Source organism: Psychrobacillus sp. INOP01, assembly GCF_018140925.1.
GTDB lineage: Bacteria > Bacillota > Bacilli > Bacillales_A > Planococcaceae > Psychrobacillus.
This window is the reverse complement of the sequence record NZ_CP073315.1, coordinates 3,171,159-3,228,829: the sequence shown is the minus strand read 5'-3', so window position 1 is coordinate 3,228,829 and position 57,671 is coordinate 3,171,159. Positions and strand designations below refer to the sequence as shown.

Below are 57,671 nucleotides of genomic sequence, written 5' to 3'. Positions count from 1 at the left end.
CACACATTTTGCCGGAATTAATTGAATATCTTCATAATCGAATACGTTTTCCATCATTTACACTCCTAAATACGAATATTTAATAAAAAATGAACTGAAATGTTCGTCCATTTGGTAATTTACATCATATTTAGTAGTATGTCAATCTTTATGATGTTCATGTGAGAATGTTTTAAATAAAACCTTAAGCAAATTTTGGAGGGTATTTTAGTGAATCCCTTCTCGCTTATATGTATCCACTTGCATTTCGAGTAATTTTATCCGGTCACTTAACTCTAGAACTGCTTGCATAATTTGATGCTGATCTGCCTTCGACATATGTGTATGACGTTCTACCTGGTCAACTGTTTCTTCTACTTTTTGTATACTCCGGTTCATTACTTGAACTAGATACTCAACAGTCATAGCTTATCCGCTCCTTTCATTTCTTTTATTGTATCCGCTTATCAAGTTAATTCAATTGTCTGAATTCAACGCCAAATAAGACTATTGCATTTCTACGATCTTTTAGATATAAGAATTCATTTTTGGTGTGATTTTGGTATTCAAAATAATTTTTTAAGGTTTCATGAAATATTTTAATTTTGAATAATATAATAATAGAAAGGATATGAGGAGGAGATTTTCTATTAATCCAAATCCAGTCGATCCAGAAGAAATGGCTTATAGAAATGACTTAGATATACAAGCTTCCCTTCATATGATTTGGGAGGGAGCGCCTGTTTCACCAATGAATACGGAGAAAGAGGAGTTCGATTCACAAACATTTCCCCTACAATTGTAGGGTTTTTTTGATTTGTTTTAAGAACTAGAACATGTTAAGTTGATGATATTAGCTGTTAACTAAAGGAGTAAATAAATGATTATAAAAAAAATTAATTTGCGCCATTTGAAAATGAAGATGAAAAATCCTTTTGTCACTAGCTTTGGAAGTATGCAGGAAAAAGAGTTTTTCTTACTAGAAGTATTCGATGAAGATGGGAATTCTGGTTGGGGCGAATCTGCCGCTTTCCAAGCACCCTGGTATACAGAAGAAACAGTTCAAACCACCTTACATATGATTAGAGACTTTTTAATACCACTAATATTGAATAAAGAAATCAATCATCCTGATGAAGTTAGTGAAATTTTTTCCCCGATTCGAAAAAATAATATGGCTAAGGCTGCTGTTGAAGGGGCTATTTGGGATTTATATGCCAAACGAACGAAACAGTCCCTAGCTCAAGCTCTTGGTGGAGTTACCGAGAAAATTGAAGTAGGCATTAGCATAGGGATCCAGTCGAGTACAGATAAGCTATTAGAAATAGTACATCATTATATTGAAGAGGGTTACAAACGCATAAAGGTGAAAATTAAACCTGGATATGATATCGCAGTGATTCAAAAACTTAGAGAAGCGTTTCCTTATTTCCCTCTTATGGCAGATGCGAATTCTTCCTATACATTAGATGATATAGTGCTATTAAAACAACTCGATGATTATCATCTAATGATGATTGAACAACCTCTTGCAAGTGACGATATTGTCGATCATGCCAAGTTACAACAACAGGTGAATACTCCCATTTGTTTGGATGAAAGTATACTCTCTGTAGAAGATGTACGAAAAGCTATTGAGCTTGGTAGCACAAAAGTAATTAATATTAAAATTGCTCGTGTTGGAGGTCTTACCGAAGCAAAGAAAATACATGATTACTGTAAGGAGAAAGGAATTCCTGTTTGGTGTGGTGGAATGTTAGAGGCTGGTATCGGGCGTGCTCATAATATTGCCCTAACTTCCCTTCCAAATTTTATACTTCCGGGTGATACTGCGGGGTCTTCTCACTATTGGGAGGAGGATATCATTTCCCCGGAAATAGTTGTGAAGGACGGTTTTATAGAAGTACCGAAAGGCAGTGGAATTGGCTTTGAGCCGAATATGAAAGTAATAGAACGTTATTCATTGGGTACAATAGTATTTGAATAGACTAGTGCTAATTTCGCGGTCATTTTATATCAAAGAAACTCAAGCATCCTTTTAGGTCAAAACCTGTTTCAAAGGTGACCTTCAGCAGGAATGGCTCATCGCTCCGCCTGTGGACCGCGTCCACCTGAAACTAAATCGGCAGTATTATTCATTTGTTCAAGTACAACGAACCCAGTGTTCCTGCAACATTTTTATATAATTTCTTGCTTTTTAAAAAAGCTCAGACGTTATGTCTTAGCCTTTTTATAAAATCTAAATTGGTACTTTTACAAAATCTTGAGCTGGTGCATTATTGACTTTTGTTTCTAGCTCATTAATTTTCGCTTCCAAATCCTGTAATAGCACATCATCTTCAACATTTTCTATTTTATTCATTAATTCTTTGAGTATGTGTAATTTTGCTACTGCCCTATTAGTCTCTCCATCATCAAGCTTTGCTTCAACATGCTTAATACCAGCATAAATTGTTAAGGGTAATCGCAATTCTGCAATTTTCTCTTTTGCTGGTGCCTTATAGGTTGCTGCTAATTTTTCTTTGTTATTTTCACCTTCTACTTTATTGAATATAGAAGTTCCCTTTAATGCTTTATTTAGCGAGTAATAGTTTGCTGCCAAATCGTCCCAATTTAAATTAGCTTTAGCTATTTCGACACCTGCTATCACTGGCAATATATTATCTTTACCATAAGCATCTGCCTCAGCATAAGTCACTATAGAATTTTTCGGATTCATGTCAGTCTTCTTCTGTTGTTTAACATCGTTGTTCTGCTTTTATACATAATTCATATTTTTCACATTTACAGATTGCTTATCTTTAATATCCCTATTCTCGTTCTTAACATTTGCACGATTATGTCTATCACTCGATTTTCCCCATTTTACATTGTTATTATTATGTCTTTCTTGCTTATGATGATTCTTATCCATCATCCGATGAGATTGTCCTCTTTCTTTACCGTGATTGTTTCCATATGCATCTCCTACTAAAGGGGTTCTCAAAATACCGGCAGATAGTAAAACTGTTGCTGCAGTAACTTTTAGTCCGTTATTCTTCATAAAAAATTCCTCCTCCTTCGTAAGTAAATGGGAGTGTAAGCACATTCCTCGTCCTAATAAAATTTCCATATTTTTCTTCACGTAAAGAAATAACCTGTGCTTAGTCACTAACTACCCAAGGCTCATTTGGATAAACTGCATTAAAGAAACCGTAACAACTCGGTAATAATCCATAATACAAAGTACTACTATTACTTGCTCTATAACTACTTTAGAATGCAAAGTGTTATAATTGAAACTTTTCATTCGATGCTATATGACAAAATAAAAGGCTTTTGTTACAAGGTTAGATATTATGTAGAAATATATGATATAATTTAGGCATTCAAACAGAGATAGGAGCATTACAATGTTAAAAGATATTTTTATGGCTTTGTCGGAGAATCAAGTACTAAATGGTGCGGCAAAAAAATATGGTTTAAAAATGGGTGCACAGCATGTTGTTGCTGGAACTAACATTGAAGAAACAATAGAAAGTATTAAAAAACTGAATGCAATGGGTATCTCTTGTACAGTAGATAATTTAGGGGAATTTGTTTTCGTAAAAGAAGAAGCATTAGCTGCTAAAGAACAAATTATCGCAGTAATCGAAGCAATTGAGGAGCATCAAGTAGATGCACATATTTCCTTAAAACCATCACAACTTGGTTTAGATATTGACTATGACTTTGCTTTAAACAACTTAAAAGAAATTGTAGAAATCGCACATAAATATGGTACGTTCATCAATATTGACATGGAATCAACCAAACATTTACAACCATCATTTGATATTTTGGACGAGCTTTCCAAAAACTATGATAACGTTGGAACCGTTATTCAAGCATACTTCTACCGTGCAGTTGAAGACATTCAAAAGTATAAAAACTTCCGTCTACGTATCGTAAAAGGAGCTTATAAGGAGCCTGTTGAATACGCATACCAAACAAAGGAAGAAATTGACAAAAACTATGTAGAGCTAATAGAATGGCATTTATTAAATGGTAAATTCACTTCTATCGCTACTCATGATCATAATGTGATTAACCATATTAAACAGTTCATCAAAGACAATAATATTCCTTATGATAAATTTGAATTCCAAATGTTATACGGTTTCCGTACAGAAATGCAACAGCAACTTGCAAAAGAAGGTTATAACTTCTGCACGTATGTACCATTTGGTCAAGACTGGTATGGATATTTCATGCGTCGCCTAGCAGAGCGTCCTGCCAATATGAACTTAGTTGTAAAACAAGTTTTCAATAAAAACACTAATACAATGATCGGTCTTGCTGCTGGTGCATTTGCACTTGGTCGTTTAACAAAACGGAATAAACGTAAATAAAGTGAAACTTCAATCAGTGGGGGTCTTCTTCATCCCCCACTGATTGTTAATTTCACCATTCGGGCTTTTACGGGCAGTTATCTCCCACTTATGCTATGTTGCTTGAACCAAGCACTTGAAGTGGGAGACATACTGCCCGTTAATGCGGGATAATTACTAAAAACCGCACTTTCCATTTAGGGAAGTGCGGTTTTTATCTAAATATTGTTAGTACAAGTTGTGATGCAAAATAATAAACACCTCACTCTACGGGGAATGTATAGAGTGAGGTGTATTCATTTTACTTAACTATTTAGTTAATATTACGTAATTTAAGGTTGGTTGCCCTAATATAGTTCCCCTGTTTACTATTTTTTTGCAATATTCATTTGTTATTTCTATCATATAGAAAGTAAATGAGAATTTCTGGAGAGATAAATTAGAATTTGATGAGAGTATTTACTCCAATGTAATCGAAAGTACTTTTCCAGATATCGCATGTACTTGCACAGTTGCTTTTGATTTCTTCTCTTTGGATGATTCTATTCCCATAACAACTAAGTAATAGCCTCCTTCATTTGTTCGAATAAAGGTATTACTTTCCATTACTCCTTTTTGATATGCAAGAGCAAGCTTAATAGCCTCTTCTGCAGTAATGAGAACAGTAGCGTTTTTCTCTAGATCCTCACTCTTTTCCTCTGCTTTGATTGAGATACTCTCTTTGGAGGATTGCGATTCTTCAGATTTAGGTACTTCTGCTGCTTCTGCTTTAGGAGTATCTGCTTTTGTTGGTTCTACCGTTAAAGATTCAAGCTTCTCAGGTTCGACATTAATTGGAGCGGATTCATTTGCTGCTTTGGAAACTTCTGCTTTTGCTATTTCTTCTTTTTTTACTTCGTCTACTTTTTTCTTGTCTTTAATAGCTGTTTCTGTTTTGTTTTCTTCTTTTTTTAACACGTCTTTAATAGCATCTTTAATGACTTTTTTAATAGGCTTCTCTTCTGCTTTTTCTTCTTTTTTAGAAGTGGCATCTTTCTTCGTTTTATTCTCCGTGTCTTTAGGTTTTTCAACGACTTTTACTTTCTCGGAAGATTCTTTTGGTTTTTCTGTGACAACCAATTTAGACGCTCCATTATTACTTTTTACTTTGTCTTCTGGGGAGGGAGTTTTTGTTGGACTATTATCTGCTACTTCATTGGTTATTTCTTTTGATACAAAGGGTACTTCTTCTATGATGAACTCATCTGTGTGTTCTAACGATTTAACATCTCCAGTGGCGGCATTCATTTCGACCAAATACACTTCTCCACTCTTAGCGATAATCGCCTCGTAGACATCTTCATTTTTCTTCACTTCTGCTACTTCTGCGTCATACATTTGCTCAAGTTGGGAGCGGACGTTGTTTTCTGTTATAGATATATGATTAGCGTCAACGGTATTCACTATAAATACAATTACTATAGTACCGAATGTAGCGAGACATACGAATGCAAATTTGTTCATTTTTGTATACCTCATTCACGCATCCCTCCTTCTATTCATCTTAAGTGACGAACATTAAAAATCGGTGAGAATTTGATTAGAAGGAAGAAAAATATGGATGGTTGTACCAAATCCTACCGTACTTTCAATTGATATTTTTGCTGAAAGTCGATCTGCAATATCTTTTGCAATAGCCATCCCAAGTCCAGTGCCACCAGTTTTACGGTTTCGTGCTTCGTCCACGCGGTAAAAACGATCAAAAATTCGATCCAAGTCTTTTTTGGAGATACCGTTACCATAATCCATGATTGAGATAGTTGTTCCTTCCTCATTTTCTGAAATAGTAGTCTTTATTTCTTTTTCACTATATTTTCGTGCGTTATCCAAAATGATAAAAAGCAACTGTCTCAATTGCTCTGTATCAGTATTCACATAAAAAGGACCCTCACCTTTTAATAAAAAATTTCGATCATAAGCAATTCGCATTGACCGTAAAGTTTCTTCGATTAATATTTGCACATCAATCAATTCATAACGATGTTTTTGTTTTCCGTTACTATTTGCTAGAAATAGCATTTGAGATACCATTTCTTTCATTCTGCTCGTTTCATTAATGATGGCACGGACTGATTCTTCCGCAATTTCGATATCACTAAATCCATGTCGAGACAGAAGTTTTGCGTAGCTTTCTATAACGGTTAATGGTGTTTTTAATTCGTGCGAAGCATTAGACACGAACTGCTCTTGCTTTTTATAATTTTGCTCCAGCTGCTCCATCATTTCATTAAAAGCTATACCCATTTGAGCCATTTCATCTTTCCTATTTGGTCGAACTGCTATCTTTTCATATTTACCAGAAATTCTACTATGAGACATAGTATGTATTAATTTATTGATTGGCTTTGTAATAATTTTCCCTAAAGTTATGCTCGAAGCAGTCATCAATAACATCCCGATAATGGTTACGCCAACTAAAATAAGACGAAGGAAATCTAAATTATTTCCTACATCCAATAATTGTTTCATGGTCTGTACTTTTACTACTTCCCCGTTCGGCCAAATAACTGGTTTACTTATCGTTAAAACAGGTGTACCCTCAAGCGTTCCAACAGAGTATGGTTCACCAACTTCAAAATGAGGTTGGTAGGAAGTCATTTCCTCCATTGTTTGAACAACTAATTGTAACTCTCCTTGACTATCTAGGACTCGTATCCCTCCACTTGGAGGTATATATGTCCGTAAAATTGTGGCAGGATCATCTTCTTTTTGCATCTTACTTAATGCTCCAATCAGTTCATCTACATCGGAGTTAAGCTGATTGTATTCCGTATCAAAGGCCATTTCTTCAAATAAAAAATATACACCTATATTCATTAACCCCATAATTATGAGCGTCAATAAGGTAGAAAATAGATGTATTTTCGTTTTAAGTTTCATTCTTTTGCTCCTTCAACACATATCCGACACCGCGTACTGTTTGTATAAGTGTTGATTGCTGGTTTTCTTCTAACTTTTTTCTAACATAACGAATATAAACATCTACAACATTCGTATCTCCATAATAATCGAATCCCCACACAGCATCCAGGAGCTGCTCTCGTGTCAACACTTGGTTAGGATGCTTCATCATATATAACAATAAATCATATTCTCGAGGTGTCAGATTAATAGACACTCCAGAATTAGTAATTTCACGTGTTTGCTCGTTCAATAAAAGCGACTCAAACACATGTACACTTTCATCATGAACTGGTACTGATGTTGGTGATTTAGCAAAACGAATTGCCGAACGTACGCGAGCTAGCAATTCTTCAATTTCAAAGGGTTTAGTCACATAATCATTCGCGCCAAGGTCCAAACCAGTTACTTTATCTTCTGTATTATTTTTTGCCGTTAACAAAATAACAGGTGTTTCATCCTCTGTAGTACGAATTCGCCTTAAAACATCCAACCCATTTAATCCAGGAAGCATTAAGTCGAGTAAAACTAAATCCCATTTTTGCTCTCTGTATTTGATCAAACCATCTATTCCTGTATATGCAATATCCACAGCGTATCCCTCAAACTCTAGTTCTAACTGAAGAACACGAGCAATATTTTTTTCATCTTCTACAATTAACACCTTGTCCTTCATGGAAACACTCCTTTTTCCCTAGTTTATCATACAATATGAGGCGGGAGCAGTTTCTAAAAAAGAGTTTAATAGGAGAAAACTAATCCTGCTCTAGAATATATTAAAAAAAGATATACGAATAGAATTTTATTTTGAAGGTTATTTATCGAGGGAAACTAAATTTTGATAGCGTTTTTGAATCGGGAATGGAATTGTTGTTTATAATAATGAATTGTGACAATTGTTGTTTACTCTATTTTATTATATGGTGTTGTCAATGTAGAGGAGGCGAAGTTCCTATGGGAAATATGAGAAAGGTTTGGCAACCAGAAATTTTTTATCATATTACGATGCGCGGTAATAACAAACAACGTATTTTTATAAGTAAAGGAGATTTCAATTTCTTTACCCATACCCTTCAACAAGCAAATACAATTTACTCCTTTACGATCATTGCATATTGTTTTATGAACAATCACTATCATTTACTTATACGTTCTCCTCGAGTGCCACTTTCTGAAGTGTTGATTTTTATCAATCAACAATACTCCAATTACTTTAAGCGTAAGTATAAATTCGTTGACCAATTATATGAAACTAGATATTACACTAATATGATTTCTGATCCGAAGGAGTTATTAAAAGCGAGCAAGTATATACACCAAAATCATCTTTATACACAAAGAACAATTTTAGGCAAATTAGAGAATTACCCGTATAGCTCCTATCCATTTTATGTGGATGAAAAAAAGTATAAACCTTCTTATATAAATACATATTTACTACCTTCTTTGATCAAAAAATATCCTGAATTAAAGATGGAAAATTATAATATGTACTGCGAGAATATTGAAATGGAAGTAGAAAAATCCTCCCATAATCAATATAGTTTGACATGAGGAGGATTTCTTCAATCAATCATTATGCTATTGTCTCGGCAGATGGGACTAGTTCGATAGCACGGGCAGTCATTTTACTTGCCTCTACAAAAGCATTAAAAATCGGACGTACTGTATCTACTTGTTCTTCCATCATTTCGGGATGCCATTGAACGGCTACAACAAATCGGTTTGGCTCTTCCCATTCCATTCCTTCTATAATTCCATCAGGAGCAGTCATCGTCGCTTTAAAACCTTTACCTAGCTCTTTTACTGCTTGGTGATGAAAACTATTTACTCTCAGCTCATCACCTTGAAAAATATCAAATAATATAGAGCTAGTTTCAATTCGAACTGGATGAAATGCATGATGTCTAATTGATTTTGGTACGGAATGGTTGATCCCGTCTGGTTTTTGAGACGCTAAATCTTGGTAAAGTTTCCCTCCAGTTGCTACCGTTAGCAACTGCATTCCACGGCAAATGCCAAGTACCGGAATGTTCATTTCCGATAAAACTTTACGAGCTAGACAAACCTCATGGAAATCCCTCTTTGGTTCAATAGCTCCTAAGCCAAACTTCGGATATTCTTCGTATAAATGTGGATCTATATCAGAACCGCCAGAAAATAATATCCCATCCAACTTTTGAAGTAGTGGAGTCAAAGTTTCTATATCTTTTGTGATAGGCAAAATAACCGGAACCCCTCCAGCTCTTTCAATAGCTACAATATAATCATCTGCTAGCAACTGCCATTCCTGATCTTTTGCACCGATGCCCGCTGTAATTCCAACTGTGTCGTCTGATAAGTAGTTAGCACATATACCAATTAGTGGTTTCATAGTTATTCTCCGTTCTGTCTAAACAAAATGATCGCCTCTCGGTGAAGAGAAGCGACTAGTAAAATATTATTTTTCTAACTCAACAACCCAGCCAAATGGATCTTCGATAATGCCACGTTGAATTCCAGTTAACGTATCATATAATTTTTGGGAAAGCTCTCCTGTTTCTCCGTTATTCACGTAGAATAACTCACCCTTCCAGCGTAATTCTCCGATTGGTGAAATAACAGCAGCAGTACCAGTTCCAAAAGCTTCTTCTAGTTTACCTTTTAAGTAAGCTTCACGAATTTCTTCCATGGAAACTTTACGTTCTGTTATTGGAACACCCCAGTACTTTAATAATTCAATGATAGATTTTCTCGTAATGCCATCTAAAATACTACCATTTAAAGCTGGAGTAACTACTTCCCCATCAATTTTGAAAAACACATTCATGCTTCCAACTTCTTCAATATATTTTCTCTCTAGTCCATCTAACCACAGAACCTGAGCGTATCCTTCACGATCAGCTACTTCCTGCGCTTTTAAGCTTGAAGCATAGTTACCTGCAGTTTTAGCAGTTCCTGTACCACCAGCAACTGCTCGAACATATTCACTTTCCACTAATATTTTCACTGGATGAATACCTTCTTTGTAATAAGAACCAACTGGTGACATGATAATGATGAAGCTATATGTTTTAGAAGCTGATACCCCAAGATGTGCTTCCGTTGCAATCATAAAAGGTCTGATATAAAGGGATGTTCCTGGATCTGTAGGTATCCACTCTTTGTCTAGCTCAATTAATTGTTTTAAAGCTTCAATAGCTAATTCTTCTTCTATTTGTGGCATGCTTAGACGGTCTGCCGAACTATTCATACGTTTCATGTTTTGTTCTGGTCGAAACAATCGAACAATTCCATCTTCCGAAAGGTAAGCTTTCATACCTTCAAAAACGGTTTGTCCGTAATGTAATATTGATGCAGATGGATCTAATGTAATTGGCTGATAAGGGACGATACGATGATCATGCCAACCTATTCCTTCTGTGTAATCAGCGATAAACATATGATCTGTAAATTTCGTTCCGAACACAAGTTGATCTGCTGGTGTTTTCTCATTCTTAATTTCATTTTTTGTAGTTCGAATTTTTAAATTATTCATAGTGTGTTTCCCCTATCAATTAATATTAGTAAATTGCAACAATTTTAAGTGTGCAATATATTATATGCAATTATACTACTTTTACGAAAATTAGAAATACCTTTTTAAAATTATTTTCGAAAAATTTTACACAATTTCGATTTTTACTACAAAATTTCCAATTCTTATAACAAACATAGAATTTTAGTCGATATAACGTCTAGGACTATTTATAAAATTATGAGGAGGAGAAAATTTGTTCAAGAAGTTATTATTTATTCCAATTCTGTTTCTGTGCACTTTACTTATTTTACCATCCGAAACATTTGGAGCAACACTTGTTAAAGGAAACTTTGAAAATGTCACTTTTGAGACTATCGAGCAGAGCGATGGCTCATATCAAAAAAATCTCAAGTCAATTACCATTAAAAATAAAAAAAATAATAAATTGACACTTAAAATCGATAAGTATACAAGACTTTCAGTAAATTCTCTTCCAACATCTATTGATGCTTTTAAAATAGGCATGGAACTTGAAGCAGATGTTAACTTAGGCAAGGTAGTAGAACTTCGTGGTACATCATATGTATCTCAACAAAATACAGATGCAATAGGCAAATCATTTTCAGGAACAATAAATAGAATTGACAAAAAAGGAACCTTTCTTTCCGTTAGATTAGATAATGGAATCTCTAAAACTTACTATATCAATGACGACACAGAATTTTATAAAGATACAAAAATGTCCGATCTTAGTGTTTTGTATGAAGGGGATCGAGTAAAATTAAAAATAGACGAATATGACTCTAGAATAATTACATCAGTAGATATAAACACCCAAGGAGAGGTTATAGAAAATCTGTATAAAGGAAAAATACAGAAAATTGATCCTATCCAAAACAAATTAATCGTAAATGATGAACAAATTTTTCGGGATTGGAAGTGGCAATCGCAAATTTCGATAGATAATACTGCTAAAACTTTCACCGATAAAACTCCGATATATGTAGGAAACAAGCAAATTAAACAGGATCAATTACGATACTATACATACGATGATGTTTACTATGTTACTGTAAAGCAATTTGGAAAAGAAGTAATACAAAAGATGGTTATTAAACGAAATAATGAACGCACATATTACGAACCAATGACTTCTATTAACACTTCTATCAAAAAAATAGGTTTAAGAAATGTAGGTTTATTACCTTATCATGACGGTTCCATTCTTATCAGAAATGGAAGATTAGTTGATTCTTATAGTCTACAGTCAAGTGGAACTGCTTTTGTCGTGACTGACGGACCAAGCACTAGCAAATATGCAAATGTTATTCATATTACTAACGATGGTTTTATGAGTCCTAACCTTGCAGATCACACCGTTTATTTCGGTAAAATTGCTTTTACTGGAACGTACAATTTAACTATTAACAATGCAAAAAAATTATCCAATAACTATTGGTCAAATGTTTCAACGACAGCACTTAGCTTTAGTGATGACACTTATGTGGTGGAAGACTTTAGACGTTCCACACTAAAAGTAGTTCCTAGAAACGAAATCGATGAGAGAGTTGGGAAATATGGGTACTTTTACGTAAAGAACAATCAAATTATTTCTAGCCATATCGTAGGAAGCTCATCACCTATTTCGAATTTAGTTTCTGTCGGTCGTTTAGAAAGCACAACGGGTGGAACAACTATTCGTGTCCAAAACGTTAGTCAGTGGCAAAATGGTATATGGAAAGAGGCAGGAAAAATATACAACATGAATATAGAACAAGCTACTATTATTAAGGAAGGAAAAGTAATTTCTGTTAATGACTTAAAGCCTAATGATAGATTGTTTATAATTCATGAATCGATTATTAAAAGTCGACTAATTTTTGTAGATTAATAGCGATCGACATATAGCGTTACTAAGCTATATGTCGATTGAACTTTAACATGAGATGAGGGTTTACAATTAAAAAGAAATCAATCATTAAACGGATATCTGTCTCTTTGGCAGCGATAATTTTTTCACTAGTTTTCTTTAATACAGATACAAAGGCAAAGGCGCCTGGCTTTAACGGGGGTGTGTTAAACGAGTATACGTATGAAGAGGCTTTCTTCCTTTCTGGAGCTCCTATTAAATTTAGTGGAAAAGCTACTATTTCAGAGCGAGCAAGTAAAAACCTGATTACAACTACATACAAGTTCAATCTATCTAATCCCAATGGGGACAAACTAACTAGAAGCGTCTCATACGTTTCAACATTAGAAGCACATTTAGACAAAGGCCAAACTACTTCAAATACATCAATAAAAAGCTACTCAGAAAAAGTAACAATTGGTGGAGATACTTATACGTTAGATGACTATCAGTTTTCTCAAGCATCTGTAATTGATAATCGTCCAGCAAGTGATTACTATTCTGGGAATGTAGTAGGAAGAAAAATATATCTTAAAAAAGCAAAGGGAGCTAAAAGTACAGAAACTATCACCGTGTTTTTAAACGGAAGAGATGTGGGCTATAAAAACTTCTGGGGAGCAACTGAGACACAGCTACTAGATTTTGAGATAAACACAAGCAAAGGCACTGCATATGTAACAAGTAAGGTTTCTGATAGCAAATCACGAACACTTCAATATGAGCCTAATACTCCCTCCTTCTCTAGCTTCGTTGGAGGCCATTCTGTTATTAGCTCTAGTAATATGATTTCTGAATACAATTATGATATTCCGTTTGCAACTAGTAATAAAAATTCCAAGGGAGTTTTACATCTCAATCAAGTTAATGTCCCAAAAATCGATCGTCTAATTGTACCGAAATTTCGTGACTTATCGAATCATTGGGCTAAGAGTGATATAGAGAAGTTATATTCATTAGGTATTTTTGATGAAGCAAGTCAATTTTTTTCTCCCAATACTCCAATGGTGAGATACCAATTTACAGTAGGCGTGTTAAAGGCTGTTAACTTACGAGTTTTTGAAGAACCTCAAAAGAAAACAACTTCGAAAAAGGCTATTTTTGCCGATCTTGATCCTAAACATCCTGATTATCCCTACATTGAAAGTGCTGTTGAAAAAGGGATTATTAATGGAGTTAATCCTAACGCATTTGGTCCGAACCAACCAATTAAAAGGGCTCAAGCAGTAGCGATTCTTGTACGAGCTCTAGGAATGGAAGGACGTGCTCCTAGTCCAGGATTCTCTACTAACTACTCTGACGATAAGATTATACCTGCCTATGCCAAAGATAGCGTGTATGTTGCAACAGAGCTAGGGCTTATTAATGGAGATGAGAAGAACCGTTTCAATCCAAATCAATCTCTTACAAGAGCCCAATCTTCCGCAATGATTTCTAGATTTTTAACCTTCTTAGAGTCTGATCTAAAACAAAATTATCGTGATGACATGCTCTTCTTTGACTGATAGAAAGGAACGATTAGATGAAAAAAACTACTTTGCGGTCATTACTACTGTTTATTGTTTTGTTTCTAACAATTCCATTAACACAGGAAAGTACAAGTGCTGCTAGTTTATACAAAGATATCAAAAATAATTTTTGGGCATATCCATCGATAGAATGGGCAAGTAAAGTTGGTATTATGCAGGGTTATCCTGATGGAACTTTCGGTCCTCAGAAAGAAATCACAGAATCTCAGTTAGTTTCCGTACTATCCAAATTTGATACTTCCTATAAGGCAATCTCACCTTATGTGGCTAAGAAAAATGAAGATAGTGCATCTGGATATTATCGATATTTCAAAAGTAAAAATATGCCAGTAAATGGGTATACTAATACACAAGTTAGAGGAAAAGCGGTAACTAGAGGTCAATTTGCACGAATTATTGCTGCTATTGACGGTTATGACCTCACAGAAACCTATGCTGTCCAATATTTATACACGCAAAATTTATCAACTGGAACAAATGGTAAAAAAACATATGAGGATTTTAAACCTTCGCGCACACTGACCCGTGTAGATGCAACTGTCTTTCTAAATAGAATTGCAAAACGAGGAACCTTCAGTATTAAAGGTCTACGTAATGCTCCTGCTGGCAAGGACAATGTAGCAAGTGAATTGCCTACTGATTTTCCGGATGGAGGAACTATAGTTTTTCCATCACCAGATTATGAAGAACCTGAAAAAACACCATCTTCTAATCATGATGCGCGTATTGCAAGTCTGGATATTGAATCTCCTACACTTATCGCAAACGGTGTAGATACGTCATTTGTCACGTTAATATTAAAGGACTGCTATGGAAATAATATTTCTTACGATGAATCTATCCCATTTGTAATTACATCCAAATCTGGAGCAGTTATTACCAATGAAAAAGGTGGAAAGGTTTCTGGTTCCCCTATTTTATACACGGATGGAGCTGATTTAACTGCAGAGATTACAGCAATAAAATCAACTAAAACTGTAATTGATACAATTTCCTTTAAAGTTAGTGACAACAGAAGCAATAATTTAAACATGTCCTGCTATAGAACACCGGTTAACGTAAATATTACCTATGCACCACAAGCAGAATTACGTATTGAGCATGCAGTTGAAAATAATGATAAAGATGGATTAGTAACTATAAAAGCCACTATTGTCCTTCCCGGTGGCCAAGTAATTTCAGATTATAAAGGGAAAGTAGTCTTCACTTCATCACAACTTTCTTTTGCAAATAAAGAGGTAAGCTTTGTAAACGGCGTTGCCCGTACTAGCGTCAGTTCTTACACCTGGGGGGACTTCTCCTTTAGTGCAAGAATTTCTGAGAAGGATCCAAGATACTCAAGCGAACTATCTTCAGTTGTAAATAAGACACATAGTCATCAGATTCAAATCGATCGTCCGCTCACGACAGACTATAGCTGTCCACGAAATTTTGAAGTTGGTTTTATTATAGATTCCTCAGGTAGTATGAAAAGAAGTGACCCCGAACGATTTAGGGTGTCTAAATCACAAAAGTTCATTTCAGCTCTTAGTGCTACCACAAATATTGGTGCCCATTTTGACTCTAAAGGACACTTTTTAGCGAAGGGATCAGCTAGTTATGTAGGTTCTACTTTTGTAAATGTTGGTCAATCTGGTGGTACTAATATTGCAGATGGATTAGAAGTAGCAATTAACAAGTTTTCAAATGACTCTACACCAAAAATTGCTATATTATTAACAGACGGAAAATCTAACACTAGTAAAATACTTTCATCACTTCAAAAAGCAAAAGATAAAAATATAAAGATATTCACTATTGGACTTGGTTCCGTAAGTCAATTAAATGAACCTTTATTGGAACAAATTGCAAATAGCACTGGTGGAAGTTATTATCACGTAGAAAAAAATGTAAATCTTGCCGGTACTTATCAATCTATTCTGGATGAAGTCACCTGTGAAACACATCCACCTGGTTGCTCAAATTATAACCAAGGATTTATCTCACCGACGATAAAGTCCACACAATCAAACTTTTATATGAATACATTTATTGATAAGAGTTGTGGGGATGTGGAGAGAGTTATTGTACGATTTTCTTCTTTAGAGGGTGATATTGATTATGAACTAATTTATCGGGGACAAAACTATTTTGCTCTTGAAAAAAAATTAGATGAAATTATAGATCTTTCCCTCTTCTCGGAAGGAATGTTTATAAGCTATGATGCATCTGGCAACCTCGTTGGAACAAAAGAAGTAACCATTAAGTAGTGAAAATTCAATCATTGGGTGCGTCATACCTACTGATTGGAAACGAAACCATAGTGGGTATTACGGACAGTGAGACCTCCAACTGCTTCTTTAAGCGAGAGTCTTCCTTAATGTGTGATTATTTTTCCGAACTTAAAACCGATTCTAGTGAAAACTAGAATCGGTTTTTGCTTTTGTTATAAATGTTACTATATCTTTATACTATGGATTTCATCGCTTCTTTTGTTCTTTCCCTTAAGTAATAACCCGCTCTTCTCATAGATTCCTCAGTAGAAATTGACGTATTTGCAATACTTACAAGTTTTGAAAAACAGCTAGATAGGTCGGAAATACTTTCTGGCTCGATATATCCGGAGATTAAAATAACCGGTATCCCATGTTTCTTTGCAACATTGGCAATACCAATAGGCGCTTTTCCAGAAAGTGTTTGTTGGTCTGATTTACCCTCACCCGTTATGATGAAATCGGCATCTTCGATTAGCTTTTGAAAATTTGTTGCTTCCATCACAACTTCAATGCCCGGCTTTATATGAACCGGAAAGAATGCTAGAAACGCTCCACCTAGACCACCAGCTGCACCAGCTCCGGATAAGTTGTGTAACGAAATGTTCGTGACTTCTTCTATTTTATTTGCTAAATGTGCTAGATTCTCATCTAACTCTTTTACTATATCTGGTGTCGCTCCTTTTTGTGGCCCGAATACTACTGTTGCACCGTTTAATCCTACAAAGGAGTTATCCACATCTGACGCAATGATAAAATGGCATTCCCTTATCCTTATATCAAAGACTGTATCATCGATTCCATGTAATTCGCTTAAAGACTTAGGTTCTAGAGGAAGTTCTTCTCCGTTTTTACTTAGGAATTTCATGCCTAGAGCACGCAGCATCCCTGTTCCTCCATCATTTGTTGCACTACCCCCAAGTCCTATTATGAACTTCTTATATCCCAGGTTAAGTGCATGAAGAATAAGTTCCCCTGTGCCAAACGTGGATGCAGCTAATGGATTTTTCTCGTCATCCTTTAAAAGAGTAATACCTGAAGATTTCGCCACTTCTATCACACAGGTCTCTCCATCGCCAAGAACTCCATACTCCACTTGTATTAGACGACCTAGCGGATCATGTACCTCGGCTTGGATAGTACTTCCGCCCGTTGCCGAAATAAGTGTTTCGAGCGTCCCCTCACCCCCATCTGCAATAGGAAGTAATACAGTTTCGATGGACGGATTAATTTCTTTGATGGCATTATCAATCTCATGAGCTGCTTCTAAAGCAGATAAAGAACCCTTAAAGGAATCAGGACTAATAACAATTTTCATAAAATCACCCTCGCATTTTCTATTTGGTATTTTAAAAAAAAAAACGAAAAAAAAAGATGCCCAGTCCTTTACGTTCAAAATCTATTTCTATCGTTTTCGAAGTGCTTCGGACAGACAGGTCGCTACATTATTACCGAGTGTATTTTTAAAGAGGCTGGTCGTGACGTCCGTCGCGCCTGTCTCTTCTTGTAATTTTATGGTATTTGTCTGTCCGTCGCCCTTCTATAACTCTTAGAAACAGGTTAGTGCATTTTTGTATTATTCATTCTTTAAAGTCTCATGAACCCAATATTCACAAGACACTTTTATATACTTTCTTATCTTTTAAAAAAACCGTTTCAGCGCATTGCTGAAACGGTTGATAATTTAGGATTATTTGTTTGCTACTGTTACCGTCGCTACTCTTTTAGCACCAACGTATTTTTTACCCCAGTAATAAGGGTCATTTAATTTATCGACGCGAACGCCTTTAGATGTTGAAGCATGGATGAATTTACCGCTACCTATGTACATTCCAACATGTGATACGCCTTTACCAGATGTATTGAAGAAAACTAAGTCTCCCACAGCTAAATTTGCTTTATTTACCGTTTTTCCTGAGTTGTACATTCCTGCTGCAGTTCTTGCTAAGTAAATTCCTTTACTTTTATAAACGTATCCGATATAACCTGAACAATCAAAACCTGTCTTCGTTGTTCCACCATAACGATATTTAATTCCTACTAAACTTTTCGCACTTGATACTATTTCATTGGATGCTACAGTGCTTGCTGCTTCTGTATTTCCTGCAAATGTTCCCGCGGCTAAAACTACAGTTAAACTAAAGATTGTGATGATTTTCTTAAACAATGAAGTCAAAATTTATGTTCCTCCAAGATGTGTATTGAAAAATTCGATTTAATATGTTTTCTGAAAATTTCTCTATACCCATACTATCACCTTTTAAACTAAAGTAACTTTACAGTTGTGTAACAATAATATTACAGACTTTCTCATTATAAACTCACTAAGTCCAATAATTTCGTTATCTTAAAGAAAGTTCTAATTAATGTTACAAAACGTTACAATATATTTCTGTAAACAATATTTCGATAACTAACAAAAATAACTAAGTCTAAAGGATATAACTTGGAAGTAAATTAGTCACATATTCGTGTTATTTCCATTTATAAAACTGTATCTTTTTTACCTCTTTTTATGGTATAAATGTGTATATAAGTTTTATGGAAAGTTAGACAGGAGAGAATTTAAAATGAAAAATACCCTAACAGTGCATTTAGGGATGATTATTGTTGGAATCATTGCTTCTATGCTGTTAATCACTTCGGTTGCTACATATAATACTGCGTATGACGAACTTTATAAGGCAGCTGGTATTGAAGCTTATGGGTGTGCAAATATTACTACTGGATTGATCCAACCTGATGATGTTAAGAAGATCATTGCAGGAGATTCATCAGCCATTGATAAGGTAGGGGAGCAACTAAATTGGACTACCGCACACAAAGATATATTTGAAACGCAGTATATTATAGATTTAGATGGTAAATTACTCGCTATGGATGACAACTTAAAGGAAGATGGCTTTAAAGCTGGAGATCAGTTTTATATAGATAAGGAAGCCATTGCGATGTTAGTAGAAATGAAACATTCTACGTATTCAGATGCTTATGAGTTTGCTGGCTTAGAAAGACTTTCTGGCTATGCACCAATTTTTGAAGATCATGACCCTTCTAAAGATATAATAGCTATTAGCGTCATTGATTTTGATGCATCTATTGTTACAGATCGCACTTGGGATGTTGTTAGTGGAGGAATACTTATTAGCCTTATTCCATTAATTTTAGCATCATTAATTACAATATATTTAATAAGAAGAAAAACAAAGCCGCTTTCAGCACTTATTGCACACGCAGGTGAAATTGCAAAAGGTAATTTAACTGTCAAGGACACGCATTTCACAAGTAAAGATGAGGTTGGAGATTTAAGTAGAACATTAAATACATTAGCGTCGAACCTACGAGATATTATAGGAACGATTCAAACAACTTCCGTTCAATTAACTAATAATGTCGAGAACAATTCTATTTCACTAAACGAAATGAAAGATGCAGTGCACCAAGTATCAACTAATATGAGTGAAACCGCCGCATCAATATCCGACGGAACGATAACGGCTGAACGTTCCTCTAATATTTTACAAAACCTAGCACAAGGGTTACAAAATTCTAAAGACCGTGCAGATACAACTGTGATAAATTCCAAAACAACTATGCACACTGCCGAAGAAGGGCTGACTCGTGCAAGTGAGATTAGTCGTGACATGGATAAAATCAGATCTGCCTCCATTGAAACTAGTGAGACAATAGGACGTCTCAATGAAGCTACTACACAGATTCAACAAATTACGGGCTCCATCTCAGCAATTGCTGCTCAAACTAATTTACTAGCACTTAACGCTTCAATTGAAGCAGCTCGCGCAGGTGAACATGGAAAAGGATTTGCAGTAGTCGCGGAGGAAGTTAGAAAACTAGCTGAACAATCAAATACTGAAGTAGAGCAAGTAGAATCAATTATTAAAGACATTACAGAAAGCATTAAGCTAGTAGTAGATTCTACAAAAGAAAGTACGAAGTTAATCGAAACGGGCTCTTCGACTGTTCTTCAAACATCTCAATCATTAAGTGATATTTCTACAGCAGTTGCAAAAACAGTTGAAGAAATCTCCATGATTTCAGAATTGACTACTACAGAAGCAGACAATTCGAAACAAGTCGTAGAGTTGATCAATCACCTTACCGAATCGATTAGAGAGATTGAACAGGTTACTACATCTATTTCAGCAGCAACAGAACAAACGACAGCTTCGATTGATGAAATTGCAAACCGTTCTAATGAAACAAATGATATTGCTCATCAATTAAATCAAATTGTAGGTAAATTTAGGCTTTAGTAAATAGTAAAAAGGAGCAACTCTCTAACTAGAGAACTGCTCCTTTTTCTTATTAGTGAATTCCGTGTGCTACCATTGCGTCTGCCACTTTAAGGAATCCTGCTATATTTGCTCCTATCACCAAATTACCTGGATGTCCGTAACTTTCTGCGGCATTATAACAGCTAATGTATATGTTCTTCATTACCTGCTTTAACTTTTCATCTACTTCTTCAACCGTCCACGATAACCGCATACTATTTTGTGACATCTCCATTGCAGAAACAGCTACTCCGCCCGCATTTGCTGCTTTAGCTGGGCCAAATAATACACCATTTGCTTGGAAGGCAAGAATAGCCTCTTCTGTGCAAGGCATATTAGCACCTTCCCCTATTGCCCGCACCCCATTTTGTATTAACATAATGGCATCGTCTTTTTCCATTTCATTTTGCGTGGCGCAAGGTAGAGCAATATCACAAGCAACCGACCAAATGTCCGTGCAACCATCATGATAAACTGCATCTTTATGAACCTTTGTATACTCTTTAATTCTTTTACTATCAAACTCTTTTAACTGTTTTATCGTTTCTACATCAATACCCTTAGGATCGTATATATATCCATTAGAATCACTACATGCCAGCACTACTGCACCAAGCTCAATCGCCTTCTCCATTGCGTAGATTGCTACGTTGCCGGATCCAGAGACAACTACTTTTTTCCCTTCAAAGCTATCATTTAATGACTTCAACATTTCTTCAACAAAATAGACTGTGCCGTAACCTGTAGCCTCTTTTCGACCGAGACTCCCTCCGTGATTTGGATCTTTTCCAGTAAATACACCCGCCTCATAGCCGCCTTTTAAACGATTATACTGGCCGAACATATAACCTATTTCTCTCTTCCCAACTCCAATATCTCCAGCTGGCACATCCATATCAGGCCCAATATATTTGCTTAATTCGGTAATAAAACTTTGCGTAAATCGCATAATTTCACGTTCTGACTTTCCTTTTGGATTAAAATCAGATCCACCTTTACCTGCGCCAATCGGCTGTCCCGTCAATGCATTTTTAAATGTCTGCTCGAAGGCCAGAAATTTCATAATACTACTGTTTACTGTCGGATGGAAACGAATTCCGCCTTTATAAGGCCCTAGGCTATTATTAAACTGTACTCGAAAACCACGATTGACCTGAACCTTTCCAGTATCGTCTTCCCATGCAACTCGAAATGTAATTACTCGATCTGGCTCCGTAATACGCTCTAAAATTCCATTATGTATATATTGTGGGTTTTTCAAAAATACCGGCCGCAGTGAATCAAAAATTTCACGCGTTGCCTGTAAAAATTCTTTTTCCCCTTGATTTCTTTCCTTTACCAGTTCGTATACTTCATGCACATAGTCATTCGCTCTGTTTTTATGTTCCGTATTATTTCTTGTTGTTATTTCCATTCAATTACTCCTATCGTAAAAAATTATTAGTTTCATTATCTCCAAAATACTATTTATATTCAACATATTTATAAACAAAAAGTTATTAAAATACAAAATAGTCTTATAATTTTCACATTTATGAATACTGAGATGATATACTTTTTAACCTACTCTCGAAAGTAAGTCATCATTCCGAGCAAGTAAATTCCTTTTTAACGCAAGTGATCGACATTTCGGTAAAACAAAGAAAGACTTCCCACTTTAGGAAGTCTGGTTCTATGTATTTAATATAAACTTTTAATCAATGTTTCTAACATTATTGGCATCTCTACAAATGCACTGTCTACATGAAGTCGCTCCGTTTTTTGATGAGCATCCTTACCGAATGGTCCAACATTCAGGACAGGTCCTTTTAACTTCGCCATGTCGTTAAATGGAATATTGTAGGTGTCTCCCCATACTGGTGTATTATTTTCAAAAGCAGTCCATCCCTTACCTTCGTCCACATAGTTCACATAACTTAAATCGCAAATTCCATTGAAATAATGGATTTGATCAATTTTATTATTAAACGATAAGCCTGATTGCTTCATCAATTTCACCGCATCTCTAATCAATGGATCATTGGAAGTGTTAACTGCTGGGTAATAAGGTGGCGCGAAAAGGATAACTGTTGCTGGTGCTAATTCCTGACATTGGATCATTAGATCATCTACAATACGAAGCGATTTTTCTCGGTCATCCCATTCCTCGTTTTCCAGTGTTTGTTTTTTAAGCTGTTCTACTTGGACTGTTCCTAATTTCTTATTTGCGTATGCTAGTAGTTCTTCATAGCGTATAACTTTTACCTCCCCTACGCCCGTTACCTGCTCACGCTCACAAATCATAGAATAATTTTCGTTCAGTGCATGCATTGCCTCTTCTGCAACTTGCTCGAACAAATTCATCACTTCCGAAGCAGTACGCTTCAGTAAAAACACATTATATAAGGCAACTGCACGATACGGTGTTTGAGTAGAATAAGACAGTTTTAAGTCCTTCTGCTGCAATGAAACAGGCAGAGGCGTACTTTCTCCTAGATCCGTCTCGCGGAATAGAGTATTCCACTCCATTCGTTGCGTTAAAAAGGATGCAATATAATTGGCAGTCATACCCTTCATAGGCTCTCCCACATGTGTTTCCTTCCCGTAAAACAAAGCTGCAGGCATGATTTTACCGATTGTACCTGTATAAATATATTCTGCAATGTCAGTAGGATTTTGAGAAAATGATGGCTCACTATTTAAAAATAGCTTGTACGTTAATCCGAACTCTTCACGAATACGCACTAGGTGAGTGACTGCAGCACGCATACCAGCTGAATTGACTTCTTCATCCGGAACAGTTGTCAAAATAAGATTGATTGGCCATTGTTCGACACTTGCTTTTTCTATAAGCTGCATATGTAACGCAAGCCCCATCTTCATATCCATTGTGCCGCGTCCAAACAAATACTTACCCGTCTCCAAATCAGTACGAGCACCTTCTGGCAATTCTTCTGGATTCTCCATTAACTTTTTTGTTAACTCCTCAGGAAAATAAGCAAGCGGCTCCAAAACACCGTACTCCTCCGTCTGAACCGTATCAAAATGGCTGATAAGCACAATCGTCTCTGTCGCTTCTGGGTGTTTATACAAGGCAGTTACTACTTGTCTACCAAGTCCCGCATCATGCATTTGTAATAGGCTCGGATGATCTTGAAAATAACGTAATTCTCCAAGCTTCTGTACTAATTTAGGGGCAAATGCTCGCTCCCCCTCTGTTAATGTAATACTATCCCAGCTAACCAATTCGCATAACAAAGCCCGTAGTTTCTCAGGTGTATCCCATAATTTACTCATAATTGTTTCTCTCCAATCCCATCATCCTATTAACTATCTATTTAAAATATAGGGGCTCACCCATAAACTGTCAATCTATTTAGAATTTTTATTAATATAACTTATTAATTATACTACTTCACATCAATTAATTGTTGATTCTATCTAGATATGTCGATCATAATAGAAGTCTGACTGATAAATTTGTAATAATAGCTCGTATTCTAACCTACTTATAATTTATTCCAGAAAATAGAAAGTTAAAGCATCGGAAATATCGGTACCACATAAATCATTCCAACTACCACTTACCTCTATTTAACTACCGCATTAACACTTCCAACGACCACATAATTCCCCTTAACCAACACTTAAAAGTTTCCCGCTGCTCCAGAGACCATAATTAATAAGAAAAACAAGGCAAATAGATGATCGGTCCTTTAAGGTCAAAACCTGTTTCTACCGTTTTCAATAGGCTTTGAATAGACTAGTTGCTATATTATAACCGAATGATTTTTTTGAGAGGCTGGTTGGTTGTGACGTCCGTCAAAACCAACCAGCACCCTTTTTTTCGGTAATCTTATGGCGTTTGTCTATCCGTCGCTCCCCTACAACGCTTAGAAACAGGTAAGTGCGTTTATGGATAACTAGAGAAAAGTTACTTTCCTATTCAATGAGTAAGCTCTCGAAGATCAATTTTCGTTCGCTATTTCGCTTCTTTATGAGTCAAACACTTACTATTTCTTTATGTTTCCACTAGTATAAAAGAAAAAGAAAATCTGCTTGCTTCCTCTATCATTGGATAATCGCATTTCTAATTCAAAAGCGATTACAAATAATTTGATTACTCTCTAAAATTTGACCAATCTTATCATCTAAGCGATAAGCTATACTAAATCATATAGTGGAGTATTACAAACTAATTGGTTGTAGTGAAAGGTGGCGACTCCGGCAGGATGAGTGAGACAGATGAACCATCACAGGCGAGCGCGGAGCGTCGGTGATGGTTCATCACTCACCCTGCGGAACGCGTCCACCCGAAACGGAAATCAGCAGTACTATCCCTTTATTAAAGTCCCACGAACCCAGTGGTCAAAGGACATGTTTATATACTTTCTTTTTTTAAAAACAAAAAAGCAATTGTCCATGACGACAATTGCTTTTTATCTATGAATTATTTTAAATTAGACCATTCTTTTTCTAGCCAAGTTTTAAATTCGTCACCTTTGTCACCTTCATACGTATCATAAACGTCGATACGCATTCTTTTTAATTTTGTTAAAAATTCTTCAAAAGTATGATCCTTAGGTAAACTTTTCTTAACGCGAACAAACACTTTGTTTGCTCCTTTTACTAATTCAAACTTTTTACGCTTCGGTAACTGTGCTTCTTCCCCAAAATCTAATAAACTTTGGAAAGCAGCCTCTTGTACTTTATAAACCGGATCATTTGCTAGGCGTGTTCTTAAAATGTCTTTCACTTGATTATGGTTGTACTTACCTAATTCAACTACAGCGTCATAGCGTGCTTTCCAACTTGCAGTCCGATTTGCTGCTTTCTTTAGTTCCTCGTAATTCTCTGGTAATTCATTGTTTATAGTTTTGTTTCCCATATGATTCAAACTCCTTTATATTCTCTAATTCAGTATTTTCAGCATCCCTTCATTATATACTACTTAAGTCGTATCGCCTAATTTATTTCTATAAGAAGGACTTCCTCATTAAGTCTCATAAACTATATACCCAATAAAACTATTTTCTATCTATTAACCTTTATCAGGACGAGTGATATACTTCGTTAAAGGAGGGAGAACTTTGCGTAAAGCTGGTGAATTGAAAAAGTATAAATTTTACCTAAAGTTTAAAGGTGGACATAATCTGATATTCGAAACGAATACAGATATCCGAACAGCTGAAAGGAATAAAGTGAATGGTGGGCTATTTGTAGATACCGAAAACAATTATACGATCAACCTAGCGCAATTGGAAAGTTTAAATGTAAAAATACTTCATTGAAAATACATAAGAAATACTACTTTATATACATCAAGCACTCTATTCGAATATACGAAAAAAGTGCTTGATGTTCCTACTTTCATTTATTTAATCGTTACTTTCTGATGCTGCATCCTTACTAAAATTCCTAAAACCTCTGAATTAGTGTTAATCTCCCGCGACCCACAGAATGATTACATTTTCTTTTTCTTTTTCTTCCTTCTGCTCTTTGTGTTCCTCTCACTCATTGGTAATCCAAAGTCTGGATACACCTGCTTTACCAATTCCATGTTCTTATCGTTAAAATAATAACGATGAATATAAACAGTAAAATAAGCAGTAACACATGACAACAAAGAAATTAATACAATTATTAGAGTATATAAAGCGGAGTCAGTATAAATAAATGATAGTAAAAACTGACCTAAAATATACCCTAGTGCACCAATAGATACCCAAGCTACATTAATACTCCTCATATTTTGTAATTTGTGATAGGTTCCTGAATACAGTGCTTTTAAATTTAATAAATTTACACCTACTAATAATATAATGAATAATAATAGGCTAAGGATAAGAGGAATTATTCCTTCTACCTTCATATCAATATATAGCAACTTTACAATAGACAAGAAATACACATACGTATTTACTACACCGTATATGCCAAAAAATAAATAATAGGACTTCTCGAACCTATAGGGATCAATTAAATATATAATTGCCCAAACTGAGATAAGAACAGTAGGGATAAAAGCGGCTAAAAAAAATGTTAATGAGAAAGTTTCTCCTATTATAGGAAACAATCCAATAAAATATAAAAATAATGTTAAGAAACAAATAATATTTCCTTTATTCTCTTTGGGTGTTTGAAATCTTAAATAGGATAAAGTAACATTATCGATTTCTCTCTTCTCTACTTGTAGCTTTCCTTGATATTTAATAGACATCATTTTCACCCTTCCAGATTATCACTTTTCCAATAACACGTAAGTTTCTCTCCACATATGTGTGGTTAGAGTTTGTTCTTTTGAACTGAACAAAACAGGAGTTTTTAGAGTGTCATGCTATGTTACTTCATATAAAAAGCTATATCAGTTTCCTCTGGGAGGAAGTTATAAAGTTTATATAACAATTCGTTTTGAAGTTGATGGTTCTCTAAAATTATCATTATCACCCTCCCCTTTTACTGGAACGTATAAATCAATCATGGAGCATTGTAATATTATGCTGTAATCCTTCGAAGAAATGGATAACCTATTACAATTGGAAAGCTTAACAGTAAAAATACTTCATTGAAAATACATAAGAAATACTATTTTACATACATCAAGCACTCTATTCGAATATACGAAAAAAGTGCTTGATGTTCCTACTTTCATTTATTTAATCGTTACTTTCTGATGCTGCATCCTTACTAAAACCTCTAAAATCTCCGAAACAATCTCCAAATTTGTACTTTGTTTTCCTTCTAATAGTTCTTTATTGTCCTTCTGTATCATTTTGAATGTCCAATTATTATTAGGAGATGTCAAAACATGCATACCTTCGATAACCCAATGGGCATCCTCTTTGAAAAATACCATTAATCGATTATTATGTATCATACTTTTTAGCGCAGCATCCAATTGACTACTTATACGGTTCCAGTTTTCTCTTGAATTGATGTCTTCCAAGCTCTGTACATCTGTTATTGCTCCAGCTTTTACCCAAGCATTATATGCCGCAGTTGGAACAAAAATAGATTCAACTATATCGACAGAGTGACTTTCTACACCTACAAGCATTCGAGGATAAATAACATTATTCCATACATGATCAGGGGTTCCATGCACATATATCGTATATTCATCTACTGAATTCTGTTTACATTCCACTACATGGTCTTTACTAAAGTAAAAATAACTTTTCTGATTTCCATCTTTTATTATCTCCACAACCATATTAGTACGTGACATGATCCACAGGGCATTGCCAAAGTTTTCTTCTAATTTAATATCCTTATCTACTAAATCAATAAGATTAAGCTTATGAAGTTTTTTATAGGTTTTCTCCCATTCTTTTTCAATTTCATACTTTGTTAGGTGTTTGAAGGGATTAGAAAAGCCTATTAAAGTTTTCGTATTTAACGTTTGCATCATTACAAAAATATCCTGTACTGTAAATGTTGGAATCATTATTTTCCCTTCTTTCTCTTTTTCTATTAGAATTCTCCTCTAACTACCTACTACTCAAAATAAATCGACTATTTTTTCTTATTCTTTCTCTTCCTTTTCGTATCCCTTTCACTCTTTGATAACCCAAACTCAGGAAACATTTTCTTTACTATATCCATATTTTTTTTGATGAAAAAGTATCGATGAATATTGATTGAAAGAAATGCAGTAAATAAAGATAAAATCGAGAGACAAACAATGATTAATATACTTATTCCAGAGTCTGTATATACAACTGACAATATTAATTGTCCCAATATATACGAAGCTCCAGCTAGAGATGCCCAACCTACGGGAATAGAACGTTTTTGTTGCAGGTTATAATATGTCTCACTATAAAGAGCCTTCCAATTCATCCAGTTCATACCACCAACTAATAAGATGAATAATATGGTATTACTTAAAAATGGACCCCAGCTAGTTATTCCAAGATTAATGAATAACAATTTCTGAATACTAACGAAATAGACGTAAGTATTGACAATTCCATATACACCTAAAAATAAAAAATATGATTTTTCATATTTATAAGGAGCTACTATATATATTATTCCCCACAATGTTATTAGAAAAGTAGGTATAATAGCAGCATAGAAAAATGACCAAGAGAATGGCTCCCCCAAAAGGGGAAGAATCCCAATTAAATATAAAAACACGAGGAAATTCCCGATAATACTCTGTTTATTTTGTTTTGGTGATTCAAATTTTAAGTAAGATGAAAAAATATTGGTCATTCTATCTCTTTCTATTGGAATTCTCTCCTAACTATTTGAACCAAGAAGATACGGAGTCAATAAGCCCTTTAGTTCCTATCTTAATAGCATCTCCTACTGAATCTCTTTGTCCATCATTATTTACATCAAATATTTTTATCTCACTCAATAAAGTAGTTGCAACAACTCCCACAACTAACCCAGCTACAGCACCAGCTACTACCCCAACTGGTCCTCCAAACGCACCGACTGTAGCACCAGCTTGTGCACCAGCCCAAGCCGAAGCTGCCATTGAAACGCCGGCTACTGCGACATCCCCGGTTACATTACCAGCTATTTGACTTGCTGACTCATTATTTTGTACACCATGTATAATATCTCCACCCGCTGTAGCAAATACGCCAATATATCCAAGTTTATTTGCAGAGAAGCGAAAAGTAGATTTTACGTTTGTCGCTGGGTCTACTCTTTTGTAAATCTTTTCATAGTTTGTAGCGTTAGCTCCAGAATAAGTTTTCTTTTTTACACCAATCAATTCTGGTCTAGTAATCTTAATAACTGTTTTTGTAACATTCTGTTTCGTTGTTCTTGTAGTTCTAGTAATGCCGAAGCCCTTGGAAGCCAATTTTACATCTTTGTATGTTGCATTTCCCGCAGCAGCAAATCCTACAAAATTCGCAGCAGCGTTAATTGGCTTATTTTCCCAATCGTTTATATCTAATCCAACAGTGATCATAATGCCTTCCCATAAATTCTTCTCTGTATACGCTGGGGCTGATACTTCTACATTATTCTGTTCTACTCGTGGATCTGCAGCAAGCATATCTATTTGGTGCTGCAAATAGAATTGACCAATCGGCGTTGCATCCTGCACATAATTCCAATCCTCTGCCGGGAAGTTAACATCCGTTAATCCTTCTTCCATTAAATATTCAATATCTGTTAACCAGACTTCCATATTTAAAATGGCCGCTTCTATGAGAATTAGTGCATTTGTTTGAGTCAAATCGAATTCATTTAGATCAGTTACGGTGTTATCCCTTGAAGTTCTAGCACTAGTTACACCTTCCTGCACACCACTGTCATCTAAATGTGGCAACGCTACTATATCGGAAACAGAATCCATGATGTTATTGGATTCATCCGTCAAATTAGCTGTTACTTGAGAAATTTCGATCAATCCCTCTTCTACTTCCCCTTCCAGATACGCTTGTCGAATATAGCCATTGGCATCTGGCTCTAAAGCCTCGAGTGCGGAATTCATCGTAGTAAGGGTAGTATTGTATAAAGATTTAAACGTTAAGAAGAAATGTAGAAACGGTGAATGGCAATCATTGTAGAACGATCTTATTGCATTCCCACCCTCGCCTTTAAGAGTTTCCTCCATAGCTACTAAGCCTTGGACTGCAGTTTGAATGGCACTAATTTCTCCCTCTAGGCGAGTGAGCATATTAATATTACGCGCTAGACCATCATGGAATGGTTGTACGTCTAGAATTTTCATCTTGCCACCATCCTTGGCCCATTTACAGTACACTGCATAGCTGCCGATACTTTTTGATCAGACTCTTCCATAAAGTCTACTGAAGCGGATGTAGTTTGAATATTTTTGGTTGATAATGTTTGATATTTTACTAATAATTGGTCCAGTTTTACGGATAATTCATTGAACTTTGTAACGACATCTAGGGTATTACCCGTAATAGGCGGCTCCGCTTTTGGGTTTAGCAGGTCAACTGCACTAGTCATTTCTCCAAGTTGATTTTCCACATCAGCATATACGATTTTAACTTCCGTAGACATAACGCTTCTCCCCCTTGCAAGTTAGTTTGCTTTCGCTTGACGTTGACGTTCTTGCTCCGCTAAAATATTGGCAATTGTTTGCTCAATAGAAGCAATTTCTGCATTCAATTCACTAATTTTAGTTGAGATTGCACTAAATACATTGGAAAATTGATTTCCTGAGATATCCACATAGCTAGTTTGAATACCAGCTTCCCTAATATCGTCAAACTTATCTGCATGAGTTCCCTGCCAGGTAGCGGCAGTTAACTCAGGCTCTAAACACTTTGGTTCATTCGTATTAAATTCGGATTGTTTCCCTTGCAAAGAAGACTGGCATGCAGTTAATCTCTGTAGTTCTTCCTTCTTTTTAGCTAATAAAGCATAATAATATCCAGGCATATACATTCCCTCCCTTTTTCATTTGGCTGGTTCAGAAGATTCTGAGGTACTTACTAACCTCGGTAAGAAAATGACAAACAAAGTAAGAATACCAATTCCTATTACCCCTAAAAATATGATTGTCCTCACGCTATTACTAGATGATTCCTCTTCTATTTTGGATACTGATTCATCTGCTAAAGCAATATCTTTTTCAGAAAATAATTTTAGCTCAGAGGATTTTGCTGTTACTGTACTTTTCTCCCCACGTTCAGCCGTTTGAAACAAATACGAAGTGTCTCCTCTGTTAGGAAGCTTCTTTCTCCCATCAAAATATATATCAACTTGCTTCTTAGGAATTGTATTTTTCATTTCGGTTTTTTTCTTATCATGTAGATAATCTGTATTTTTCTTAAATTCTAGTTTTTCATAAATAACAGGATCTAAGTCTTCTACCTTTTTTGGTTCTTCCGCAAAAACAACAAAACCATTTCCAACTAGTATTAAAAACAATATTGAAAACAAAAGACGCAATTTAACTTTCATACGCTTCATCTGCCACAGATGCTTTTGATCTATTATTTTTGTTTTTATTCATAAAATAAGTGGTCGCTAACATCACTATTGCTATAACCGCTGTGATTACTGCTCCCCATATAAAGCTAGTTTCCGGTTCATACTTAATAGACATATAAACGGTAGACAAAACATCAGGAATATTAATATCGGGCACTGCAAGTATTAGTAATGGAATGATATATAAGCACATCAACGCAACGCTAGCAAGCCACCCAACTGATTGGCCGAATTCTAAAGCCACACGAATGATGGCTGCGCCTGCAAGCAATAAAAGAATAGTAAAAATTGTCCATTCTAGCGCACGATGGTCATTTAAAATATACATATAGATACTGTAGAAACTGATAATTAGTCCAACAAGTACGGACAATAAAGCTGTCATAGCTAATTGGAGCCCAATAGGACCATCTTTCATCTGATAAGAGAAATATCCGATCAACAAACTACTGATTAATAGAATGATAAATAAAATAACAGGAGGAACTTTCTCCATTTCATCAGAAACTGCTGCTTCTCCTTTTACATCAAGAGGGTTCACAAAGTGACTAAAGGCATATCCGTTTTCCTGACCATCAACATATGTATTGGCAAGAAAGTCTTGAATATCATTATCGAATTCAGACATGGCAGCTACATTCGTATCCCATTTACCACTAAATTCATTGGATGTCTCTTTTATATTGTCTGCTTTCACAGTTAGGTCATTTGCGTAATCTACTAAACTGCTTTGTTTTTGTGATAATGATTGAATCATTCCACTTAACGTTACAAGCTGATTAGTCACATTTTGTTGACCTGCCATTACTTCCCCTTCAGAAGTAGTTGCCACTGGTTCACCAGACGGAATCATATTCGCTGGATTTTGAATTTGTGCAAGTAAGACATTTGCTTGTTCATCAATGGAATTTAGCTCATTGATTAACGATGCATGCTGCTGTTCCGCAGTTTCTTTATAACCAGACATGATGGCTGCAAACGTTGTACTAAGGTCGGACATTCCTATTTCTGTTTCTGGAATAGTCTCAGATACAGAATTCCAACCCTCTAATTCCAATTCGTTAATATCCACTACATTTTTCAGCAAAGCTGTTAAAATTGCATCCTTTAAAACAACATCCTTATTGGCACTATCTCCGCCCTCATTAAGAGTGAATTCAAATTGTTCTAACGTAGCATAGTAGGATAACAAAGAACTTGTATCTGTTTTAGCTGCACCTTTTGCAAAAAGCTCTTTTAATCTAGCTCGCTGATTTTTTGATAGGTGAGTATTAGCTAACAACTCTTCTTCTTTTTGTATTATTTCCATTCCTATACGTGCAGTATCAGTTGGATAAGTATTAACAACCTGTTGGACAGATTCATATTCTCTATAAATAGAGCTATAGTTCTCTAATAGTTTTGCATACTCTGTAGAAGCTTTTGAATAGTCAGCAGTTCCTGTTTGGTTTGCATTCACCCATGTTGTTTCTCTTTCAGTTAAGCCGGCTGTAATTGAACCAAGTTCCGCTTGAAGCTGATCAATTTCGCTTATAAAGGTGGATGCTGGATCCGTTTCTGCTACTTTTGTTTTTAAGGAAGTTAATGCGGATAATATACTTTCTACTTTCCAGCGTTCTTGTTCTAATCCAGGTAAAGTAGCAGAAGCTTTCTCCGCTGCTTTTTGTTCCAGCTGTTCTTTAATAGTAGTAAGCTGACTTGGCTCTGTTCCTAAAGAAGCTGCAGAAAGCACTGCATTGGTACTTTTTCCTGTCTCAATACCTTTTTCAAGATTATCTAAAATTGTATTATTATAACGGTCGATTGCAGTACCTTGCACTACTAGTAAATCCTTAACCTGCCGATCTACTTCTTTTTTTCGTAGTTCCGATAATGCATTAAATTTTTCTTTATTTGTCTCAACAATATTATTTACTTTTTGAATTTCTTCATTTAATTTGTTATTACTATCCTCCAGCATTTGTACAGAATTATTGAATTGCTCTGCTTGTGTTGCTGCAGCTGCATGAATTTTGGCTAAACTATCATCCTGCACCTGTTGTAGAATTTGTCTTTGTGTATTCTGAAACTCCTTATATTGCTGTACATAGGTGATGAAGTTGTTCATTTGTAATCCAAACGAATCAGCATTTTCAATACGGCTAGTATGGGCATTATTTGCAGATCCGATCGTAGTTTGCAATAATGCCATTTGGTCTTTTTGTCTTTGCATCTGTTCAGCCAACGTTTCTGATTCTGGCTTATAATAGGCAGACATGGCACTAAGAAATTCTGTTTCTTTTCCTAAAATACTCGTAAATTCTTTTTTAATATGATTCATTTCCTGCGCTATATAGCTCCAGTACAACGTGGAAACTTTATCATTTACTCGGTCTGTCGCTACTTCTATTTCATGTAAAACCTGTTCTTTACGTAATCCTGTTTTCTGACGCTGTACTTGATATGCAAACTCTGCTTTTTTCGGGTTTTGTTCGTCGTAAGACATTATATTTTCCGAGAAATTGGAGGGAATATATACAATTGCGTCGTACTGGTTGGATTTTAGTCCATTCTCCGCAGCCCCACGCCCCATTACTTCCCATCCGTAATCCGAGTCATCCGCTAAAATGGATACTACTTCTACACCCATTTGTACCTTTTCTGCATCCTTCGTTAAACCCATATCTTCATTTACGATAGCAATCGTACGTTTATTCGCGTTATTCAAATCGAGAATATTAACACCCATCAGCTGGAAGAAAATAATCGGAGCAGCTAATATAAATAGAATTCCAACACCGTATTTTAATAATTTGGTATTTTTAGTTGATTTCATTGTACTTTCGTCCTCTCCAACTCACTTAATGGAATTTTTACTTTCGTTGCGTTCCCATTCAAAATATAATGCGCAAATCCAAGTGGTAGCTCTGCTTCTTTGCGTTCATACGCTACTGTAAACAAAGTTTGCTCCGATTTTTTCATGTACACGAGTGCCTGACGGACAAGCTTCAACTCATTCGTAAAGGCGTCATAGCCCTTCGTGATTTCTGCATTATTTCCTGACATAACGACATTAAAGCCTAAGTGAGCGTAACGCTTCATCAATTTTGCTAGTCTATCCTGCAGGCTAATATCAGCTACTTGTAGGAATCTTGTATATCCATCGATGACGAAATAAGAAAGTGTAATTTCTACAGATTTCCCTTGTTGAATATTTTCGAGGTAAGTTCGCTCTACTTCTGCATAATATTGCTCTGTTCGAGTAATCCATTCTGCCAAATTCTCTTTAGTTTCCAGATAGTCAATGGCATCATACTCAGCGAATCTTGATAATCCTCGGTCAAACGAATCAAATATAGAAATGAATCCTGTCATCTGTTCTAAAAGTGTGTGAAGCATCCAAGTAATCGTATTTGTCTTCCCTCTTTGAACCTGTCCAATAAGTAGACAATGACGATTTTTCTTAAAGTCAATAGAAATTGGAAGCACTGTATCCTCATCCAACCCAATCGGAATGACTCCATCTTTTTTCTTTCCATCCAAGTAGAAGGAGAAATTTGTAGATGTAAGCTCGAGCGGGAGCATCGGAATTGGTTTCGGAAGATTTCCTTCCAAGTATTGCTTTCGTAAATTACTCACTTTTACCTTAATGGACTCCAATACTTCATAGTCATCTGCTCCACTAGCAGGTAGGTAAATTTGCGCAAAGTAAGCATCCTCTTTTTTCAGAATGGCTCTACCTGGGAATGGTTCTAAGTCAAACGGTACACGACCGATTACTGTAAATGACTCCGTAGTATCCATTAAATAATGAACAATCTTCGTTTTTAAGTTATTCATTAAGGACTGTCTAACTGATTGAACTCTTGTCGCAGCCACAAACAAATAAATTCCAAGTGATTGACCATCTCGACCAAATTGAATTAGTTGAGCCTCTAACTCTTCCATTTCTTCACGGACAATATCATAATTATCTACAACAATATACAGAAGAGGTAACGACGAAGTTGATAGCTTATTGTACATATGGATGTTACTAACCTCTGATTGCTGGAAGGCAATTTTTCGCTTAGCAATCTCTTCTTTTATAAGCTTAACTAGTTTATCTCTTTTCAGTTCTTCATCAATCGTGAAATAATCCGCGGTATGCGGGAGCTGTCTAAGTGGTAGCAGTGATCCATTTCCATAATCGAGCAAGTAAAAGTTCGCTTCTTCTGGAGATAGGTTTTCCGCAAGTCCCAATATTGTAGTAAGTAATGTATAGGATTTTCCATAGCCTGAGGAACCAAACACTCCAAGATTTCCATCCTTGGTCCAGTTATAAGCAATTGGTGTCTGGCTTTGTTTATCAGGTTCGTCAATCATTCCTATAGGAAAACCAGATTGACTAGTAGATACATCTAATTGCTTTTCAAGACGGAATCCTAATGGCTCTAACCAAGGACTAGCCACCTTTTTGATATTCAAATCAGCAGTTGTCTCCGCAATTTTCGCTGTCACTGCTTCCATTTCTGTCATTCCTCTAGATTTCTTTTTCACATTTGTTGCTATACCAGAAAGTGGGTACAAGCCGAGATCTGTGACAATTGCCACGTCATCTTCTCCCTCTAGCACTTCTTCCTTGTAAGGGGCCCCGCTCCATGCAGATTGGAATAGCTCATACACTTCATTATTTCCAACTTGCAGATAACCGCGACCAGTTACGGTGATAGAAGCGGCATCTCCGTTTTTCAGGATTTCTTTACTATCCGATGCATCCTGTACCTTTAATGCAACTCGGAATCTTGCATTACTCCAAATTTGTTCGTCTATAACTCCTCCGGGCTTTTGAGTAGCTAAAATAAGATGAACTCCTAAACTTCGTCCAATGCGAGCTGTACTCACAAGCTCTCGGATAAATTCAGGTTCTTCTCGTTTTAACTCTGCAAATTCATCGGAAATGAGGAATAAATGAGGAAGTGGTTCCCTCGCTCTTCCTTCTTTATATAGTGTCGTGTAATCATCAATATGCGTAACGATGTACTGATCAAACAGTCGCTGCCTTCGTTTAAGCTCACTATTTATAGAAGCAAGTGCCCGCATACTAAAGTTTTTACTGCCTTCAATATTCGTAATTGTTCCCAATAAATGCGGGATATGCTTGAAAGGCTGTGCCATTCCTCCACCTTTGTAGTCTATCAATAAGAAAGCTACTTCATGTGGATGATAATGAACTGCAAGTGATAATATATACGTCTGTAAAAATTCACTTTTACCCGAACCCGTTGTACCTGCTAATAAACCATGAGGACCGTGCGCCTTCTCATGCAAATTTAATGCAACAAGTTCATTTTTTCCTTTAAAACCAATCGGAACAGCAAGTGATTTAGCTGACTCGTTCAATGCCCAATTTCGAGCTATTGGAACATCCTCAATATCCTTAACGCCGAACATCTCTAGAAAACTAACCGAGTTAGGTATAGAGTTTTTTATGCCTATTTGATGGTTCAAAGTTCGAAGCATTCGTGTAAATCGTTCGTTGGTCGTAGCATCAAATTCGTCTAAATTGAATGCAATATCTACCGCCTTGCCTGCCTCAATGAGGATATCCCCTTCGCGTTCGTTTACGTATCGAATAAGTGTGTGCACATTCTCAGTCATTCGTTCTTGAGCAGATTCCGCGAAAATAACCGATATTCCAAGGTCTTTTGTATGTTTACTTTCTAAGTATTCCAAGATGACATGCTCTGCAAGCAATGAGTAATCCGAAACGAAGAAAACTAAATGTGGGGCAAATATTGTTTTACCCTTCTGATCATCTATATCTCTCTCGCGAATAATTTCATATAACGAAGACAATAATTGATCTCTTGTTTCCTCGTTATGTATCAAACCTCTAGCATGCATATGCGGCAGCTTAAAATGGGGTAGCCATTTCATCCACTCTACATCGGCATATTCCTCATGATTGAAAATATATATAAATCTTGTATCATGGTAACTTTGAGAAAATGCCAACTGACCAATTATTTGCTGAAGTTCACGCTTAATAACCGATTCTTTGCCAGTTAAACCTAAAATACCTTCGGATAATTTCGTTGTAATTGGCGCAGAAGGAATCTCTTTGTAAACCTGTTCCATTCGCTGTGCTTGTTCGAGCAAATCATCTATTTCTCTATTAGCTAAATCACCAGAGGATAGTTTAATATCATAGCTAGCTTTTACACTTCCAGTTCCTAATCTGAACTCTAAAAAGTCATGGCTCTCAAGTGATCTTTCCCAAATTCTACTGGATAAATCATTGGTCATTTGTTTCATTTCTTCAAAACTAGGGAAATGATAGTTCAACACTTTCTTTTGTTTCTCGGCAAGCTCATAAAGCTCCTCTCTCATGTTCTCTAAATATGCTTTATACACCCGGCGCCTTTTCTCCGCATTCTGCTTATGCTTCTTTTTGTCACGGAAATACTGAACAGTAGAGGTAACTAGTACTGTTAAAAACATTGTAATTGAAATAATTACGAAAATTCCTCTTGGTATAAAAATTGCTACAAGTGCCATAACAACGAGCATCACAAGTGGTGGAGCTATAATGAGCCATAATCCTCTTCCGGAATCATCTGTTTCCTGTGTCGGAAATGTTAATGAAATTTTGTCATCTGGAAGGTCATAAATCATTCTTGGTGTACGACGATAATCAGGATACATCTGCAGAATTTCCGACTCAGGAACATCTATAATAGATAATTTCGTCTCATAAGGAATCGATGCAGTTACCTCTAGTAGGTCTTTTTGGAGTAATTTCATTTCCATGAATGCCCACTGAAGTATATCTCCATCAGCAAGAACCGTGTTAGATTCCACTAACTTACCGTTTACATATAAAGGACAGCCAAAGTCTTTCTTTATAATCCATCCATCGTTTATTTTATTTAGGGAGAAATGTCCAGACTCTACTCTTGGAAAACTTGTTTTCAGTCTTTGAAATGTCGCGATTTCTAATTGGGTATCAAACGAAACTTCATTGTCAAAGTCTATAAAGTAAGTTTTAGAAGTTATTGGAGTAGACGAAGTATATAAATGAAGCACTTTTTCTTTTTGTTCAATCGTAAGACCCTCATCGTCTGTGATCCTTCCAAAAGATTTGTCTCCACTATAAACAACGAGCACATTATCCTCCTTTTTTAATGTAAAAGGACCATTCCCAAAAGGAAATGTCTGTATCGTAATATCATGTTCTATGGCAGGACCAATAGTTAAAGATGTAAAGTCACTTTCTGGTAGAGTTATCCGCTGATAATTTTCGTCGTAAAACAACCATAGTTGTTGCAATAGCCACACCTTCTTTCAACTACTTTAGAATTTTAACTATCCATAATTTCTTACTTTGTTTGGTGTTACTTTGTTTGATCTGTTTGATCTGTTTGATCTGTTTGATCTGTTTGATCTGTTTGATTTGTTTGATCTGCTTGCTGCTGTTTTTCTTGTTGTTCCTTTTGCTTCTTTTCTAGCTCTTGTTGTTCTTTTTGTTTTTGTTCTAGTTCTTGCTGTTCTTTTTGTTTTTGTTCCAGTTCTTGCTGTTCCTGTTGTTCTTTTTCTAGTTCTTGCTGCTCTTGTTCTTCCTGTTCTTGTCGTTCTTTTTCTTCCATTTCTTCCATTAACTTTTCGTATTCCTCTACTTCTTGATCAATTTCATTTAGCTGTTCTTGCATTTCTTCACCAGTTAAATCTCTATCTGCCTTCACTTCTTCTCTTAACTTCAACAAAGCATAGGTGATTAATTCGCCATCTTCCATTGCTCTTGCAATATCTACAGCATTTTCCGCCTCTCCACGACCGAGATAAATCCAATATCTTAAATAATCTGCATCGGTTTGCAATGTAATATTAGAAAGCACATTTTCTTTTTGCTCTTCATCCAAGCGTTCGTTGGTAACAGATGAGTACGCAAGTTCGTAAAGAACAATATATGGCATGGACTTAACGCTATAAGGGCTTAAAGTTGTTACTACTTGGCTGTAGTTTTGACCGAGGAAGGATGCTTGACTATCTATAAAGCTTTTCGTTTTTGGCTTTTCATGTACAAAATATATGATTGTAAATATAATTGCTGGAATGATAAGTACAGCTAGCCCAATCGATAGCCATTTGGTAACTTTCCACTTTTTTCGAGGGAGCTTCACATTTTCTAGTTCTTTTACTTCTAGTTGCTCCATTTGCTGACTTATGAAGTCCAGTAAAGAGTCACTTTCTTTCATGGACATAATGGTAGCGCCCATTTCTTTTAGTTCAAGAATCTCAGAATACTTTAAATACTCTTCAAATGTGAAAGAGCCGTCTATTGCTGCTGCAACTACGGCTTTTGTTTCTAACCAGACGCGCTCATCATTTGTTTCAAATGGCGGTAAACTCCCTAACACTCCATAATAAAGAAAAATAGGATCCATCCCTCGGCTATACACAATGTTTTCCGGGGACACGATTAAATTTAAGCGAGGATATGGATGCGAATAAACCTTTTCCACCAGTTGGTAAGCAAACATCCAACGAGATTTTTCATCCTCTGATTGAATGACATCAAAACGCTTAAAGGACGCTGGGATATCTGCTTGAATAATTAGCTCGTCATCGGTTATTACTATGTCTTTTTTTATTTTTGGATTAACTTCCTTTAGAAAAATAATTTCTTCGGTTCGCTTGAATCCTACTCTCTCTTTTTGAAAGACAAAAGTAGTTTTAAGCGGTTCTTCATTTATTTCTGCACCTATTCGGTTTTTTAAGTATGTATGTGAACGTTTGGCCATCTTTGTAGCTCCTTCAAATAATTTCAATTCGGTCACCAGTCGTTATCCCGCAATGGGCTAACGTCAAATGTCCTGGGAATATTTTATCTTTATTCACTACGCGTACCCAATGGCCTTCGCGTGGAGTTTTGGAAATAGAATTGGCCTGCCAGGCGATATCAATCATTTTTTTCATTGTATAGTAATCAGAAAGTCTTAGATCTAAGACTTTTCCATCGTATTTAGAAAGATCTACTGTAATTTCTATATACATTCTCTCACCCCAATTAAGGAAAAAGCGCCTTCCTGAGTGGGAATGACGCTCTACTATTTTGACATGCGGAACTATTAATTATCCGCGAATTTGACTAGCAACTTGTTGGTCTGCATCTTGCAACGCTTGACCAGCACGGCTTAATTGAATACCTACTTCACTTAATAACTCACGCATTTCATTGAAATGAGGTTTAAGTCTCTCATATTGCTCAGCGAAGGCAGCACTAGAAGAACCTTCCCACATTGACTGCAATTCACCGATCATGCCATCTAGGCGACCAATTTGAGAAGCAACCTCCCCTGATTCATGGTTGTAGCGAGAAGCCATAGCATCTAACTCAGCTGGTGTTACGCGAATAATTCCTGACATTCCATACATCTCCCTTATCTTGAAATTTTGTGGCATTTATAAAATAACTGCGTTGTGCTTTCAAAAAGCCCTCACAGATACTTCCTAGATTGATATAATAGAGTAATTCAAAGTTCAACTAATACCCGATACCCTCTACCTACTTGTTTATAAACCTACTTTTAAATAAATTTACAATTTTTTTTGAAAATTTATAAATCACATAATATGGTAGAAGTGTTAGTAAAGTTTTCCTTTAATATAATAGATACCACTACATATTCTTATAGTCAAAATTCCTACAAAAACACAAAAAATTTAGTAGCCCTATAAACTCATAGACTTTTGTCACGTAAACTAACTACTAAATTTATATAACATTTTTTTGTTTTTAATTTTGGACAAAAATAGAATATTTAAGCGCAAAAATACCAAATAAAAATTTATTGATTACTTTTTACTCATTTTTTCAATATTAAGCAACAAAAATACTTCGATATAAAGATACTCAAAACTACGATTTTTTCCATTACTAACCAATTGAAATTCTTTTAGTCTTATTGAATTGAATTGAATTAATTTCATGAAAGTCGAACAACTTTGATTTCTTCTTCATGCCGACGCTTTTCACTCCAATTAACATTATCGACTTTTTAAATAATAAATAAAAATTGTGATATCACATAAACATTCGAATTTTTAATGAAATTGACACAATTACTCAAAATTAATTTTTCGAATAAATATTATTTAAGTTGATCCATTTCTCGGCTTTAGACAATATAAAAAGCATTCTATTCAAATGACTAAAATAGAATGCTAATTTATCCAATTTAATTGCGCAGTATAGTCTTTAGCACTTTACCACTTGCATTGCGTGGTAAACTATCGATGAATTCCACTTCTACTGGCAGCTTATATTTTGCCAATTTTTTTGAGCATATCGTCATAACATCTTCTTCTTTTAGTTCCTTGCCTTCCTTCAGTACAAGATACGCTTTTGGGACCTCTCCATATATCTCGTGGGGAATACCAATTACTGCTGCTTCAAGTACTTGTGGTATTTCATAAAGAACTTCTTCCACTTCTACTGGGAATACATTTTCCCCGCCGCGATTTATCATGTCTTTTTTTCGATCTACAATATATAACAGTCCATCCTCATCCATTCGTCCCAAGTCGCCACTATATAACCAACCATTTCTAATCGCCTGTTTCGTAGCTTCATCATTTTTCAAATATCCCTTCATTAACTGCGGACCCTTTATGACAATTTCTCCGACTTGACCAGGAAGAAGAGGTTTTCCCTGCTCATCGACAACTTGAACCTGTGTTCCTGGAACCGGTTCGCCTACAGAACCTACTTTATCAAGCGCATAATGATCCTTTAACGTTGTTGCCGCTGGGGAGTTTTCTGTTTGGCCATATATATTCTGGACTTTCACTTCCGGGAACATTGCTTTTATTTTACGGATTAACTCAAATGGCATAGGTGATGCACCATAAGTAAATAATCTTAAATTAGATAAGTCGAGCGTTTCCATTTTAGAGCTATTCAATAAAATACTATACATTGCTGGTACACCAAAGAATACGGTGATTTTTTCTTGTTCCAATGTTTGCATCGTTTGTTCTGGAGAAAATCCTTCTTCAATAACGACAGTTCCACCAGCATAAATAACTGGAATACTAAATACATGACTTGCTGCACAATGAAAAAGGGGAGCTACAATTTGCATGCGATCATCTGAATTTAGTTCAAGAGCCTCACCATAAAGTTTTGCCGTTGCTCGAACATTTGCTGCTGATAGCATAACTCCTTTTGACTTACCCGTCGTACCAGATGTATAAAATATAACTGTCGTTATATTTTCATCCACCTTTACTTCTTTAAAGCACAAACTTTCATCATTTAATACGGTTTGTAGCGTATCTTCTTCTCCTACATACAAAATATCTTTGAAACTGTTCATTGTTTCTGGAATATCGTCTAATATCGATTGTAAACGAGCATCATATATTAAAGTCTTTGCCTCTGAATGGGTAAATATATAATTAACTTCTGCTGCAGTTAACTTTGTATTAATCGGTAGGATAGTAAATCCACCCAGCTGACAGGCATAATAACATGTCAAAAAGTAATCCGAGTTTATCAAATATACTGCTATAATATCTTCTTGCTTATACCCCTTCGATTGATAATATCCGGCAAGTCGTTTAGCCTGCTCGAATAATTCTTCGTAGCTTGTCTCCCTACCTTTAAAAGAAGTAATAATTTTCGTTGGTTGTTCCTTTGCTAAATATGCCAATCTCTCTGATACTAACATTCTATTCCCCCTTTTTCACTTTGGAGCGCAGAATATTCAGAAGTAAAAGAATATTTACACTTTAATGATATTATACATAATTACTAGAGAAATCATAACTAAATAAATGGGATGAAAGATCGAATGTTTGACAAAAATTAGAATCGGTCGAATAAGCTAAAAATCGGTCGTTAACTACTTAGAATCGGATGAATATGTCATTTTATCGGTTGAAAATCATGGAGAATCGGTCGAATAAGATAGATAATCGGTCGATTACAGCGAGCTCTCCCCCTCAAAAAAACTCCAGCGAGGTTATTTCTCGCTGGAGCCTTTTTTATTGTTCATCTTTTCTTTCGTCCATTGATGGTAAGTCTTCAAACGGGTGAAGATCATCCGTCGATGGGATATTATAGCCCGTGCTCAGTGAATCTTCCTCATGGGCAGGATTTACTTCATTTACATCAGCTTCCTGAATTGGGCTCACCTCGTCCATGTGAGGGCTTGTTCCTTTTAAGCTTTGTTCTGCTTTTTTAGGATCTTGAAAGTTCTCTTTAAATGATTCTTTCATTGACTCTTTTTCCTGTTGATATTTTTCTTTTGATACTTCTGCGTCATCTAAGCTTTTTTCCATCTTCGTCAAATATTTTGCAGCATGCTCACGGCCTCCAAGTCCAAATGCAAGTCCGAACGCCAATGCTACCCCACCCAAGATAAGGATGAATGCCGCATTTATAATAGAAGCAGCAATACCTAATTGATCTAATGCCATGAAAAATGCAAATGCTAAAATAGCATATTTCGCTACATAACGAAGGAAATGTGGTGTACCTGATGAATGCGTCATCACGTTTCCAACCACTTTTTCTACTAAATTAGCTAACCAGAATCCTACTGCTAGAATGATAATCGCTGCAATTACTGATGGCAAGTAAGCAAAGATACCTGTCGCCAACGTTACCATAAAGTCTAGCTCTAATAATTGAAGTGCTTCCACTACGAATAACAAGATAATAACAACTTGAACAATCGTCCCTATTAAAGTTGCAAACGATGGAGCTGCTCCACTAGCAGATTTGAATCCCATTTTTCCAAATATTGAATTCACACCTAATTTTTCTAGCAAAGAGACAACAACATCCTTAACCCATTTAGCAGCAATAATGCCCACTAACACTAGTACAATTGCTACGAAAATCTTCGGCAACATAGTCATAACATCATTTAACATTGCTATTGCCGGTCCTGAAATACCCTCTAAATCTAAAATTTCTAGTGCTGTAATCGATACTGGAATCATGATTAATATAAATGCAATGATTCCTACAATTTTTGATAAACTAGTACCCTCAACAAAAGAAGATAGTTTCCATTTATCTGCTAAACGGTCCACTCCTGCTGATTGTAATAACTTCTCTAGTAAATTACGAACTAGTTTCGCAGCAAACCAACCAATCGCAAATACGATTGCCGCTGAGATTAACTTCGGTATAAAGCTAAAGAAGCTTGCGAGCATTCCTTCAAATGGTCCACTTAATCCGTCAATTCCTAATGCATTCAACACTGCTGGAATGAACAAAAGGAATATTAAATAGTAAGCAACTTTCGCTGCATTATCTGTCCACTTAGCTTGGTGTTCTGGTTTTGCGTCGAATCCTGCCTTCTCTGAGTATTTATTTAAATTGAGCTTCGAACCAGCTATTTGAATACCTTTTTTCACAGCCGTAGCTAAAACCCATGCAAATAATAATATTAAAGCGGCTTTCAATACGTTCAGGAAAGCTCCAGTTAATCCCGAATACATCGAAACAAATGGTGTTGCCATCGTATTCAAATTCAAAATATTAAAGAATAGAACTAGTGCCAAAATCAAAATAATAACAAATACAACCTTACTAATAATCTTCTCTACGGTCCATTTGGACTTCGTGTTTCCTAATCGTTCATTCACCCGAAACTTCCTCAATAACTTGTGGGTAGCGTTTTCCAATACTTTCGCAACGATAAATCCAATTACAAGTACAAGTATTGCAACGATTAACTCGGGTAAATAAGATAATGTATCATTCCAATAATAGCGATCTAGCATGCTCTCTCCTCCTTCTATTCAACTTTATTCATGTTGTTCACATAATTTAGTTACCCTCCATGTAGTAAAATTAAACAGGAATACAAAAAAAATCCAACGCCTCAACTAGAGGATTGGATTAACTAAATTCTATGATTTTAAACTGTCAATGGCCTGTTTAACACTTCCATATGTATTAAAAGAAGTAAAGTCAATTCCTGCTTTTACCACTGTCATCGATAAATTAGGGCGAATACCAGAGAATAAAACATGAATACCTAATAATCCAAGCACATTGTGAATTGTGAATATATGCTGAGCTATTTCCGTATCAATTGCTAAAATTCCGCTGAAGTCAATAATCAGATGGTCAACCTTTAAACTTGGTATGGTAGGGACTACATAATTTAACAAATGCTGCACACGAGTATAATCAATTGCACCTATTAACGGTAAAACTGCTACACCGTCTTGAATAGGGACAATCGGTGCGGATAACTCATTTATTTCTCGTTGATGATCCTTCATTAATTTATCTCGATAAATTTCATAAGCTTGAATAGTTTCTGACATACTTATATCCATTAAATAACAGAATCTATTATTTACTTTCACAACATCCTCTGTCGATAACTCATGCTCGATCGATATTTGAGATATTTTTTGTAAAAATAACAATCTATTAACTGCATATGGCTTAATAACAGTAGAAAATTGACGAAACACCCTCGCTTCTTCTTCACCGTTCTGTTTACTCCACTCCTTCAGCACTTCCTCTGCTGACTCTTTAGAATCTTGTAGGGATTCAGCCAGCAATACCAAAAACTGTACATTTTTTTGAATGGCATGTTCAAGCTCTTCCTGCGTTAAGTTAATACTCAAATTGTCCAGTGCTGTATCCGTAATATCCCGTATAATCGCCTCTGCATTATTCACTAAATAATCACTTACTTTTTGTATAGGTTCCATTCCTTCGCTCCAATCCCCATTCTTTATAAAGATGCTGTTACCTTATCTAACTCCTTTTTTGTAATTTTCCAGTGCGATGCATTCCACTTAGCTTTCCCATTCACTATTAAAAATGCTTGAGGAGATTCATGTTGAATTCCAAGGTCAATTGATATTTCATTGGATACAGGACGGTGCTCTATAACCTTCACCAAATAACAATCCATCGGTTTTTCAAACGCACTGAATTCTCCGTACGCATGAGCACTTACTGGACAGGTTGTACTATGTTTGAACACCACTACTGGTTTTTCACTTGACTGCTTCAAAACTTCCTTCCACTGATCCACAGACGTAATTTCCGTATAATTCACCATTCAATCATCCTCCTATTTATGATAACCTTAACACTCTTTTACCCACACTTCCCTAAACCTAATCCTCTTTTCACAAACAGCTTTTATTGATTCTGACTATTGTAAATATATACTAAACCAAACACGCTTGTTTAATCAAGAATGTTTTAGGTTATTAATATACTAAAGGTTTTAACGCCTCGAAAGGAGTAAACAACATGAAAACTACAAAATATAAAATACTCAGCTCTACATTATTAACTTCTGCACTAATTCTAGGAGCATGCGGTGGCAACAATAATGACGAACCAGAAGAAAATGTGCCCAACGGTACTGTCGTAAACCCAGAAGAGGATAATACAGTAGATGAGACATTCACAGATGAGAATCCCGAAAATGAATATGGATTCACCAACTTCGACCTGCACATCGATACATCCGATAACACGGATTCTGTAGTGGCTCAGTACAATGTCGAAACAGAGGAAGCAGTATATATTAATATGCATGCCGCCTCTAGTTTAAAAGGTGATGCTGCCTATGCACTTCTTCAACCAATTTTCGTAGAACTGCAGCCCATGAAGGATATGAGTGATGAAGAAGTAATCCAAAGAGTAGCGTCGGCATTCGAAGTAGATGAGTACACAAAGTTTGATTTAAAAATCGAGTATGAAGATGGAAAGACTAAAACTTATACCGACGAAAATCAATAAAACACAACACAAAGCCAAGTTAGATGTCCTATCTAACTTGGCTTTAAATAAGAATGGATCAGTCTTCCAATTTAGCGCATAATACTCCAAAAGCAGTTCCTAATAGTGCACCAGCCATTACTTCTATCGGTTGATGGCCAAGAAGTTCCTTTAATTCGCCTTCTCGTTGAACGTATTCAAAGCTAGGAAAATTTCCAGAAAGTGCTACAATATTATCTTCCAAGTCATTTACTAATTGTGCAATTTCACCTGTATGTCTACGAATTCCCTGTGCGTCATACATAACAATTGCCCCGAAAACAACTGCTAAGGCAGTTTCTGTATGACGAGTTCCTTTATTTGCAGCAACGTACGAAGCCAATGCTGCGACACCCGCAGAGTGAGAGCTTGGCATTCCACCCGTTGTAAATGCCTGCTTCAAATCCCAATCGCCCGTTAGCTTTTTATGTGTTAATACCTTTAAGCCTTGCGCTAGCCCAATTGCCGAAAGTGCAGTTATAATTCCTCTATTCATTTTCGTCATTTGTATTCTCCACCATTTCAAAATTTATGTATTTTCTTTTTTACGATACCCTTTTACAGTATTAATAATCAAAATGAACTAAACTTTTTTCATGCAATAGATACCGGTGAGAAAACATAGTCACCTCTTACGATAGCATGTCCAATTTTTACAGGAACCCTTTTTGAAAAAATTGGACCGTCCACTACAACCGTATGAAATTCTCCATTTTCTCCGCAAGCATCGATTTCTAGGGCTTCTAATTCTACTATTAATTCTTTTGAAAACTTTCTCCCAATAAATTCGGCAGGCATCATCGTTGTATTCACAACTACAATCCATGCCTCAAAGCCTACGTCTAACAACTCCTCAATAATCTTGAGTCGAGGCTCCTTCCATAACGGATGCACCGCAACGATATTCGATTTTGCACAGGTATTTTGTACCCATTCTAAGTGACCCTCAAGATCAATATCTCCAAATACACCATGCGTAATCCCTTCCGCATCACATTCGTCCATTGCCTCTATAAATTGTCCCTCATAGGAATTCCAGCTTGCTTCCTTTATTGATAATGGCACTCCTAAATGTTTTGCCTGAGCTGTCACAACTTCAAGGGGTAGTGCATGGGATTTAGAAATCTCTCCTTCCTCTTCAAACATGGTCAGTAACTTTTTCGGTCTCATTCCCATTTTCATTGCCCGATAATAGGCCATTGCAGAATCCTTCCCACCACTCCAAGAACATACAAATGGAATATCTCTCAATTTTGGCACATCCTTTCCTTACCTAGTTCTATTGTAATCTATTTTTTTGTAAATCAAGAATAGAATCTGCCCCTTCCATCACATACTAATAGAAAACTTGAAAGGAGTTCACTTTCTTTTGCTATCTATTTCTTTCACATTGCCTCGAAATAAGCTAATCAAAATGGGGATTATCCTATTAATACTTGCCACTCTCGATGCTCTATTTACTGATTTTGGCATTCAGAATCATCATATTACAGAAGCTAATCCGATTATGCGTAGTATATATGAAGCTAACGTCACAGGCTTTTATATTATAAAAATCGCTCTTCCTGTTTTATTAATCGGTATTGTGTCTAAAATAGAATCGAGACCATTTATATTGATCTTGTTAAATGTAGCAATTTTCCTCTATGTAATCGTTCTGATACTTCACTTTTTTTGGCTAACTCTTGCATTAATCCCACATTAACGGGCAGGCCGATTTAAGTCGCCACGTCCTGTGGCAACATCGGCACTAGTACATCCTGTACGTCGTAAGACTCCTATCAAGGCTTGACCCAAGTAACAAAGTATAAGTGGGAGATAAAGACCCCCCATTGATTGAAGTTTCACTTTTTTTGTATGTAAATCCAGCAACTAACTTGCTGCTGGATTCTTTTTAGCACTCTTTTCCTGCTGCTCCCAACGCTTTAATAATGGAAAAGGGTCGTAAGCCCATTCTGTCCGACCGTTAAATTTATACATTCCGTAGTGCAGATGTGGCGGGAATTTTCCCGAGGTTCCCTGGCGACCATAACCCGAACTACCAACGTAGCCGATGACGGTTCCTGGTTCCAAAAAATCACCTTCTTTTAACTCCTTCGTATAACCTGATAAATGGGCGTAGTAGTGATAGGTATTATTAACATCACGAATTCCTACGCGCCAACCACCGTAATCGTTCCAGCCCTTTGTCTCGACAATGCCATAAGTTGTCGACTTCACCGGTACACCATAGGAAGCGAACAAATCGGTCCCTTCATGCATACGTCGCCCACCCCAGCCGCGTCTGTCACCCCAAGTACTACGGTAACTGTAATTATGCTGTAGTGCCAGTGGAAATGCACGTCCATCAAGGTCCACCGTATTATAATGCTTATATATTTTAGCATTCGTCATGATCTGCTTAACCGCTTCATCCCGAGCGTAATATTCCTTCAGAGTTTTTTCAAAATCCTCTTCTGTTACGATGCGTTCATTCAAATAATTAGTTAGCGTGAACATTACGTCATCATCTTGTTTAAGATCAGCGAAACCATCATTATTTCCATCAAGTCCTCTACCATCAAAGAAAGTGATTGAGGTGCTATTCCGATCATCCCTTATCGGATTCAATAAACCAACCCAAAAGTCAGCTGAAAATTGAAACGCCACAACTCCATCTCGTTTTGGAAGATCACTTCGAACCTCTTGCAAATTTCGTTCGTATTGGTCAATTGCTGCCAAGTAATACCACGGTAGCATCTCACTCGAATATTTTACATAGTAATCCATGCGCATTTCCAAAGTCTGTTCCCGGGTCGGTTTCTCCTCCGCTGCCGAAACACTAGTTGAGATCAAAAAAGAAAGCACAAAAACAGAACATCCTCGCCTCAGCCAGCTTATCAAAGCCAATACCTCCTTATTCATGATGCAAATAGCTTGCCCCAGAAAAAATATTTCATGAATTACATTTTTATATTAAAAAAGAGAATAATAAAAACGACTGCTCTAAAAACAGTCGTCTTAAAAATTCACTACAATCATTTAAAATCAGCAAAAGTTTACGCTGTATAACCTTTTGTCTTACACGCATTTATAAACGCCTCAAATATCGCGAGCGAACTAGCATCACGTTTACTTATTAGGCTCTCGGGATGCCACTGAACACCCATAACAAATGAATGCTCTGTGCTTTCAAAGGATTCTATTACGCCATCACTTGCAATACCGCTTACGATAAAACCAACTGGCATATTTCGCAGCGCTTGATGATGATAGCTATTCACCTTAAATTTATCCACCCCAACAATTTTGCGTAACAATGATCCTTCTGTCACTTCTATAAAATGAGAGCCATGCCAATTTGGAGCCTGCTGATCATGCTGTAATAATAGCCCATCTTTTTGCGAATAAATATCCTGATACATATCCCCACCCATCGCAATACTCATAATCTGGACACCACGACAAATCCCTAGAATTGGCTTATTCAACTCCAACATCTTTTGAATAAGTGCCACTTCAAACAGATCTCGCTCTGGCACAATATTACCCAATCCCGGTAGTGGCTCTTCACCAAACAAGGTCGGGTCAATATCCCCACCACCAGTTAATAATAGACCATCAATTGTCGCTGCAATCTCTTCAATTCCATCTCCAACTAAATTTGGCAGCACAATCGGAATTCCTCCGAACTGTGTGATTGCATGTACATTACTCATCGGAACTGACAACAAATCCTCTTTTATATTTGACGAAACCCCAATAATAGCTCTCAACTTTGAACAATCCCCCTAAAACTACCTATTTATATAGTAAGTATATGCTTTCCTAAGAGAGCATAATTTCAACCTAGTAAATTGGACTAATGCAACTAATCGTTGTGTATTCAAGCCTATTTTTCATTCATTTTAGCTAATGCATCACTTATTAGCCCTGGCAAATACTCCTTCAAATTTTCGAATTCATATCCATGTGCCTTTGCTTTTTCATTGCTGATCAGCCAAGTCTCTGAAATATTGTATGGTGATCCGCTCTCTTTCTCCGTCGTGGCAACCACTTTCGCAGACTTCCCAACTTTTTCTTCTATATATTCAAGCAACTCTCCCATTTTTACATGTCCATTGGATGTCGCATTAATTGGCCCCTCAAAATCAGATTGACCAATCCATGCTAAGAAATCGCCAGCCTCCTCCTCTGATATAAAATCCATAGCGGCATCTAAGTTGACGAAATGCACATCCTCTTGATCTCTTACTTTTCGAATATAATAATTTAGTCTTTCTGTATAATCATTAAGTCCAATTACGATTGGAAACCTTACTGCTACGACTGGAAAAGATGAGCGTTGGAAAAATGCTGCTTCAGCTTGTCTTTTACCCTCACCATAGGAAAAGTTTTCCTTTGGTCCTACATTTAACTTGTATTCAAATGGATTGAAATCCTCTTCAGTAAATCCTTTATCTCCACCAGCTTGTTCATAGACAGATTTAGAAGATGTAAATACATACTTTTTCGTTTTCCCAGTAAACACGTCTATTGAATCTATTGCTTCCTGAGAGGAATAGCATATTTGATCAAATACGATATCCCATTCCGTATCTACAAAATTCTTTTGCATATCGCCTACATCTAACCTGTCGACCTTTACTCGACTCACTTTGTCTCTAAACGGATCCACCAGATTCCCTCGTGAGGCAATTGTTACATCAAATCCCTGTTTCAATAAAGACTCCACTAGCTGCACCCCAAAAAATCTAGTACCACCTAACACCAATGCTTTTTTCATAATTACATCCCCCTTAATCATTCATCTTCCCTAACTATCCCATTTCTATTACTATATCGTCAATTATATAATGCAATTTTCTGATCATTATCACAACTTAAATGTGTACATACTTAATCTCGGATTCTATAATGATAGTTTACTATTATAAGGTAATTTTATTCTGCCGGTTGTTATACGAGAAAGATTGGTGCTTATACAAGAGCGTTACTATCGCTAAATTTATTTCTCAATCAGAGTTAACTCTTGTCTTTGAACACGTTACTTGCGTTCGGAGGACATTTACTTGCACTTTTCTGCTAAATACTAGCTCTCATTCACTGGTTACTTGCTTTCCAAAGCCATTAACTTGCGAAACGGATAAAAATTCCAAACTCTACTTAGAGTGTTCAGAATTATTGATTGTTGAAAAATAGGTTTCCTAAACCAAAAAGCCACTCATAAGAGTGGCTTTTTGGTTATAAATAATTCCCGAATACGCCGTAGCCAAAGTAGACGGTAAGTAATGATAAAACTGCGAATACTAGATACTCTACTGTGCCGCCAGTTCTTGTTGTAATGGGAAATCGCACGGTTACCTTTAAGGGATATAGTAATTTTATGCCGTTTTTTGTTGCCATATCTAAGACATAATGACTCGCCATACCAACGAGAATACCCATAACAATAGATTCGTTGTCGACAAACGACGTCAAAAGAATGGCCATCAAAACTAAAAATAGTAAACTATGAGTGAACGATCGATGTCCAAAAAGTGTGTTGATCACCTTTGATAGTACTTTAAATCTGCGACCAATTTTACTGCCTCCATGGCAAATGTCCGGTATGATTGCTCCAATAACTCCGGCACCAACTAATAGAACAGGTTCATAATTTGAAACTTGGGCAAAAGCAAGACTTGCTGCTAGACCGCCAATGATGTGAGTGTTTCCTGTCATGCTTTATTCTCCTTTTTCTTGTATGTAGACAATTATTTTACACTATTTCTAGTGTGAAAGTTATCGGGCATTTGTACTGCTCATGTGTTCTGTTACTGATATTCCTTCTAGATGTATATGGGTAATTAAACAATCAATAAAAATGACAGATAAAAAATGATTGATGAAGAATAGATGTGGGTATAGATATATAAAGGGAGTGATGATTGTGGCAAACGGAAATAAAAGATCTATGATAATAGGGGCAGCTACCGCACTTGCAGCAGTATATTTCACAAATAAAAACAATAAAGCACAATTAAAAACAGCAGTAAAAAATTCTAAAACGAAGATTGATTCTATGGTGGCTTCTAAAAATACAAAACCAAGTCAAATGACAAAGACGGGCTACTCCGACCCAAATGATCCAGATGATAATCGTATGGTCGAAGAGGGTGCCATGACAAGCGTTCAATATTATAATGAAAATGTACAAGATGTTAAATCAAAAACAGAGGCAAAACAAGCATTTCCTAAATCTCAACAAAAGAAATTACCGAAAAAAGAAGAATCGTTACATGAAGACAACAACGATTCACCAGCAAAACAACAAAATACAGCACACGTATAAAAGCTACGTATGATTCAACATAGCAAACACCAGTGTCCCTTGTGGATACTGGTGTTTGCTATATGTAGTTAGGAAACTCAGTGGAAAATAAAGCTAATCCACTACCAATTCAATGACAGCCTGAATCTCAATACCATTTAAAGCCTGTGTAGCTAAACGGTCTGCTTCCCCATTCATCTTCCTTGGTACTAACTCATACTCCGCTTGAATTCCAAGACTCAATAGCTTCTCTTCAATTCGGTCTGCCCAACCAGTCAAATCTCTTTCGATTACTGGCCACTCGCCGTTTAAATGATTGATAACTACCTGTGAATCACCTATAAAACGAACAGGCAAATGATGAACACCAAGCAAATCCAATTCCTGTAACCCTAAATGCATCGCAGCATATTCCGCCTCATTATTCGATTCCAAACCTGTCGCGGGGGCATTTCGTCTCAATCTATATGCCTTGCCATTCTGTTCATAATAAATGACACAGCCAAGCCCAGAACTTTTCGTTTCACGGTCATATCCCCCATCAAAATATACCGTCACATTATGTGGCTCCGTCTCAATGCCTTTCAAATATCCCTTCAATTCCTTCACTGTCCACGAACTATCGAACCGATCAACAAATGTCACCTGCTTTAGTCGCCCTGTACGATCCATATCTTCCGCAAACAACAGCGCCTGCGCAGCTGGCACCTCCTCTGAAAAGAACTCCATCTCTGCTCCCCTCGGCGTTTTGTACACCCACTCCATCCGCACCTTCATCTCGAATACCTCCTTATGTAGCATTAGTATCTCCATTGTATATCAATTTATGACGCTTCTACGCGATCACATATTTCTCTTTAGTATAAAAATAGCAGTCGAAATTTTTTCGACCGCTTAAGAAAATATCCATTTATGCATATGTTAAAGATTTTTTATTAAATATCTAGTATATTTGAAATGCAAAAAGAAATTAATACACTTTTATTTAAGTATTTCGTACCCTTCTAAAATACTCATAGAGTCTTAGGAAGTTGAAATACTTAATACAAAATTGGAGGAACATACTCTATCAATAGATGTTAAAAGAAAATGCTAGCAAGACACCCAGTCTAATCTAAGTATTGCTTTTTATTCTGTTTAATCGCTTGAATATAGAATGGAAGCTCTTGAAATTCAAAGATGAATAGAGCTTGTCTGTATACTTCTCTAATTTCTGCAACTGGAGCAACTTTCTTTTCTAAACATTGACCCTTGTAATAGAGGAATTGCCCAGTAAAAAAGAAAAAGGATGTCTCTTTAGCCTTTTGAATACCAAGGTTCGCGGTTTCTAAAGCTACGTCGATGTCATTAATATCATACAGTATTTTACACTTATTAAATAATACAATTATAAGTGTTTCATAAATTTTATAATCATTATAATTTTTATGGATATGTTCCTTTAATATTTTATTATAGTGATACAAACATTTATAACTTTCACCTTTATCTCCGTATATATTTGCAATTGAATTATTTATTTTAATATGAAGGAAACGGAACTGAATGGTAGTTTGATTAGAAAAATTTAATATTCTTTTCAGACTAACTATACATTCATCAGGTTCAATCAGTTTTAAAGAATAGTTTGAAGTTAGTAATATGTATTCTAAATATAAGTTCAACCAAACATTATCTTCATCAAGTTTATTACTGTTAATAATAGAAATTACCTTTTTATAATTATGCTCTTTTAAATGAAACTCAATATCTTTTATAAGTTTTTCACTTTCTAAAACATTTTTATGAAATAGCATCTCAATAAAATACTCGACTGGGACTTGTAGCTTTAAGGCTATCTTCAATAAAGTATCTATTGCTGGATAAACTTCTCCCGCCTCTATTCGACTAATCGTCGACTGTGTACAAATATCTTTTGCGAGCTCCTTTTGGGAAAATCCCAGTTCAGCTCTCATTTTACTTATTTCAATGCCTAAGTATTTCATTTCCAACAGAATCACCCCATATTATATAAAAAAAGGACGGTAAAAAACATGAAAAAATTATCTATTATTCTATTAATCGTATTAGCAGTAGCATTATTTCCAAATGTAAGTAACGAAACTGCTTTATCAGCAAAAGGTCCAGTTACTACATTAGATCTACCATTCGTACATTAATTCAATCAAAATCCAATAAAATTATACCATTAATTTTATTGGATTTTCTTAAAAATACTTTATAAGGAGAAAACCATGCAGACAAAAGCAAAACTTGCAGTTCATCAACCTTTATTATTTAAGCATAGCTCAGATCTAAAAAATAATCATCAAAAAAATATCATTATTGAATCAAACAGCATAGAAGGAACTGATCGAAATCAAGTATTTGCATCTTCCCTGACTGCACTGGAATTGGACCTTGTATATGCAATAGATCGAAATCAGTTTGAGTTGTATTACCAACCTAAAGTGGATGCGAAGAAGGACTTAATCATTGGAGCCGAGGCACTTATTAGATGGAATCACCCGAAATTAGGGTTAATCCTACCTATGGATTTTATTCCGTTGGCAGAAAAGATTGGTTTTATAAATAAGATTGGAAAATGGGTTAAAAAAACGGCATGTGCGCAAAACAAAGCATGGCAGGAAGCTAACTTACCAGCTATTCCAGTTTCTATCAATCTATCAGCTTCTCGCTTCATGGAGAAAGATTTAGTCATCAGTATACAGGAAACACTGGAAGAAACTCAGCTTGAAGCACAATACTTAGAAATTGAAATTACCGAAACTTCTATTTTGAAGAACGAGGAAATTGTTTTCTCTGTATTAGATGAGCTAAAAAATTTAGGGATTAAAATAGCGTTAGACGATTTTGGTACTGGGTACTCTTCTTTATCCCATTTGCACCATTTTAACGGGAAAATTGACATACTTAAAATTGATCGTTCTTTTATAAAGGATTTAAGTATTGCTACACAAGAGGATGCAAATTTCATCGTACATATGATCATACAGTTATCGAATCAATTAAAAATGGATGTAATCGCAGAAGGAGTCGAAACATTGGAGCAATTAGAGGTTCTACAAAACTATAATTGCAATACGGTACAAGGCTATCTGTACTCCAAACCATTGCCTGCAAATCAGTTTGCCGATTTATTGAAAAAACAGAGGATAGATCCTATACGTTGAAAAAGGCTCCCTAGTTAGTAGGAAACCTTTAATTTTTAGAGATCTATAGATTTATCTACTTTTTAGTTTTCCTTACAGTTGGAATCCTTACTAAAGCTCCTCTGTTTTCATCTTGAAGTAATCATAATTGAGCTCAATACGTTCCCAACATAAATAAAGTTTTAATCTTTACTATATCCCCAAGTTTTGTCACTGCTTCGATTAATCTACTGATATTCTTGCCACCATTAATTGTTATATTAATATCCTATAATATTACAATTACTTTGATACTTAAAAGAGTTCTTCAATTAATAGTTTAAACATCCCTTACACATCTAAATCCAATATTGCCAGTAGAACTATCTGGTGTATTTGAACTACGTGCAGCGACTCTATAACGATTACAATAAGAATGGTGACACAGATAAGAACCTCCTCGCATCACTTTTGAAGTCTGCTTATAAGATTCCGCTAAATCTATTTGACTTTCTGGATGATTGATAAACAAGTCCGAGCACCATTCCCATACATTTCCTGCAACATTATATAAACCAAATCCATTGGATGGGAAAGACTGGGCTGGCGCAGTCCCTAGATAACCGTCCTCATTAGTATTTTCAAATGGAAATGTTCCTTGCCAAATATTACAGTAATGCTTGCCATTCGGAGTTAACTCGTCTCCCCATGCGTATTTCTTTTGTTCCAGTCCACCACGTGCTGCAAATTCCCATTCTGCTTCTGTTGGTAAGCGTTTGCCAGCCCAGTCACAGAAGGCCTTTGCATCAT

At 36.0% G+C, this 57,671-nt stretch carries 53 protein-coding genes (2 of these 53 cut by a window edge); 14 read left to right on the top strand and 39 right to left on the bottom strand.

The genetic code is table 11. The features are described from left to right. A protein-coding gene (guaC, locus tag KD050_RS15870) for a GMP reductase (RefSeq protein WP_305080223.1) crosses the window boundary here: on the bottom strand, window positions 1-54 show its start. It extends 930 nt beyond the left edge of the window; the window shows 54 of its 984 coding nt (coding positions 1-54); its start codon is at window positions 52-54; the stop codon falls past the left edge of the window. A gap of 153 nt (window positions 55-207) precedes the next feature. Then, the gene (locus KD050_RS15865; RefSeq protein WP_211893302.1) at window positions 208-405 is read right to left on the bottom strand and encodes a hypothetical protein; all 198 of its coding nucleotides are present in this window, start codon (window positions 403-405) and stop codon (window positions 208-210) included. Window positions 406-610: 205 nt separating this feature from the next. Here KD050_RS15865 and KD050_RS15860 point away from each other — a divergent pair, with 205 nt between their 5' ends. Then, window positions 611-784 carry a hypothetical protein gene (locus tag KD050_RS15860; RefSeq protein ID WP_211893301.1) on the top strand — a complete coding sequence of 58 codons (174 nt, stop codon included), beginning with the start codon at window positions 611-613 and terminating at the stop codon, window positions 782-784. A 75-nt stretch (window positions 785-859) separates the two neighbouring features. Beyond that, window positions 860-1,966, top strand: coding sequence for an o-succinylbenzoate synthase (gene menC / locus KD050_RS15855; RefSeq protein WP_211893300.1), 1,107 nt, complete (start codon window positions 860-862; stop codon window positions 1,964-1,966). A gap of 252 nt (window positions 1,967-2,218) precedes the next feature. On the opposite strand, the gene KD050_RS15850 is transcribed toward menC, so the two are convergent. Next, entirely contained in the window at window positions 2,219-2,698 is a 480-nt protein-coding gene (locus KD050_RS15850; protein WP_211893299.1) for a hypothetical protein, read from the bottom strand. 39 nt (window positions 2,699-2,737) lie between these two features. Further along, window positions 2,738-3,022 carry a hypothetical protein gene (locus KD050_RS15845; RefSeq protein WP_211893298.1) on the bottom strand — a complete coding sequence of 95 codons (285 nt, stop codon included), beginning with the start codon at window positions 3,020-3,022 and terminating at the stop codon, window positions 2,738-2,740. 349 nt (window positions 3,023-3,371) lie between these two features. Between KD050_RS15845 and KD050_RS15840 the strand changes: the two genes are divergently transcribed. Next, window positions 3,372-4,349 carry a proline dehydrogenase family protein gene (locus tag KD050_RS15840; RefSeq protein WP_211893297.1) on the top strand — a complete coding sequence of 326 codons (978 nt, stop codon included), beginning with the start codon at window positions 3,372-3,374 and terminating at the stop codon, window positions 4,347-4,349. Window positions 4,350-4,787: 438 nt separating this feature from the next. Here the strand turns inward: KD050_RS15840 and KD050_RS15835 are convergent, their stop codons facing one another. The 3 genes from KD050_RS15835 to KD050_RS15825 are packed head-to-tail and all read right to left on the bottom strand — an operon-like array spanning window position 4,788 to window position 7,944. Further along, window positions 4,788-5,846 carry a hypothetical protein gene (locus KD050_RS15835; RefSeq protein ID WP_211893296.1) on the bottom strand — a complete coding sequence of 353 codons (1,059 nt, stop codon included), beginning with the start codon at window positions 5,844-5,846 and terminating at the stop codon, window positions 4,788-4,790. A 39-nt stretch (window positions 5,847-5,885) separates the two neighbouring features. Then, window positions 5,886-7,247, bottom strand: coding sequence for a sensor histidine kinase (locus KD050_RS15830; RefSeq protein ID WP_211893295.1), 1,362 nt, complete (start codon window positions 7,245-7,247; stop codon window positions 5,886-5,888). Further along, a complete protein-coding gene (locus KD050_RS15825; RefSeq protein ID WP_211893294.1) occupies window positions 7,237-7,944 on the bottom strand; it encodes a response regulator transcription factor in 708 nt (235 codons plus the stop codon). The genes KD050_RS15830 and KD050_RS15825 overlap by 11 nt, the downstream gene beginning before the upstream one ends. Window positions 7,945-8,222: 278 nt before the next feature. On the opposite strand from KD050_RS15825, the gene KD050_RS15820 reads away from it, so the two are divergent. After that, window positions 8,223-8,822, top strand: a complete 600-nt coding sequence (locus KD050_RS15820; protein ID WP_211893293.1) for a transposase — start codon at window positions 8,223-8,225, stop codon at window positions 8,820-8,822. Window positions 8,823-8,844: 22 nt separating this feature from the next. Here the strand turns inward: KD050_RS15820 and KD050_RS15815 are convergent, their stop codons facing one another. Together KD050_RS15815 and KD050_RS15810 are read right to left on the bottom strand one after the other, a co-directional pair. Further along, window positions 8,845-9,642, bottom strand: coding sequence for a gamma-glutamyl-gamma-aminobutyrate hydrolase family protein (locus tag KD050_RS15815; protein ID WP_211893292.1), 798 nt, complete (start codon window positions 9,640-9,642; stop codon window positions 8,845-8,847). A gap of 66 nt (window positions 9,643-9,708) precedes the next feature. Beyond that, window positions 9,709-10,785: a branched-chain amino acid aminotransferase gene (locus KD050_RS15810; protein ID WP_211893291.1), complete on the bottom strand. Its 1,077-nt coding sequence runs from the start codon at window positions 10,783-10,785 to the stop codon at window positions 9,709-9,711. A gap of 235 nt (window positions 10,786-11,020) precedes the next feature. On the opposite strand from KD050_RS15810, the gene KD050_RS15805 reads away from it, so the two are divergent. The 3 genes from KD050_RS15805 (at window position 11,021) to KD050_RS15795 (ending at window position 16,451) form a co-directional block, all read left to right on the top strand. Continuing rightward, on the top strand, window positions 11,021-12,658 hold the full coding sequence (locus KD050_RS15805; protein ID WP_211893290.1) for a hypothetical protein: 1,638 nt from the start codon (window positions 11,021-11,023) through the stop codon (window positions 12,656-12,658). Between the two features lie 107 nt (window positions 12,659-12,765). After that, window positions 12,766-14,178, top strand: a complete 1,413-nt coding sequence (locus KD050_RS15800; protein WP_211893289.1) for an S-layer homology domain-containing protein — start codon at window positions 12,766-12,768, stop codon at window positions 14,176-14,178. 17 nt (window positions 14,179-14,195) lie between these two features. Beyond that, entirely contained in the window at window positions 14,196-16,451 is a 2,256-nt protein-coding gene (locus tag KD050_RS15795; protein WP_211893288.1) for an S-layer homology domain-containing protein, read from the top strand. A gap of 196 nt (window positions 16,452-16,647) precedes the next feature. Here the strand turns inward: KD050_RS15795 and KD050_RS15790 are convergent, their stop codons facing one another. Then, entirely contained in the window at window positions 16,648-17,772 is a 1,125-nt protein-coding gene (locus KD050_RS15790) for a glycerate kinase (protein ID WP_211893287.1), read from the bottom strand. 372 nt (window positions 17,773-18,144) lie between these two features. Continuing rightward, on the bottom strand, window positions 18,145-18,630 hold the full coding sequence (locus KD050_RS15785) for a C40 family peptidase (RefSeq protein WP_235753835.1): 486 nt from the start codon (window positions 18,628-18,630) through the stop codon (window positions 18,145-18,147). Between the two features lie 394 nt (window positions 18,631-19,024). Here KD050_RS15785 and KD050_RS15780 point away from each other — a divergent pair, with 394 nt between their 5' ends. Then, complete coding sequence (locus KD050_RS15780) at window positions 19,025-20,725, top strand: methyl-accepting chemotaxis protein (protein ID WP_211893286.1); 1,701 nt, start codon at window positions 19,025-19,027, stop codon at window positions 20,723-20,725. A gap of 52 nt (window positions 20,726-20,777) precedes the next feature. On the opposite strand, the gene gdhA is transcribed toward KD050_RS15780, so the two are convergent. The 3 genes from gdhA to KD050_RS15765 all read right to left on the bottom strand — a co-directional run bounded on the left by gdhA (window position 20,778) and on the right by KD050_RS15765 (window position 25,613). Continuing rightward, the gene (gene gdhA, locus KD050_RS15775) at window positions 20,778-22,160 is read right to left on the bottom strand and encodes an NADP-specific glutamate dehydrogenase (protein WP_211893285.1); all 1,383 of its coding nucleotides are present in this window, start codon (window positions 22,158-22,160) and stop codon (window positions 20,778-20,780) included. Between the two features lie 266 nt (window positions 22,161-22,426). Further along, a complete protein-coding gene (locus KD050_RS15770) occupies window positions 22,427-24,022 on the bottom strand; it encodes a M20/M25/M40 family metallo-hydrolase (protein WP_211893284.1) in 1,596 nt (531 codons plus the stop codon). Window positions 24,023-25,175: 1,153 nt separating this feature from the next. Beyond that, complete coding sequence (locus KD050_RS15765; RefSeq protein WP_211893283.1) at window positions 25,176-25,613, bottom strand: HEAT repeat domain-containing protein; 438 nt, start codon at window positions 25,611-25,613, stop codon at window positions 25,176-25,178. Window positions 25,614-25,815: 202 nt separating this feature from the next. On the opposite strand from KD050_RS15765, the gene KD050_RS15760 reads away from it, so the two are divergent. Next, complete coding sequence (locus KD050_RS15760; protein ID WP_211893282.1) at window positions 25,816-26,016, top strand: hypothetical protein; 201 nt, start codon at window positions 25,816-25,818, stop codon at window positions 26,014-26,016. Window positions 26,017-26,189: 173 nt separating this feature from the next. Here the strand turns inward: KD050_RS15760 and KD050_RS15755 are convergent, their stop codons facing one another. The 16 genes from KD050_RS15755 to ytxJ all read right to left on the bottom strand — a co-directional run bounded on the left by KD050_RS15755 (window position 26,190) and on the right by ytxJ (window position 46,728). After that, entirely contained in the window at window positions 26,190-26,948 is a 759-nt protein-coding gene (locus tag KD050_RS15755; RefSeq protein WP_211893281.1) for a hypothetical protein, read from the bottom strand. Between the two features lie 429 nt (window positions 26,949-27,377). Further along, window positions 27,378-28,172: a hypothetical protein gene (locus KD050_RS15750; protein ID WP_211893280.1), complete on the bottom strand. Its 795-nt coding sequence runs from the start codon at window positions 28,170-28,172 to the stop codon at window positions 27,378-27,380. A 68-nt stretch (window positions 28,173-28,240) separates the two neighbouring features. Beyond that, a complete protein-coding gene (locus tag KD050_RS15745) occupies window positions 28,241-28,945 on the bottom strand; it encodes a hypothetical protein (protein WP_211893279.1) in 705 nt (234 codons plus the stop codon). Between the two features lie 31 nt (window positions 28,946-28,976). Further along, window positions 28,977-30,428, bottom strand: coding sequence for a ribonuclease YeeF family protein (locus tag KD050_RS15740; RefSeq protein WP_211893278.1), 1,452 nt, complete (start codon window positions 30,426-30,428; stop codon window positions 28,977-28,979). Then, complete coding sequence (locus KD050_RS15735) at window positions 30,425-30,727, bottom strand: YwqI/YxiC family protein (RefSeq protein WP_211893277.1); 303 nt, start codon at window positions 30,725-30,727, stop codon at window positions 30,425-30,427. The genes KD050_RS15740 and KD050_RS15735 overlap by 4 nt, the downstream gene beginning before the upstream one ends. Before the next feature lie 21 nt (window positions 30,728-30,748). Continuing rightward, complete coding sequence (locus KD050_RS15730; RefSeq protein WP_211893276.1) at window positions 30,749-31,108, bottom strand: YwqH-like family protein; 360 nt, start codon at window positions 31,106-31,108, stop codon at window positions 30,749-30,751. Between the two features lie 18 nt (window positions 31,109-31,126). Continuing rightward, a complete protein-coding gene (locus KD050_RS15725) occupies window positions 31,127-31,633 on the bottom strand; it encodes a type VII secretion EssA family protein (protein ID WP_211893275.1) in 507 nt (168 codons plus the stop codon). Then, complete coding sequence (gene esaA, locus KD050_RS15720; protein WP_211893274.1) at window positions 31,623-34,478, bottom strand: type VII secretion protein EsaA; 2,856 nt, start codon at window positions 34,476-34,478, stop codon at window positions 31,623-31,625. The genes KD050_RS15725 and esaA overlap by 11 nt, the downstream gene beginning before the upstream one ends. Beyond that, window positions 34,475-38,953, bottom strand: a complete 4,479-nt coding sequence (essC, locus tag KD050_RS15715) for a type VII secretion protein EssC (protein ID WP_211893273.1) — start codon at window positions 38,951-38,953, stop codon at window positions 34,475-34,477. Before essC ends, esaA begins: the two co-directional genes overlap by 4 nt. Window positions 38,954-39,018: 65 nt before the next feature. Next, the gene (gene essB / locus KD050_RS15710) at window positions 39,019-40,425 is read right to left on the bottom strand and encodes a type VII secretion protein EssB (RefSeq protein WP_211893272.1); all 1,407 of its coding nucleotides are present in this window, start codon (window positions 40,423-40,425) and stop codon (window positions 39,019-39,021) included. 13 nt (window positions 40,426-40,438) lie between these two features. Continuing rightward, on the bottom strand, window positions 40,439-40,678 hold the full coding sequence (locus tag KD050_RS15705; protein WP_093494092.1) for an ESX secretion system protein YukD: 240 nt from the start codon (window positions 40,676-40,678) through the stop codon (window positions 40,439-40,441). A 78-nt stretch (window positions 40,679-40,756) separates the two neighbouring features. After that, the gene (locus tag KD050_RS15700) at window positions 40,757-41,050 is read right to left on the bottom strand and encodes a WXG100 family type VII secretion target (RefSeq protein ID WP_090565261.1); all 294 of its coding nucleotides are present in this window, start codon (window positions 41,048-41,050) and stop codon (window positions 40,757-40,759) included. 812 nt (window positions 41,051-41,862) lie between these two features. Beyond that, entirely contained in the window at window positions 41,863-43,356 is a 1,494-nt protein-coding gene (locus KD050_RS15695; protein ID WP_211893271.1) for a class I adenylate-forming enzyme family protein, read from the bottom strand. A gap of 316 nt (window positions 43,357-43,672) precedes the next feature. Next, window positions 43,673-45,424 (bottom strand): mechanosensitive ion channel, encoded by a 1,752-nt coding sequence (locus KD050_RS15690; RefSeq protein WP_211893270.1) that lies wholly within the window; start codon window positions 45,422-45,424, stop codon window positions 43,673-43,675. A gap of 129 nt (window positions 45,425-45,553) precedes the next feature. Further along, a complete protein-coding gene (locus KD050_RS15685; RefSeq protein WP_211893269.1) occupies window positions 45,554-46,372 on the bottom strand; it encodes an STAS domain-containing protein in 819 nt (272 codons plus the stop codon). Between the two features lie 23 nt (window positions 46,373-46,395). Then, complete coding sequence (ytxJ, locus tag KD050_RS15680; RefSeq protein WP_211893268.1) at window positions 46,396-46,728, bottom strand: bacillithiol system redox-active protein YtxJ; 333 nt, start codon at window positions 46,726-46,728, stop codon at window positions 46,396-46,398. Window positions 46,729-46,925: 197 nt separating this feature from the next. Between ytxJ and KD050_RS15675 the strand changes: the two genes are divergently transcribed. Further along, window positions 46,926-47,420 (top strand): YusW family protein, encoded by a 495-nt coding sequence (locus KD050_RS15675; RefSeq protein WP_211893267.1) that lies wholly within the window; start codon window positions 46,926-46,928, stop codon window positions 47,418-47,420. Window positions 47,421-47,478: 58 nt separating this feature from the next. On the opposite strand, the gene KD050_RS15670 is transcribed toward KD050_RS15675, so the two are convergent. Continuing rightward, window positions 47,479-47,943: a divergent PAP2 family protein gene (locus tag KD050_RS15670; protein WP_211893266.1), complete on the bottom strand. Its 465-nt coding sequence runs from the start codon at window positions 47,941-47,943 to the stop codon at window positions 47,479-47,481. 89 nt (window positions 47,944-48,032) lie between these two features. Then, window positions 48,033-48,689 carry a Dph6-related ATP pyrophosphatase gene (locus tag KD050_RS15665; RefSeq protein ID WP_211893265.1) on the bottom strand — a complete coding sequence of 219 codons (657 nt, stop codon included), beginning with the start codon at window positions 48,687-48,689 and terminating at the stop codon, window positions 48,033-48,035. Window positions 48,690-48,807: 118 nt separating this feature from the next. On the opposite strand from KD050_RS15665, the gene KD050_RS15660 reads away from it, so the two are divergent. Further along, complete coding sequence (locus KD050_RS15660) at window positions 48,808-49,143, top strand: DUF5658 family protein (RefSeq protein ID WP_211893264.1); 336 nt, start codon at window positions 48,808-48,810, stop codon at window positions 49,141-49,143. Window positions 49,144-49,310: 167 nt separating this feature from the next. Here KD050_RS15660 and KD050_RS15655 read toward each other — a convergent pair whose 3' ends face one another. From KD050_RS15655 to KD050_RS15640, 4 genes are all read right to left on the bottom strand, one after another. Continuing rightward, entirely contained in the window at window positions 49,311-50,342 is a 1,032-nt protein-coding gene (locus tag KD050_RS15655) for a M23 family metallopeptidase (RefSeq protein WP_211893263.1), read from the bottom strand. A 134-nt stretch (window positions 50,343-50,476) separates the two neighbouring features. Then, the gene (locus tag KD050_RS15650) at window positions 50,477-51,193 is read right to left on the bottom strand and encodes a gamma-glutamyl-gamma-aminobutyrate hydrolase family protein (protein ID WP_211893262.1); all 717 of its coding nucleotides are present in this window, start codon (window positions 51,191-51,193) and stop codon (window positions 50,477-50,479) included. A 116-nt stretch (window positions 51,194-51,309) separates the two neighbouring features. Next, complete coding sequence (locus KD050_RS15645) at window positions 51,310-52,203, bottom strand: NAD-dependent epimerase/dehydratase family protein (RefSeq protein WP_211893261.1); 894 nt, start codon at window positions 52,201-52,203, stop codon at window positions 51,310-51,312. Window positions 52,204-52,661: 458 nt separating this feature from the next. Further along, window positions 52,662-53,141 (bottom strand): metal-dependent hydrolase, encoded by a 480-nt coding sequence (locus tag KD050_RS15640; protein ID WP_211893260.1) that lies wholly within the window; start codon window positions 53,139-53,141, stop codon window positions 52,662-52,664. A gap of 202 nt (window positions 53,142-53,343) precedes the next feature. Here KD050_RS15640 and KD050_RS15635 point away from each other — a divergent pair, with 202 nt between their 5' ends. After that, on the top strand, window positions 53,344-53,751 hold the full coding sequence (locus KD050_RS15635; RefSeq protein WP_370627094.1) for a hypothetical protein: 408 nt from the start codon (window positions 53,344-53,346) through the stop codon (window positions 53,749-53,751). 93 nt (window positions 53,752-53,844) lie between these two features. Here KD050_RS15635 and KD050_RS15630 read toward each other — a convergent pair whose 3' ends face one another. After that, the gene (locus KD050_RS15630) at window positions 53,845-54,507 is read right to left on the bottom strand and encodes a ribonuclease H family protein (protein ID WP_211893258.1); all 663 of its coding nucleotides are present in this window, start codon (window positions 54,505-54,507) and stop codon (window positions 53,845-53,847) included. Between the two features lie 332 nt (window positions 54,508-54,839). Next, window positions 54,840-55,715: a helix-turn-helix domain-containing protein gene (locus tag KD050_RS15625; RefSeq protein WP_235754000.1), complete on the bottom strand. Its 876-nt coding sequence runs from the start codon at window positions 55,713-55,715 to the stop codon at window positions 54,840-54,842. Between the two features lie 48 nt (window positions 55,716-55,763). Between KD050_RS15625 and KD050_RS21410 the strand changes: the two genes are divergently transcribed. After that, window positions 55,764-55,889, top strand: a complete 126-nt coding sequence (locus KD050_RS21410; protein WP_255553312.1) for a hypothetical protein — start codon at window positions 55,764-55,766, stop codon at window positions 55,887-55,889. Between the two features lie 75 nt (window positions 55,890-55,964). Beyond that, window positions 55,965-56,903: a putative bifunctional diguanylate cyclase/phosphodiesterase gene (locus tag KD050_RS15620; RefSeq protein ID WP_211893256.1), complete on the top strand. Its 939-nt coding sequence runs from the start codon at window positions 55,965-55,967 to the stop codon at window positions 56,901-56,903. Window positions 56,904-57,201: 298 nt separating this feature from the next. Here KD050_RS15620 and KD050_RS15615 read toward each other — a convergent pair whose 3' ends face one another. Beyond that, window positions 57,202-57,671, bottom strand: the end of a protein-coding gene (locus tag KD050_RS15615; protein WP_211893255.1) for a formylglycine-generating enzyme family protein. It continues 481 nt past the right edge of the window; 470 of the gene's 951 nt are visible here — the last part of the coding sequence; the start codon falls outside the window, past its right edge — the gene reads right to left on this strand; it ends in the stop codon at window positions 57,202-57,204.

Excerpts from the sequence above, each read along its gene's own strand:
- KD050_RS15865 (WP_211893302.1), bottom strand. The coding sequence starts at position 405 with ATGACTGTTGAGTATCTAGTTCAAGTAATGAACCGGAGTATACAAAAA.
- esaA (WP_211893274.1), bottom strand. The coding sequence starts at position 34,478 with ATGAAATCAACTAAAAATACCAAATTATTAAAATACGGTGTTGGAATT.
- KD050_RS15735 (WP_211893277.1), bottom strand. The coding sequence starts at position 30,727 with ATGTCTACGGAAGTTAAAATCGTATATGCTGATGTGGAAAATCAACTT.
- KD050_RS15620 (WP_211893256.1), top strand. The coding sequence starts at position 55,965 with ATGCAGACAAAAGCAAAACTTGCAGTTCATCAACCTTTATTATTTAAG.
- KD050_RS15860 (WP_211893301.1), top strand. The coding sequence starts at position 611 with ATGAGGAGGAGATTTTCTATTAATCCAAATCCAGTCGATCCAGAAGAA.
- KD050_RS15690 (WP_211893270.1), bottom strand. The coding sequence starts at position 45,424 with ATGCTAGATCGCTATTATTGGAATGATACATTATCTTATTTACCCGAG.
- KD050_RS15845 (WP_211893298.1), bottom strand. The coding sequence starts at position 3,022 with ATGAAGAATAACGGACTAAAAGTTACTGCAGCAACAGTTTTACTATCT.
- KD050_RS15700 (WP_090565261.1), bottom strand. The coding sequence starts at position 41,050 with ATGTCAGGAATTATTCGCGTAACACCAGCTGAGTTAGATGCTATGGCT.
- KD050_RS15655 (WP_211893263.1), bottom strand. The coding sequence starts at position 50,342 with ATGAATAAGGAGGTATTGGCTTTGATAAGCTGGCTGAGGCGAGGATGT.
- KD050_RS15835 (WP_211893296.1), bottom strand. The coding sequence starts at position 5,846 with ATGAGGTATACAAAAATGAACAAATTTGCATTCGTATGTCTCGCTACA.
- KD050_RS15725 (WP_211893275.1), bottom strand. The coding sequence starts at position 31,633 with ATGAAAGTTAAATTGCGTCTTTTGTTTTCAATATTGTTTTTAATACTA.
- KD050_RS15780 (WP_211893286.1), top strand. The coding sequence starts at position 19,025 with ATGAAAAATACCCTAACAGTGCATTTAGGGATGATTATTGTTGGAATC.
- KD050_RS15675 (WP_211893267.1), top strand. The coding sequence starts at position 46,926 with ATGAAAACTACAAAATATAAAATACTCAGCTCTACATTATTAACTTCT.
- KD050_RS15695 (WP_211893271.1), bottom strand. The coding sequence starts at position 43,356 with ATGTTAGTATCAGAGAGATTGGCATATTTAGCAAAGGAACAACCAACG.
- ytxJ (WP_211893268.1), bottom strand. The coding sequence starts at position 46,728 with ATGGTGAATTATACGGAAATTACGTCTGTGGATCAGTGGAAGGAAGTT.
- KD050_RS15670 (WP_211893266.1), bottom strand. The coding sequence starts at position 47,943 with ATGACGAAAATGAATAGAGGAATTATAACTGCACTTTCGGCAATTGGG.
- KD050_RS15795 (WP_211893288.1), top strand. The coding sequence starts at position 14,196 with ATGAAAAAAACTACTTTGCGGTCATTACTACTGTTTATTGTTTTGTTT.
- KD050_RS15840 (WP_211893297.1), top strand. The coding sequence starts at position 3,372 with ATGTTAAAAGATATTTTTATGGCTTTGTCGGAGAATCAAGTACTAAAT.
- KD050_RS15730 (WP_211893276.1), bottom strand. The coding sequence starts at position 31,108 with ATGCCTGGATATTATTATGCTTTATTAGCTAAAAAGAAGGAAGAACTA.
- KD050_RS15850 (WP_211893299.1), bottom strand. The coding sequence starts at position 2,698 with ATGAATCCGAAAAATTCTATAGTGACTTATGCTGAGGCAGATGCTTAT.
- KD050_RS15770 (WP_211893284.1), bottom strand. The coding sequence starts at position 24,022 with ATGAGTAAATTATGGGATACACCTGAGAAACTACGGGCTTTGTTATGC.
- KD050_RS15825 (WP_211893294.1), bottom strand. The coding sequence starts at position 7,944 with ATGAAGGACAAGGTGTTAATTGTAGAAGATGAAAAAAATATTGCTCGT.
- KD050_RS15640 (WP_211893260.1), bottom strand. The coding sequence starts at position 53,141 with ATGACAGGAAACACTCACATCATTGGCGGTCTAGCAGCAAGTCTTGCT.
- KD050_RS21410 (WP_255553312.1), top strand. The coding sequence starts at position 55,764 with ATGAAAAAATTATCTATTATTCTATTAATCGTATTAGCAGTAGCATTA.
- KD050_RS15815 (WP_211893292.1), bottom strand. The coding sequence starts at position 9,642 with ATGAAACCACTAATTGGTATATGTGCTAACTACTTATCAGACGACACA.
- KD050_RS15745 (WP_211893279.1), bottom strand. The coding sequence starts at position 28,945 with ATGACCAATATTTTTTCATCTTACTTAAAATTTGAATCACCAAAACAA.
- KD050_RS15740 (WP_211893278.1), bottom strand. The coding sequence starts at position 30,428 with ATGAAAATTCTAGACGTACAACCATTCCATGATGGTCTAGCGCGTAAT.
- gdhA (WP_211893285.1), bottom strand. The coding sequence starts at position 22,160 with ATGGAAATAACAACAAGAAATAATACGGAACATAAAAACAGAGCGAAT.
- KD050_RS15755 (WP_211893281.1), bottom strand. The coding sequence starts at position 26,948 with ATGATGTCTATTAAATATCAAGGAAAGCTACAAGTAGAGAAGAGAGAA.
- KD050_RS15830 (WP_211893295.1), bottom strand. The coding sequence starts at position 7,247 with ATGAAACTTAAAACGAAAATACATCTATTTTCTACCTTATTGACGCTC.
- KD050_RS15685 (WP_211893269.1), bottom strand. The coding sequence starts at position 46,372 with ATGGAACCTATACAAAAAGTAAGTGATTATTTAGTGAATAATGCAGAG.
- essB (WP_211893272.1), bottom strand. The coding sequence starts at position 40,425 with ATGGCCAAACGTTCACATACATACTTAAAAAACCGAATAGGTGCAGAA.
- KD050_RS15810 (WP_211893291.1), bottom strand. The coding sequence starts at position 10,785 with ATGAATAATTTAAAAATTCGAACTACAAAAAATGAAATTAAGAATGAG.
- KD050_RS15630 (WP_211893258.1), bottom strand. The coding sequence starts at position 54,507 with ATGAAGGTGCGGATGGAGTGGGTGTACAAAACGCCGAGGGGAGCAGAG.
- KD050_RS15635 (WP_370627094.1), top strand. The coding sequence starts at position 53,344 with ATGATTGTGGCAAACGGAAATAAAAGATCTATGATAATAGGGGCAGCT.
- KD050_RS15790 (WP_211893287.1), bottom strand. The coding sequence starts at position 17,772 with ATGAAAATTGTTATTAGTCCTGATTCCTTTAAGGGTTCTTTATCTGCT.
- KD050_RS15645 (WP_211893261.1), bottom strand. The coding sequence starts at position 52,203 with ATGAAAAAAGCATTGGTGTTAGGTGGTACTAGATTTTTTGGGGTGCAG.
- menC (WP_211893300.1), top strand. The coding sequence starts at position 860 with ATGATTATAAAAAAAATTAATTTGCGCCATTTGAAAATGAAGATGAAA.
- KD050_RS15820 (WP_211893293.1), top strand. The coding sequence starts at position 8,223 with ATGGGAAATATGAGAAAGGTTTGGCAACCAGAAATTTTTTATCATATT.
- KD050_RS15625 (WP_235754000.1), bottom strand. The coding sequence starts at position 55,715 with ATGAAATACTTAGGCATTGAAATAAGTAAAATGAGAGCTGAACTGGGA.
- KD050_RS15750 (WP_211893280.1), bottom strand. The coding sequence starts at position 28,172 with ATGATTCCAACATTTACAGTACAGGATATTTTTGTAATGATGCAAACG.
- KD050_RS15705 (WP_093494092.1), bottom strand. The coding sequence starts at position 40,678 with ATGTATATAGAAATTACAGTAGATCTTTCTAAATACGATGGAAAAGTC.
- KD050_RS15765 (WP_211893283.1), bottom strand. The coding sequence starts at position 25,613 with ATGGGAAACAAAACTATAAACAATGAATTACCAGAGAATTACGAGGAA.